This window comes from Paenibacillus sp. sptzw28, from assembly GCF_019550795.1.
GTDB lineage: Bacteria > Bacillota > Bacilli > Paenibacillales > Paenibacillaceae > Paenibacillus_Z.
This window is the reverse complement of record NZ_CP080545.1, coordinates 5,531,201-5,588,871: the sequence shown is the minus strand read 5'-3', so window position 1 is coordinate 5,588,871 and position 57,671 is coordinate 5,531,201. Positions and strand designations below refer to the sequence as shown.

37 protein-coding genes and 2 pseudogenes (1 of these 39 cut by a window edge) are annotated in these 57,671 nt (G+C 46.2%); 26 read left to right on the top strand and 13 right to left on the bottom strand.

Going from position 1 to position 57,671, the window contains the following annotated elements; genetic code table 11:
- The 4 genes in view from KZ483_RS25900 to KZ483_RS25890 are tightly spaced (at most 29 nt apart) and all read left to right on the top strand, a layout consistent with a single transcriptional unit that may run on beyond the window.
- On the top strand, positions 1–173 hold the 3' portion of the coding sequence (locus KZ483_RS25900; RefSeq protein WP_220350400.1) for an ABC transporter ATP-binding protein. Its footprint begins 1,624 nt before the window's first position; 173 of the gene's 1,797 nt are visible here — the last part of the coding sequence; its start codon lies beyond the left edge, outside the window; the stop codon is at positions 171–173.
- A 29-nt stretch (positions 174–202) separates the two neighbouring features.
- Positions 203–577: a hypothetical protein gene (locus KZ483_RS25895; RefSeq protein WP_220350399.1), complete on the top strand. Its 375-nt coding sequence runs from the start codon at positions 203–205 to the stop codon at positions 575–577.
- A 15-nt stretch (positions 578–592) separates the two neighbouring features.
- The gene (locus KZ483_RS29235) at positions 593–1,087 is read left to right on the top strand and encodes a MauE/DoxX family redox-associated membrane protein (protein WP_397376132.1); all 495 of its coding nucleotides are present in this window, start codon (positions 593–595) and stop codon (positions 1,085–1,087) included.
- Positions 1,084–1,497, top strand: a complete 414-nt coding sequence (locus tag KZ483_RS25890) for a hypothetical protein (protein WP_220350398.1) — start codon at positions 1,084–1,086, stop codon at positions 1,495–1,497. The genes KZ483_RS29235 and KZ483_RS25890 overlap by 4 nt, the downstream gene beginning before the upstream one ends.
- 574 nt (positions 1,498–2,071) lie before the next feature.
- Here KZ483_RS25890 and KZ483_RS25885 read toward each other — a convergent pair.
- Positions 2,072–2,998: a hypothetical protein gene (locus KZ483_RS25885; RefSeq protein ID WP_220350397.1), complete on the bottom strand. Its 927-nt coding sequence runs from the start codon at positions 2,996–2,998 to the stop codon at positions 2,072–2,074.
- A 1,004-nt stretch (positions 2,999–4,002) separates the two neighbouring features.
- Positions 4,003–4,404, bottom strand: a complete 402-nt coding sequence (locus KZ483_RS25880; RefSeq protein ID WP_258881429.1) for a tyrosine-type recombinase/integrase — start codon at positions 4,402–4,404, stop codon at positions 4,003–4,005.
- Between KZ483_RS25880 and KZ483_RS25875 the strand changes: the two are divergent.
- Together KZ483_RS25875 and KZ483_RS25870 are read left to right on the top strand one after the other, a co-directional pair.
- Positions 4,403–5,623 (top strand): annotated as a pseudogene (locus tag KZ483_RS25875) (IS256 family transposase). The gene KZ483_RS25880 and the pseudogene KZ483_RS25875 overlap by 2 nt on opposite strands.
- 601 nt (positions 5,624–6,224) lie before the next feature.
- The gene (locus KZ483_RS25870) at positions 6,225–8,753 is read left to right on the top strand and encodes a toll/interleukin-1 receptor domain-containing protein (protein ID WP_220350395.1); all 2,529 of its coding nucleotides are present in this window, start codon (positions 6,225–6,227) and stop codon (positions 8,751–8,753) included.
- Between the two features lie 368 nt (positions 8,754–9,121).
- Here KZ483_RS25870 and KZ483_RS25865 read toward each other — a convergent pair.
- The 5 genes and pseudogenes from KZ483_RS25865 to KZ483_RS25845 all read right to left on the bottom strand — a co-directional run.
- Positions 9,122–10,014: pseudogene (locus KZ483_RS25865) on the bottom strand (IS256 family transposase); the annotation flags it as partial.
- A gap of 221 nt (positions 10,015–10,235) precedes the next feature.
- Positions 10,236–11,900: a phospholipase D-like domain-containing protein gene (locus KZ483_RS25860; RefSeq protein ID WP_220350394.1), complete on the bottom strand. Its 1,665-nt coding sequence runs from the start codon at positions 11,898–11,900 to the stop codon at positions 10,236–10,238.
- A gap of 526 nt (positions 11,901–12,426) precedes the next feature.
- The gene (locus KZ483_RS25855) at positions 12,427–13,452 is read right to left on the bottom strand and encodes a cytochrome d ubiquinol oxidase subunit II (protein WP_220350393.1); all 1,026 of its coding nucleotides are present in this window, start codon (positions 13,450–13,452) and stop codon (positions 12,427–12,429) included.
- A complete protein-coding gene (locus tag KZ483_RS25850; RefSeq protein ID WP_220350392.1) occupies positions 13,445–14,806 on the bottom strand; it encodes a cytochrome ubiquinol oxidase subunit I in 1,362 nt (453 codons plus the stop codon). Before KZ483_RS25850 ends, KZ483_RS25855 begins: the two co-directional genes overlap by 8 nt.
- A 225-nt stretch (positions 14,807–15,031) precedes the next feature.
- Complete coding sequence (locus KZ483_RS25845) at positions 15,032–17,554, bottom strand: Ig-like domain-containing protein (RefSeq protein WP_220350391.1); 2,523 nt, start codon at positions 17,552–17,554, stop codon at positions 15,032–15,034.
- 281 nt (positions 17,555–17,835) lie between these two features.
- Here KZ483_RS25845 and KZ483_RS25840 point away from each other — a divergent pair, with 281 nt between their 5' ends.
- Positions 17,836–18,630 carry an AraC family transcriptional regulator gene (locus KZ483_RS25840; RefSeq protein WP_220350390.1) on the top strand — a complete coding sequence of 265 codons (795 nt, stop codon included), beginning with the start codon at positions 17,836–17,838 and terminating at the stop codon, positions 18,628–18,630.
- Positions 18,631–18,815: 185 nt separating this feature from the next.
- On the opposite strand, the gene KZ483_RS25835 is transcribed toward KZ483_RS25840, so the two are convergent.
- From KZ483_RS25835 to KZ483_RS25815, 5 genes are all read right to left on the bottom strand, one after another.
- Positions 18,816–19,442: a DUF998 domain-containing protein gene (locus KZ483_RS25835; protein ID WP_220350389.1), complete on the bottom strand. Its 627-nt coding sequence runs from the start codon at positions 19,440–19,442 to the stop codon at positions 18,816–18,818.
- Positions 19,443–19,497: 55 nt separating this feature from the next.
- Positions 19,498–20,307, bottom strand: a complete 810-nt coding sequence (locus KZ483_RS25830; protein WP_220350388.1) for an alpha/beta fold hydrolase — start codon at positions 20,305–20,307, stop codon at positions 19,498–19,500.
- A 147-nt stretch (positions 20,308–20,454) separates the two neighbouring features.
- On the bottom strand, positions 20,455–20,796 hold the full coding sequence (locus tag KZ483_RS25825; protein WP_220350387.1) for a DUF1801 domain-containing protein: 342 nt from the start codon (positions 20,794–20,796) through the stop codon (positions 20,455–20,457).
- Between the two features lie 27 nt (positions 20,797–20,823).
- Positions 20,824–22,080, bottom strand: a complete 1,257-nt coding sequence (locus KZ483_RS25820; RefSeq protein WP_258881428.1) for an RNA polymerase sigma factor — start codon at positions 22,078–22,080, stop codon at positions 20,824–20,826.
- The gene (locus KZ483_RS25815; protein ID WP_220350386.1) at positions 22,077–22,511 is read right to left on the bottom strand and encodes a YciI family protein; all 435 of its coding nucleotides are present in this window, start codon (positions 22,509–22,511) and stop codon (positions 22,077–22,079) included. The genes KZ483_RS25820 and KZ483_RS25815 overlap by 4 nt, the downstream gene beginning before the upstream one ends.
- A gap of 250 nt (positions 22,512–22,761) precedes the next feature.
- Between KZ483_RS25815 and KZ483_RS25810 the strand changes: the two genes are divergently transcribed.
- The 16 genes from KZ483_RS25810 (at position 22,762) to KZ483_RS25735 (ending at position 55,395) form a co-directional block, all read left to right on the top strand.
- Complete coding sequence (locus KZ483_RS25810) at positions 22,762–23,367, top strand: TetR/AcrR family transcriptional regulator (protein WP_220350385.1); 606 nt, start codon at positions 22,762–22,764, stop codon at positions 23,365–23,367.
- A gap of 109 nt (positions 23,368–23,476) precedes the next feature.
- Positions 23,477–23,650, top strand: coding sequence for a hypothetical protein (locus KZ483_RS25805; RefSeq protein ID WP_220350384.1), 174 nt, complete (start codon positions 23,477–23,479; stop codon positions 23,648–23,650).
- Positions 23,651–23,873: 223 nt separating this feature from the next.
- Complete coding sequence (locus tag KZ483_RS25800; RefSeq protein WP_220350383.1) at positions 23,874–24,575, top strand: hypothetical protein; 702 nt, start codon at positions 23,874–23,876, stop codon at positions 24,573–24,575.
- Positions 24,576–24,588: 13 nt separating this feature from the next.
- On the top strand, positions 24,589–24,747 hold the full coding sequence (locus tag KZ483_RS25795) for a hypothetical protein (RefSeq protein WP_220350382.1): 159 nt from the start codon (positions 24,589–24,591) through the stop codon (positions 24,745–24,747).
- 225 nt (positions 24,748–24,972) lie between these two features.
- Entirely contained in the window at positions 24,973–32,550 is a 7,578-nt protein-coding gene (locus KZ483_RS25790; RefSeq protein ID WP_220350381.1) for a SpvB/TcaC N-terminal domain-containing protein, read from the top strand.
- 42 nt (positions 32,551–32,592) lie between these two features.
- Positions 32,593–41,688 (top strand): Tc toxin subunit A-related protein, encoded by a 9,096-nt coding sequence (locus KZ483_RS25785; protein ID WP_220350380.1) that lies wholly within the window; start codon positions 32,593–32,595, stop codon positions 41,686–41,688.
- Positions 41,689–41,900: 212 nt separating this feature from the next.
- Positions 41,901–42,905 (top strand): hypothetical protein, encoded by a 1,005-nt coding sequence (locus KZ483_RS25780; protein ID WP_220350379.1) that lies wholly within the window; start codon positions 41,901–41,903, stop codon positions 42,903–42,905.
- Between the two features lie 57 nt (positions 42,906–42,962).
- Positions 42,963–43,226, top strand: a complete 264-nt coding sequence (locus KZ483_RS25775; RefSeq protein WP_220350378.1) for a hypothetical protein — start codon at positions 42,963–42,965, stop codon at positions 43,224–43,226.
- Between the two features lie 40 nt (positions 43,227–43,266).
- Positions 43,267–45,330 carry an OmpL47-type beta-barrel domain-containing protein gene (locus KZ483_RS25770; RefSeq protein WP_220350377.1) on the top strand — a complete coding sequence of 688 codons (2,064 nt, stop codon included), beginning with the start codon at positions 43,267–43,269 and terminating at the stop codon, positions 45,328–45,330.
- Between the two features lie 412 nt (positions 45,331–45,742).
- Entirely contained in the window at positions 45,743–47,227 is a 1,485-nt protein-coding gene (locus KZ483_RS25765; RefSeq protein WP_220350376.1) for an alanine/glycine:cation symporter family protein, read from the top strand.
- 216 nt (positions 47,228–47,443) lie between these two features.
- The gene (locus tag KZ483_RS25760) at positions 47,444–48,421 is read left to right on the top strand and encodes a sugar ABC transporter substrate-binding protein (protein ID WP_220350375.1); all 978 of its coding nucleotides are present in this window, start codon (positions 47,444–47,446) and stop codon (positions 48,419–48,421) included.
- Positions 48,418–49,884 carry a sensor histidine kinase gene (locus KZ483_RS25755; RefSeq protein ID WP_220350374.1) on the top strand — a complete coding sequence of 489 codons (1,467 nt, stop codon included), beginning with the start codon at positions 48,418–48,420 and terminating at the stop codon, positions 49,882–49,884. The genes KZ483_RS25760 and KZ483_RS25755 overlap by 4 nt, the downstream gene beginning before the upstream one ends.
- A complete protein-coding gene (locus KZ483_RS25750; RefSeq protein WP_220350373.1) occupies positions 49,859–51,406 on the top strand; it encodes a response regulator in 1,548 nt (515 codons plus the stop codon). Before KZ483_RS25755 ends, KZ483_RS25750 begins: the two co-directional genes overlap by 26 nt.
- Positions 51,407–51,508: 102 nt before the next feature.
- On the top strand, positions 51,509–52,606 hold the full coding sequence (gene xylF / locus KZ483_RS25745) for a D-xylose ABC transporter substrate-binding protein (protein WP_220350372.1): 1,098 nt from the start codon (positions 51,509–51,511) through the stop codon (positions 52,604–52,606).
- 90 nt (positions 52,607–52,696) lie between these two features.
- Positions 52,697–54,220: a xylose ABC transporter ATP-binding protein gene (locus KZ483_RS25740; protein WP_220350371.1), complete on the top strand. Its 1,524-nt coding sequence runs from the start codon at positions 52,697–52,699 to the stop codon at positions 54,218–54,220.
- A gap of 2 nt (positions 54,221–54,222) precedes the next feature.
- Entirely contained in the window at positions 54,223–55,395 is a 1,173-nt protein-coding gene (locus KZ483_RS25735; protein ID WP_220353681.1) for a sugar ABC transporter permease, read from the top strand.
- Positions 55,396–55,504: 109 nt separating this feature from the next.
- Here KZ483_RS25735 and KZ483_RS25730 read toward each other — a convergent pair whose 3' ends face one another.
- Complete coding sequence (locus tag KZ483_RS25730; RefSeq protein WP_220350370.1) at positions 55,505–56,404, bottom strand: NAD-dependent epimerase/dehydratase family protein; 900 nt, start codon at positions 56,402–56,404, stop codon at positions 55,505–55,507.
- A gap of 310 nt (positions 56,405–56,714) precedes the next feature.
- Here KZ483_RS25730 and KZ483_RS25725 point away from each other — a divergent pair, with 310 nt between their 5' ends.
- The 3 genes from KZ483_RS25725 to KZ483_RS25715 are packed head-to-tail and all read left to right on the top strand — an operon-like array spanning position 56,715 to position 57,643.
- Entirely contained in the window at positions 56,715–56,897 is a 183-nt protein-coding gene (locus KZ483_RS25725; RefSeq protein WP_220350369.1) for a DUF3934 family protein, read from the top strand.
- A 14-nt stretch (positions 56,898–56,911) separates the two neighbouring features.
- A complete protein-coding gene (locus KZ483_RS25720; RefSeq protein ID WP_220350368.1) occupies positions 56,912–57,355 on the top strand; it encodes a HEAT repeat domain-containing protein in 444 nt (147 codons plus the stop codon).
- Between the two features lie 18 nt (positions 57,356–57,373).
- Positions 57,374–57,643 carry a NifU N-terminal domain-containing protein gene (locus KZ483_RS25715; RefSeq protein ID WP_220350367.1) on the top strand — a complete coding sequence of 90 codons (270 nt, stop codon included), beginning with the start codon at positions 57,374–57,376 and terminating at the stop codon, positions 57,641–57,643.
- Positions 57,644–57,671 lie beyond the last annotated feature (28 nt).

Genomic DNA, 57,671 nt, shown 5'->3' with positions numbered 1-57,671 from the left:
ATCGTGTTGGGATAGCACGAAAGGCCGATAAAATATGTGTGATGCAAAAAGGAAAGATAGTCGAATTCGGAACGCATGATGAATTAATGTTTAATAAACATATTTATTATGATATGTGGATGTCACAAAGAGAATGGTACAACGATACAAAAGTTGAAGTACTCGCTCCTTAAAAGGGAAATAAACAATGTGGAGGAAAACGATGCAGGTTCAATTAATAGCGTGCGATGAAATAAAGATAGAAGACAATCGTCATGTACTTGGGAAAGTAATAAATTCCGTTAGTGTTCCTGTTTTTCCGTATATCATTAAATTTTCATTCCTATTAAAAATAACAGAACTTCCATTAAAAAGAGATGTACTAACGGAATTCAAAATAATAAACGCCAAAGGAGAACTACTTAGCTCTCCAAGTGCTTTTGTACATCGCAATTATAGAGGTTTGAACCAAGTACCTGGTGTGGATCAAAATTTTGATTTCAAACTGCTAGTTGAGCGTGAAGAAAATATTTTTTTTGAATGCTATATTGATGGTGTGAAGAGAAGTTGGTATCCAATAAATATTAGTCTATATTAATTGAGGTGCTTGTGAATGGTTTTTTTGCTAGGGACCATAATCTCATTTATTTTCTTTTCTTCTTCTTATTCAAAAATAGTCAGCATGGAAAATTTTCATATGGAGCTGGCTTCATATGGGATACCTTTCAAATGGGTTCCAATTCTATCTCGGATTATTCTAATCTTTGAAGCGGGACTTTTTATTGTATTTTTATTAAATGATACCATGAATAAATGGAAGCAATTATTAGCAGCAATTTTTATTATTACGCTAACTATACTTACAATAGTGAAGAATGGTTTAAAGAACAGAGAATGTAGTTGCTTTGGGACAAATCATCCCCTAAGTCGGTTTCCAATACTTCGTAATGTAGTAATTTTGTTATTGTTGGTTATTGATTACTTTCTCCTTAAGGAGTCATATTCTAGCCATGAGTTTGTGCTATCCTTGCTAATTGTACTGAGCATCACTTTCATCTTAGAAAATATAAAATATAAGAATGAATTAGAAAAGGAAATGGAATCATGACTAATATTTTATTAGCGTTAATTGTGATTCTTGGAATAAGCTTGTTGAAGCATTTTGATTTTTTATCCAAAAAAACTTCTGAATTACATAAGCTATTTCAAAAAGTTAATAGTATTTTGCCAGACGTATCTTTTGATTCAATACTCTTGATTAACTCAAACGTTTCAAGTGATATCGAAGTACTGGTACCTGAATTATCACAAAATTGGGTCATATTATATAATGGACCAGAATGGTTATTTAATATCAAAAAACGAAAGTGGGGTAGAAGGTGCCTCTCATTCCAGAAAGTTATAGGAAGGAGAATTAATTTATATAAACGTCCAGTTATTATCATGAAAAAAAATAAAGGGTATTCGCTTGTTTTTGAGGTAGAGCAATTCATTAAATATACGACAAAACAAAGTTGATAAAACTGAATCGACCATAGCTGTGAAGAACAGTCTTTATAAAAGTCTCTTATTATGTTGGTATTTAAAATTCGACGAACAACAACAGAATAAAAAATGGCTTTGGTGGTGAGATAGTCCCGTCAAGTAACATTAAAAATAAGTTGATCTAAGTGGCGATCGTGTCCCGGTACGGGTGAGGTTGCCTGGATTTTTATGGAAGTGTTTTTTCGCGGCATGGAACGCGTCGGTGACGTGAGAACGAATGATATAGAACTTATGGAAAAAGACATTGTTCACGACATCAGATGAATCTGCCAAGCCAGAGCGTGCTGAAAGTCGGCTTCGTTGGCGAAAATGGTACGCTGGGCAGAAGTTGATCCAGTATTGAATAGATATTCATGGTTTACCTTCTACTTTGCGAACAGTTCGTCAATCTGGCTGCTGAACTTATGTGCGAGTACCGGATCAGTCAAATGCCCGATCGTGTTGATCTGAAGATTCCGGCAGGCTAACTTGGCCGGACTCCGACACTGTTTCCATTCCCCTAACAAGGGAGGTTTTTTAGAAACGGCATTCGTAATAACGTCGTTGGTTATGTTAAGTTAGGCAACGAATCCCAATCCATTGGGTATTTATATTTTAATCTCTTCGATTCTAGTTTATCTAATAAATCCGATGATGGGTAGGGGTGCATTATATGGACAACAGTTGTACTTTGGAGTCGATCAATAAAGTGGTCAACTTCCTCTCTGTCTTCAACACAATAGGAATGACCAATCATAAAATAACTAATATTATTAGAATTAGCTAAGTTGTTAAAAAGTTTGAACCCCGTCTCTGTCCATTTCAATTTACGTTGATAGTTTTTTTGTGATGGAGGAATCATATCAGCTTCTAATCGTGGTAAATACCGTTCCCACTTAGGGACAATTTTCACAAACTGTGTATCGTTTAATCTTGTATGAATTCCCCAAACATTACCTTGGAAGAAATTTGGGACGTCGAAATCAATTGATCCATGCGGTTTAATTATCGGGACGCTGCAAAAAGGTTCGTTTGAACCTGTTCTATAATATTTAATATTTGCATTCTTAAAGGCATTTTCTAAAATTAAATCGTAATTGAATGACACTGCAAATGTTATGTCTTGACGATTATTTTGAATCCACCTTGCCCACTTCCAACTAGACATATCATACTTTTCAGATTTAAGTTGAAATAGGGAATAGGATAATGCTAAAAATCGTCTTAGCTGACAGTCCTTTTCTATTTCTTTGGTATCACCGCTAATACTTTCGAGAAATATCTTAATGGCTTCAAAATCATTAGAATATTGATTGCGTAAAGGAAAAAGTTCATTCTTAATGAAATGAAGTTTATCAAGGTAATTATCATAATTAATTTCATTACTTTGATTGGGGTTTTGAAAGCAATGTAAAGGTCTTGAAGAATTGAGATCAGAATCCTTTATAAAATCTAAGGTAAAGCCGTTTCCAACCAACAAACTGATTTTCCCCATTTTATACTTTCCCTTCCATAATTCTAATAAGGACTATTTTAAAGCGAATGATGGAATTTTTCTATAGCAAGGCAATGGTACTTATAAAATTTTTAGAAATTAAAATGCTTTTTGTTGGTGCAAAAAGCAACCCTCTATTTTTCTAATCGCACTGAATTTATACAAAAACCGGAAGTCCAGTCGAGACCGCGTGGCTCGATTAATGCGAGCGAATGGGATCCGATCTAAAGCTGTGAAGAAATACAAAGCAACCACATTCTGATCAGGGTGTACAATACGCCAGCAAGAGTTACCAGAAGCTTCTCAAGAAGCATGGGTTCGTCTGCAGCATGAGCCGAAAAGGCGACTGTTTTGATATTCCCCGATGGACTCCTTTTTGAGCAAGCTCAAAATGGAATGGCTCAATGATTATTCGTTCAAGACGTGTGAGGCTGTATTTGAATATATCGTGTTATTCTAAAACCGCCGGAGAACGCATTCCTCCAACGATTATGTCTCTCCATTCAAGGTCGGGGATGAGGTGTAAGCATTAGTCTAAAGGGTGACACTTAGGCTTTCTGTGTGTCCATTTTTTCGAGGCAAGGTCAGACCATCCATCCACGGTAACAAAAATATGGAACTTCGTAACGGATTAGACTGTGTAAATTGGTGTTAACTTGGGGATAATTTTTTTCCCAACCACCCTAAAAGACCCAATTAAAACGGAATGCGCTCGAGAAAAACCCAGTGAAATCAAGGATTTAACCGAATATAACAGATTCAATCTGATCTACGGCGGAACCCGCATACGGTGCATGTGGAGTGCGTTGCTCTGTTGATCAGATATTAGACTGGTGCGAAGATCCTTGATATATAAGGTTTCTCGGGGTTTAACAGTGAGATTATTCTTAATGAAAAGCCAGCAGTTTCAACCTTGATGTAATTTTGATGTAAAAGTACTCCGGACGGGAGCCAAAGCAACCGTAACAGTCATTATATTAAAAAGACACTGCTCGCTTATTGAGTCAGTGTCTTTGGTCGTTACTGGGTTTGCTTTGAAACAAATGTTCAAACTTAAGAGCAGCTTCCTGATCGGCTGTACGAAGTCGGTGGCCGTATATATTCATGGTCGTCGCTATGTTGCCATGTCCTAAGCGGCTTGAGATTACTTTCGCATGAACTCCATGGTTAATTAACAAGGTAGCGCATGTGTGCCTTAGGCCGTGAAACCGCATATACGGAAGCTCATGTTTGAATATGAAATTTCGGAACCATTGGTATGGTGACTCTTGATGGAAGGGTCTACCGTCTGGATTCGCAAATACGAAAAAGTGATTATCATCTCCTTGCCAGAGTCTGTAAAATAGATTGTGTAAACTCCTAAACCTATTACAATGGAAGTAGAAGAAAGGTTGGGGAGAACACATGGGATTATGGACAAAGCAGCAACTCCGGCAGTTCATTAAGGAGAATAAATTGGTCTCGGCGCAGGATGCACAGAATGCGTTGAAAGAGCTGTTTGCCGAAACGCTGCAGGAGATGCTGGAAGCCGAGATGGATGAACATCTGGGCTATGAGAAGCACGACATGCAGAACAAGCAGACGACCAACAGTCGTAATGGCAAGAGTAAGAAAACCATCGTAAGCGAGTACGGTGATCAGGAGATCGCCGTTCCCCGTGACCGGCAAGGGGAATTTGAACCCCTGGTGGTGAAGAAGCACCAGTCTAATGTGACCGGCATTGAAGATCAGATTATTGCCCTTTATGCCAAAGGTGTCAGCACGCGTGAGATTCAGGATCATCTGCAAAATCTGTATGGGATTGAGGTCTCTCCCACCTTTATTTCTAACGTGACCAACAAGATCATCCCCTTGATTAAGGAATGGCAGAACCGGCCGCTCCAAGGCGTGTACGCGGTTGTCTTCCTGGATGCCATACACTTCAAGGTGAAACAAGATGGTGCCATTGTCAATAAAGCGGCCTACATGGTAATCGGCATCGACCTAGATGGCAACAAGGATGTACTGGGCATGTGGATTGGTGAGAATGAATCCGCCAAGTTCTGGCTCAGCGTTCTAAACGACCTGAGGAACCGGGGGGTGCAGGATATCCTCATCATCTGTGTCGACAATCTGACCGGTTTTAGCCAAGCCATTCAGGCTTGTTACGCGAAAACGGATATTCAGAAAGTGTATCATCCACCAGATCCGGAACTCCACCCGTTACGTCTCTTACAAGGATCTGAAGAAGGTAACAGCTGACCTGAAGCCGATTTACAAAGCAGCGACGGAAGAAATGGCAATAGTCGAACTTGATTCTTCGAGGAAACCTGGGGGAATAAGTACCCGCTCATCATTCGCTTTTGGCGCAATAACTGGGAGGAGCGGGCTACCTTCTTCAAGTACCCACCCGAAATACGCAAGCTCATTTATACCACCAACATCATCGAGAGTTACCATCGCCAGCTATGCAAAGTGACGAAGGGAAAAAGCATTTTTCCGACGGATGAATCCTTGTTGAAAATGCTTTATCTGGCCACCATGGATGTTACGCGTAAATGGACAGGCCGTGTTCAAAACTGGGGTCAAATGCTGCTGCAGCTCTCCGTTTTCTATCCGGATCGCATCGGACAGCACTTGCGATAGATTTTCCCCCTCGGGGGAAAGCACGAAAAGAGTTTACACAAAAGATTTGACAGACCCTTCCATTGCGGCTGTTAAGCCGGAACAGTTGGAATCTTTAAAACGAATTTATCCTGGAGATAGAAAAGAACGTCCGATTTCTTGTCGGACTTTCTTCTTTAATAAAAATAAAGTATCCCTAAGCTAATGCAGCTACAATATTGAATAAGTTAATTTCAGGACGATAAATGCTGGACCTTTTCTTACCCGACTGAGATGATCTGGTATCGTCAATGTGAATCCAAACGTCTCAAGGAAATCCGTTGATGATAAATAAAGGGGCGTTATAAGATGCTGAAACTGCCAAAGATGATTCAGCAGCAAATGTCCGTACGATTATTGGCAGGATCGAGGTTCGATAAGACGGAATCAAGTGGATGCGGATAAGGTCATCGTGTAAGGCTATAGGACTAAATTCAGTCTTTTTGCTTGTTGAAATTGGGAATATTTTCTGGATCTTGCAGCGGGAATAGGCTATCATAATTAAAGAGGCTATGAGGAGATAGTTTTGATATAGAGGGCTTACATAACGAAAAATATATTCTCATTAGCGAGGGAGTACATAATGAATAAGATATTTCTATCTCATAGTAGTGTGGACAAGAATTATGTTAGACCAATAGCAAAGTATTTTGGTAATGACAGATGTGTTTTTGATGAGGTTGCATTTGAATCGGGGATGCAAACTATAGAGGAAATATTTAGTAGTATAGACAAGTCTGATCTTTTTGTTTACTTTATCTCTGAATCTGCGTTGAACTCCGAGTGGGTAAAAAAAGAAATTAATCAAGCACAAGAAAAGCTTCATGATGATAAACATAAACTTTCTCAAATATATCCGATAATTATTGATGATAGTATACAACATAGTGATTCTAGGATTCCTAGTTTTTTGAGAACAGGTATGTCTGCATATAATCTTCGTCATATAAAGAATTACAAAATTGCATGCAAAAAGATCGAATCACAACTTACATTATTAACAATGAGACAAAATGAAGTTTTTTCTCAAAAATATGATTTTTTTTATGGGAGAGATTTAGAGAAGAAGGCATTTAAAGATTGTTTTGAAGAACGTACTATCGAAGGGAAAATAAAACACATCAAGTGTTTGGTTGTTTCAGGAATTGATGGAATAGGCAGGAAGTCTTATGTGCGTGGTACTTTAAAAGATAGTGGTTTAATGGACAAGCATTATTTTCCTTCTACCATATCTCTTGAAAAGTCAGAAGGAATAGAAGATTTAATAATTAAAGTATCAGATTTAGGGTTTGGAGCATATTCCATATCTGATCTCCAGACACTCAATGCTCTCGAAGATAAAATTAAAATTCTTGTTGACCTATTAATGACTGTACAGCAATATTTGGAACATATAATTGTTGAAGATCATTTTTGTTTAATTGATGAAACTGGTTCTCTTAAATATTGGTTTGAAAAAGCACTAGAGCAAATTAACAATCAAATAACGATATCAGTCATATCGAATATTAGCTTGGATGCTTTCCACTATAGGCGTCATCCATATATTTTCCAGTATAGTCTTGAAGAACTTGGAACATCTGATAGTATTGGCTTTTTAAGAACATATTCTAAATTAAATGATGTTCCATTTGGAGAAAATGATTTGGATGCTGTGGCTTCTGTACTGACAGGCTATCCACCTCAAGTTGTCTATTGTGTAGATTTGGCTAAAGAAAAAAGTATAAAGTCCGTTACAAATAATCAGTACATGATAAGTGAAATGCCTAACATAAGCTCTGGGAAAATGATTGAATTAGTAATTGAACCTAAACAAAGAGAAAAGTACTTTGGATTTTTAGCATTTCTGGCTAAGTTTGGTTCAACTCCAATTGGTCTCGTAAACCAAGTATTAAAAGAAAACAATGACTATAAGTTTATTCTTGCAAAGTTGAAAAAATTTACTATATGTAACCATACAGGAGCAACTGGTGAATATATAAAGCTAAGTGCTGTGATTCGTGATTATGTTCAAAGAATGAATTACGAACTGACAGATGATATAAAGACAATATTAAGTGAAAGAATAGTCCAATTCCATAAGGAGATGCAAGATCCAGAGTACGTCGATTTTCTAGATTTTTCAGAGTTGACGTACCTTATAAAAGAGAATTTAAAACAAGGAAAAACTATTCCGGACAGGTTTTTATACTCGACGTTGTACGTACAAACTGTTCTAGATTTATATAATGAACGGCAATATAATAAAGTTATAGAATTTGTGGAATCTCTAAAATCGCGTTCAGGCTTTACGTATCTACAAGAGGAAATACAGAAGAATATTCAGTTTTACTACTGCAGTGCCCTAGCAAGGAAAAAATCAATGAAATTTGATGCAGAAGTTGATTTCTTTCGTGCAGATAAAGAATATGATAGGTATAATTTTCTTAAAGGCTTCAATGCCAGATTGAACGGACATTATGTTAGAGCAGAAAGATATTTAACCAATGTATTAAGAAGGAACTTTAAGCATCATAATGCAAGACGTGAATTAGTAATTGTGTACACAAGCACCCAAAACTATGATTCAGCGTTGGAGTTAGCCAAGATAAACTATCATCGTTCACCAGAAAATACATACCATGTACAAGCATATTTTGACTGTATGATTAGACAACCAAAATCAAAGTTGGACAATAAGGCTATTGAAGATATGTTAACTACTGCTAGAGCGATACAAAGAAACAAACCAACTGAGATCTATTATCAACTTGAAGCTAAGGTCGCAGCTTTTTTGGAAAATGACAAAGATAAATCAATAAATTTTTTAAGTGAGGGATTACAGCAATTTACTAAGTCGTTTTATCTGAGCAGAGATAAGTTCGATATTTGTAAACATTTTGGTGACGTTAAGGGAATGGAAGAATCTTTTTCTTTATTAAAACATTTTGTACAGAATGGTTACGATGACCAGAAGATAACTGTTTTCTTTAGAGAATGTTATCTTGCTGCATATAGGGGGAATGCGTACTCTGTATTAAAATTGAAAATTGAAAGTAATCAAGATCTACCGGATGCATCAAAATTAATATTGTTGTCAAATATTGAGAAAATTTATACTGTAAGTAGATAACAGTTAGCTACTTACGAAAAATAATAATAAAGTGCTGTGAAAATGACCATCCATGGGAAAGCGCATCGATCGCAACAATATGGTGCTACAAGATGTCAAGACAGCTTTTTTATATTTTCAAGGTGTAATAATGCACAAGTTGTCATTTTTTCATCCTTCTACATCTCTCAAGTAACAAGCTCAACTGGAAATATTATTGATACAACTCCCGTATTGGGTGAAGGACACAGCCCGAGCGAAGGCGCGGGAGTCCGTTTTATTCACTTTTGGTGTATCTGCACACGCGGATAACAGCACGCGTGTGGATTCGTAACAGGACGAAGACGGAAAAGGTAAACTCTTTTCGTGCTTCCCCCGAGGGGGAAATTTTATTGCAGATGCTGTCCGATGCGGTCCGGATAGAAAACGGAGAGCTGCAGCAGCATTTGACCCCAGTTTTGAACACGGCCTATCCATTTACGTATGACATCCATGGTGGCCAAGCAAAGTATTTTCAACAAGGATTCATCCGTCGGAAATATACTTTTTCCCTTCGTCACTTTGCGAAGCTGGCGGTGGTAACGCTCGATGATGTTGGTGGTGTAAATGAGCTTACGGATTTCGGGTGGGTACTTGAAGAAGGTAGCCAGCTCATCCCAGCTATTGCGCCAAGAGCGAATGATGAGCGGGTACTTATTCCCCCAGGTTTCCTCGAAGAATCAAGTTCGACTATTGCCATTTCTTCCGTCGCTGCTTTGTAAATCGGCTTCAGGTCAGCTGTTACCTTTTTCAGATCCTTGTAAGAGACGTAACGGGTGGAGTTCCGGATCTGGTGGATGATACACTTTCTGAATATCCGTTTTCGCGTAACAAGCCTGAATGGCTTGGCTAAAACCGGTCAGATTGTCGACACAGATGATGAGGATATCCTGCACCCCCCGGTTCCTCAGGTCGTTTAGAACGCTGAGCCAGAACTTGGCGGATTCATTCTCACCAATCCACATGCCCAGTACATCCTTGTTGCCATCCAGGTCGATGCCGATTACCATGTAGGCGGCTTTATTGACAATGGCACCATCTTGCTTCACCTTGAAGTGTATGGCATCCAGGAAGACAACCGCTTACACGCCTTGGAGCGGCCGGGTCTGCCATTCCTTAATCAAGGGGATGATCTTGTTGGTCACGTTAGAAATAAAGGTGGGAGAGACCTCAATCCCATACAGATTTTGCAGATGATCCTGAATCTCACGGTGCTGACACCTTTGGCATAAAGGGCAATAACGAGAGGTATGACGGAAAGCCGAAGGGTAGCCGTTGCAGCAGATGGATCGCACATTAGGCGGCGAAAGAACCAGTTCTATTTCTGGCTGTGCATGCAGCGGTATTTTACAATCCACCGCCATTCCCACCATCCACACTCCAAATACTTGAACGATTCGTCGGCGATGGATTAGATTAGGGGTTGCCCCTAACCTACTCCTTTTGTATGCTCGTTTCATTGAACTATTTCCATTTTTTTATTGTATTAATTGTCAAGAAATAGGTACTTAAAAAGTCCAGTTTCTTTTTCACGTTCAATTCTTTTTCGATCCGCTTACTTTTCGTCCACTGTCCGAAAATTTGTACTAATCGACCAGTTGAATATTTAAGTTCATCAAATGCTATTTTTAACTGTTCATTTTCTGAAGAGGTAAGCTCTTTGTTAAGTGTCATCCTTGTGAAATCTTTAATTAGTTTTTGAGTAACATTATCAATAGTCTCTTCCATTGATTTGACTATGTTATTAGCCAAGTTCCTTAAAAGTTTTTTTTGCTCAATCGAGAGGTTAATTTTTTCTAATTCCTTAAACAATGAATTAATTGATGATAAATGATTATTCCAGCATCCCGAGCCAAGATCGTAGAAAAATTGTTCAGCATAATCCCAAAAATTATCTCCAAGTGCTTCCCGTTTTCTTTTTATTTCTTGGTAACCAGGAATAACGTTTTTTTTCTCAGATTCAATATCTTCTTTATTAGTAATGTTAATGTTATTAGTTGGTCCTCCACATATCTTTATAAATTTATTTATTTTGTCTAAGTTGGGTTTGGAAAAATTTTTCCTCCGATCAATTTGACCAATATTAATATATTTTATTAAGAATTCCACTACTTCAGATAAGACTTCGACAAGCTCCAATTTCTCTTCAGCTGTAAATAATCGTACTCTGGCAGTTACATCATCGTTATAAATAATCAATTGATTCTCCTTAGAAATGTCACACACCAGGTACTTAATTAATAGCCCTAAGTGCAACGCACTTCCATCCTTAATAATTTTTCTGATCACATATCTTTTATATGGATATAAAGATTTCGGAGAGACCAAATAATCAAATTCTTTATTAGATAAGTTCTCTATCCATTGAGCAAAGTCATCACTTGATGATAGAGCTAGTGAATTTATAACTGTTTGTATTCTCCTGTCATCAGAAGATTTCAGGTTATCTATCAGTGGATAGACGTTTGTGGGTAATGGTGCAAAATAGTCACCAGTTTCGTCACGCTCTTCGTAGTGAAATTGTAAATGTTCTGTATGGTGTGTGTTTTCACTTTTTTCCTCTTTAACATTGTAAACCAAGTTTCCGATCGCTGGAACTGGTATGATATCTTCCTCATCAATCAACTCATCGTTTCGGTAAATCCCATTTACATGTTTTATTGATTTTATCTGGTTTTCTAGCTTTTCCAAAGATTCGAGCGTTACTGGAGATGCTTTTGCCCATAATGTATTAAAAAAACTATTTGTAGCTTGAAATAATTGATCTTCATTTTCAAAATAAATACCTAATTCAACATTTGTGGAAAATCCAGAGGCAGTTAGGTTAGAGCTGGTGATAATTCCCTTGGTTTCATCAACAAGATATAATTTCGCATGAAGATTTGGGATTGATCTTATCTCAGCACCCAAAACAAGAAGATGCTTTAAAGCTTTGCCTTCTAAAGCGTATGAGCTTAAGTTGGAAGCTGTAACCCTTGTAATGATCTTCGGGGCTATTTCTGATTGCAATATGAATTGTATACCTTTGAATGTTATATACGGAGAAGTTACCTTTAAAGAAAAGATGGCGGAATTAGCGAACTTAGCCAATTCATTACCATATGGTACTTGTTGAATTCTTATAGTCATACAAACCACCCAAAAGTTTTTTTTTAATATTAATAGTTTATCATATACCGTATAGACTAAGAATGAATGATAACTGCTTTTTTGGACAAATCGCATGCGTTGCCGATTGTAGACTACACAATACTTTCGAAGGTGATATATTGGTGTTAAACTGGTGATAAAGAGTAACATAAACCATCCTTAAAGATCCAATCAGAACGAAAGCGAAAACCAAAAACCCAGTAAAATCAAGGCTTAAGCGGGCTATAACAGATTCTATCAGAATCAGGGATGAAACCGCATACAGTGCATGTGGAGTGTTCAGTGTTACTAAAATGGAAGGGTGCAGAATAATACAGCGCCCGTCTCGCTCCTGTGTTTGTGAATTAATAATTAGTCGATACCTGGAGGGAATAGAGAAAAATGTCGAATCCTAAACCCGCACGAGCCGGTTGGCGAGGTCGTATGTATACGACAAATCATGGCGCTTTTCGTTGATGTCCGCCAATGCATAGCCCCTTCGCAATCGATTTTCTTCAGCACTCGGTTACTCCTGACGCAAATACCGCTTATCCTTAAGAAACAGCTTCCAGAACAAATAAAAGGCAGGGCCGAGGATAAGTAATCCTGCCGTATAAGCAACAACAAGAGCCCGGAATGTGCTGGAGTTCGTGAAGCCCTGTTCCACCGTCAGGTACGGATAAATAATATAGGGATGGTGGGCGAATCCATACCCGATGCTGGCGAACACGTACTGAATGATGATCGCAGTGAACGCGACTCTTGGAATTCCGGGGAAGCTTCTGCTCGGGAACCAGACTAAAGCATTATACCCCACCGTAAACGATACAATCGACAGCATAAACCAGATAGCGTTCTGCTCGATGCCTTCCACGATCCAGCGGGCATCGGGCGCCATCGTGTAGATGGTAACGATCGCGAAGAACAGCGTGAACGGCCCCAGCCACAGTGCGGCTCTGCGATACAGCATGTAGGCATTGTCATCGCTGGATTCATGGGAATAATCGGACAGAAACAAGGCGGCCAAGAATAACTCGGATGATAAACCAAAGCCCAGATGAGACCAAAGCGTCGGTGAAGCAAGCAGTTTGCCGAAATACAAAGTCGGCACCCCCAAGACGATGTCAATGAAGCCCCCGAGTGAGATCGGCAGCACGCTGATCAGCAGTCCCGGAATAAGCAGTCCCGTAATACCGGATACCAAGGTGAGCTGCTTTCCGTAGAATTTCGAGGAATACGCGTAGACCATAAAGCTGCTGCGAATGAGCAGCAGGAACAGGGCAAGACTGATCGGAAGAATCAGCGCGGTTCCCAGCATGGCTACGGCGGTTGGAAAAAAACCGACAAGCGCAACGACAACCATGACAAGGAATGTATTGGTTACTTCCCAGGTGGGCGACAGAAACCTGCTGGCTAATGCACCTGCATTGGTAGTGCTGTGCCTGCCGAAAATCATGCCCCAGAAGCCTGCGCCGAAATCAACGGAACCGAGAATGGAATACACGAACAGCAGCAGCCAGACGAACAGGATGGCAATCGTCGATTCAGCCATTTGTTTGCACCTCGTTGTTCTCTCTGCTGGTCGCATGTGCAATCAAGTCCTTAGTCACGGGATGACGCTTAAAGTAGTGCCTGAGAACGATGGCCGTTACAAACAGCAATACGATATAGATACCCAGGAACAGGCCAAAAAGCAGACCCAGGTTGCCTGTTTTGGTTGCGGCGTCCACCGTTAGCTGCATGTGATAAATGGTCCACGGCTGCCGCCCCGAGCAGCTGAAGATCCAGCCCGTTTCAATGCCGATCAAAGACAGTGCGCCCGAGCTGACGAGCAGCCGAAGAAACCATTTGGGCAGCGTTCTCTTCATAACAAACTTCCAAATCAGGGCACCGAAGGAAAGTCCGATCAGAAGCATGCCGATGACCACCATAATATTGAATAATGTATGAATGTAAAGCGGAGGCCAGAGTTCACGCGGATATTCGTTCAGCCCCTTCACGACAGTATCGAAGCTGTTGCCTGCCAGAAAGCTCAGCGCCCCCGGAATTTCGAGACCGCCCTCGACCTCTCCGCTTGCCGGATTCGGCACTCCGAATACGGCAAGCGGCGCGTGGCTTGTCGTCTCGAATAAACCTTCCGCGGCAGCGAGCTTCTCCGGCTGATAATGATGGAGCATTTGGGCTGTGGCATGACCGTTTAGCGCGGTGAACAGCGAGAACGCTCCGCCGACAATAAGTCCGAGCAGAAGGCTGCGGGAGTGAAACTCGCGCTCTTCGGCTGATCTTTTGCCGCTCAGCAGCTTGTATGAGGCTAAGGAAACGATGATGAAGGCACCCGTCATGTAAGCGGACGAGAGGACGTGAGTCGTTGTCGTTGCCAGACTTGGACTGAAGATCGCCGCGATCGGATCGACATTCGTTACTTTGCCGTCTACCAAATCAAAGCCTCTGGGCGTATTCATCCAGGCATGGGCATCCGTAATCAAGACTGCGGACATGCTTGCGCCGAACGCGACGAAGATAACACTAATTACGCGCAGAGCCGGCGGAAGACGATCCGCTGCATAGACGTAGATCGACATAAACAGGGCTTCCAGAAGAAATGCCCAGATCTCAATCTGAAACGGAACGGCTATAACCTGACCGACAATTTCCATAAAGCCGGGGAATAGCAGCGACAGCATAACACCGACGATGGTCCCGGAAGGAATCGCAACTCCGAGAATGATCGCAAAGCCTTTGGTCCACCGTTTTGCCAGTATTGCGTAATGGTTATTTTTTGTTGCCTGAAACATGATTTCGGCTAAGACGATCATGAATGGAATGCCGACACCAAGCGTTGCAAAAATGATATGAAAAGCCATCGATGACCCGAACAGGGACCTCGCCAGAACTACATTATCCATGGAAATGCCTTCCTCCCGCTGAACCAAAGTACAGTTGTTATTGATTTCCAGTTGTTAATATAGCCAGAAGGAAGGGGCTTTATGTACCAGACAGACAAGTCGGTTGGGGCGAAAGGTCAAGGTTGTGGCCAAAGACTGTGTGTTTATTAACAAAAACCCTGATTAACCAATTCTGGTGTAATCAGGGTTAGATATTTGTTATGAAGTATAAGGAGTAGAATGCCTTTAATGCGAACCCAAATCGTCTAGCAGTAGACTAACATTTGAGAACTTCGCATAGTTCAACTGCTCGATATCATTGGCAACATCATTGCTGTCTACGGCAAAACCAACATACACCGAACCCTCCATCGCTACGGTTTTCTCACCGATCGGTGTCCATTCATTACCGTTAATGGAGCCATAAGCATAAAAGGTATCGCCCTTGCGGACAAGCTTGAGCCAGTAGCCCTGTTCGACACCGCCAATCTTGAATGGAATGTCTGCTACAAGCGGTATGCCTGCCTTGGCGGCATTAGAAACGTTGTCCAGCGTTTCGGTCATTTCATTAAAGTCTCCACCCTTGGTTTCCCTACCTGCCAGATAGGTTGACCAGCTGGTAGCTTTGGAGATCTTCACCCAGGAAAGTCCCAGGGCAGCGGTTGCGCTGTCATCTATCAGGTCATCGCGAACCATCAGGCCTGTGAATGCATGGTTGTCAACGGATCCGATTTCCTCCAGCTTGGCAGTGATCTCCATGTCTCCAGTCACTTCCTTATAGACGAAATGGAAATCATCCTTGGAAGCGTCCGATTCTTCTGATTGTTCCGTGCTGCCTTCGCTCATGCCTAGCTTTCCGTTTCCTTTGACGGTGATCACGTTGTCTGTCAGGCTTGCAGAACCTTGGATGTCTGGAGTGCCGATGTCAGCCGATGACCAGCCTCCGGAAGCTAATGTACTGCTGTCTGTGTTGATATGAATATTGGCGGCAGTGGTTTGTGTCTGATTTCCTTCTGAATCGGTAATTCTTGCGGAAATATAGTAAGAAGCATCCTGAAGCCCCTTGATCGTGTATTCATACTTGGTACCATCAAATACTGCGTCACCCAGATACTCGGAACCATTGTATACCGCCACCTTTTCAATACGGTGTCCGAATTCGGAGGAAGCTTTAATTTTCACGGGTATCGCTTCGCCTAATGCAAACTGTGCATTGTTCTCCGGTGTCATCAGTTTTACATCAGGATTTTCAGCTGCATGTCCCATATCTACAAGACCGTTAATATAAAGCTCAAGCCAGGTATAGCCGCTGTCTGTAATGGTTTTATAGGCATCCTCGGTGCCCCAGATCCCTTGTTCCTTCTCCCATGCGTCGGCAATACCGTTGTGATTCGTATCGAAATCAGCGCCGCGCTGTTCTTCAATGACACCAAAGTCCGAGATGTATCCGCCAACTTCATGTTCGGTATTGATATATCTTCCAAGTCCCTTTTTCACTTCTGCTACCACTCTTGCATCAATGGCATCACGACGCGGATAGGTTGCGCCTGCCTGCTGTAAAATGGTTTTCAGCAATTGGTCATTAGCATCCTCTACACCGTTCAGAACATAATCGTCAAACGCCGGATTGGTAATCCCGTTATTGATTCCTGTGCTGTCTGCGGATAGATACGGTTCTGCTGCGATAGTTGTTTTATTAATTCCGCTAATGTCGCCGGAAAACTTGACGTGCTCTGACGATCCATCGAGCAGGCCTGTATTCTCACCGTTAATTCTATTCCCGGAGATGTAGAAACCGCCAAGCCTACCACGTTCCCCTGCATCGATAACCCGATTGGCAACATTGTCTCTTGTTCCCGGTCCCGCTATCAGAATATTGTTCATATAATTGGTAAAAGTATAGCCGCCGCCATAAACCCCATTAAAGCCCCAGTTATAGATTACATTGTTGGAGAATTGAACCACGGCTACACGGTCTGCATTAGCAGCACCGGCATAACCGCCGCCGAGTCTTGGATTACGTGAGGTATGGTTCAGATAAATATTGTGATGGTAGGTGGTCTTGTCTCCGCCTGCAATACCGCCGTAGCCATGTCTGCCCTTCGAATGCCCCGAGAGCGTCAAGCTTTCTGAAATAATAGACCACTGAATGGTACCGTTCTCGCCCCTGTATGTGGAAAGGGTCTCATCCGTGTTCCAGCTGAAGGAACAATGATCAAGGATGAATTGTTTGTTGTCTCTTCCCCACAAGGCATCCATGGAATCACTGCCGTTAAATACATTCGTTGCACCTGGACGGAAGGAGATATACCGGATAATGATGTTCTCGGAATTACTGATATTGGTTTCCCATCCTGCGATAGTAATGCCGTTACCCGGCGCGGTTTGCCCGGCGATGGTCAGGTTCTTGATGTTCTTGAATCTTAAGGAACTCTCTAGTTCAATCGTTCCTGATACGTTAAAAACAATCGTACGACCCTCTGCCGGGGTAGATAGAATTCCGTGACGAAGGGACCCTTGGACAGGCACTTCATTATCTCTATAATCCTCAAGGGTGGTTACGATATATACGTCACCGCCGCGGCCGCCACTGGTATAGGCGCCACCACCTTCCGCACCGGGAAAAGCGGCGATGGGCGCGCTGGTGGAACCGCTTTCAATTGATTGCGCTAAACCCGTGCCACCAGGCAGTACCCCTAGTGAAATTGCAATCGCAATACTTAAGATGACGGCCATGACTCTTCTGAATCTCTTATCCTTACTTTTCATCTGGTTTCTGTATAACATGGATGCGGCTTCCGTGATTCATCTGCAGCCCTGTTATACATCCTCCCTTCCCTATTGAAAAATGTAGTAAGCCTCATGCTGCTTACTTTCCATCATTTTATACCTTGCAGATAATTCGCACCTGCCAAAAAAAATTTTTTTTGCGCCAATTCTTGTACTTGTGCCAATGTACTGTAGTATAGAATTAAGGTTTTATTCTAGAAGAGATGAGAAGCACTTCACTGCTTGTAGGGAAGTCAGATTACCTCTATGGGGGCTCAGAAGTGAAAATCCAATATCAGCATCGTCATCAATCGTTTCACACTTTCATATCCACCAATAATACCTATCCCCTTCATCTGCATAAACACGTTGAAATCACAATAGTCCTATCCGGCAAGATCCATATTACCATCGATCAGCAGGAATATATTCTGTCTGAAGGAGACATGGTAGTTATTTTTCCCAACCAACCCCACAGCTACAAAACAACAGAGAGCAGTCGGATCCAGCTCGTTTTTTTCGATGCTGCATTCCCAGGGGATTTCACAGGGGATTTAACGAGGCATATTCCAAACAACCCGATGATTCCCAAGGAACACTTGATTGATAACGTCTCGAACATGCTGAAAGCATTGCATGAACAATATAAGGGAAATTGCGATAACCGTTTGCTGAGGGCGTACACCTCTGTGGTATTAGGACATGTGCTTCCATTATTATCTCTGAAGAAAATAGAATACACCCAGGATCTGGACAGTATTCAAAGGATCCTTGCCTATGTGGACCTTCACTTCCTGGAGCCTGTAACCCTGGATATGCTTGCAAGAGAAGTGGGGGTCAGCAAATTTCTTATCTCACGAATCTTCTCTGAGCAGCTCCATACATCATTTCGGGATTATGTGAACGGCCGGCGCCTAGCCCTTGCCCAGGTGCTGCTGCTATCTACCTCGAACCCGGTAACAGAGATTGCGTTCGACTCAGGATTTAACAGTCTGCGTTCGTTTTATCGCGCCTTTAAGAAGGAATATGGGATTACACCCAATGAATTCCGGAGCAACGCCCAGGAGGTGGTATAAGTTCTGGTACATAGCAAAGGGGAGATGTTCAGTGAAGGCACATCGGCTTCTTAAGGAGTGATTGCTGACACCTGTCCAAAGCTACGAACATTAATGAGTCTCGCAAGGAAAGGGCAGCGCCAACTTTATGGCTGCTGCCCTTTACACTGGCAACAACTAGCCAGTTTCGGCATCCACCAATGAAGCTATGCTCTAGAGACTTCGGCGCGCAATCGTACGGAAAGAGCCGAAACCCATCCGAACGCCACCAATCCGGCGCACCCCATTATAACGCCGATCCAACTATTTATGACCATGCCCGCTGCGATAAGCAAAGGAGAAAGGATGCCCGTCGCTATGCAATAGGTCTTCCAGCTGCGATCGCCTACCGCGGCAAACCGACGGGCAAAAACAAAACAAGCCGCAACCAGGCAGATGAATGCCGTAAAGAAAGCCAAAGAATGGATGGCCGCAGAGCTGCTCATCGATGTCGGCATGCCCTCGGGGGCGCCGGGAGGAAAGCTGAGGCCAGGATCCGGACGGAAAAGCCCGGCCACTGTCATGCCGATCCCGTAAATCCCGATGAGCAATGGTCCCCACGCGCCTCCCTTGCCGCCGTGCAGCAAACTGCGAATTGCTATGGCCGCCAACACCGCGAGACAGCCGGTAACGATAAAATTGGCACTCTGAATCCAACCCAAATCGCCGAGCGTTAAGGTGCTGATGGCATGATGCCTGATATTGAATCCCGTACGCGTGAATGCTTGGACGATGGCTATTGCGAAAAACAACGGTGTTGATACCGCCCCACCAATCAGCAGCAGTTTATTCAAATTTAGATTGCTCTTTTGGACAATAGCATTTTGCATAGAGATCTTCCTCTCATCATTATTTCCCCATAAAAAATGTCGCTAGCTCCGATGAAATAATCTTCGCATCAAGCTTCTTCGTGTGGCCGAGTCCCTTCTTGCTTTTCAGTTCCGCAAGGGGGAGCACCTTGGCCAGCGCCTGAGAGGCGCGACGCATCGAAACCGGGCTCTCCTTGCCCTCGAGCACCAGTGTCGGCATTTGGACCGTGCTCCACTTATCTGCGGGCAGCGGCTTTGCGGCTGTATATCCTTCAAGCAAAGCCGCGTCATAAGGAATCGTGTGCGCCACTGCCATCAGGTTAGACCATACACCCGGCATCAAACGCATGATCCCGACAACGAAAGAAGGTGCGCCCATCCCTTTGGTCATGAAATATTTGATGGCTTCGGCACGGCGGTCGTCCGCAATCAACTCCGTCACTTGCTTGATCAAATCTTTTGGCGGCTGGCGGTCCGCCGCATCCACGATGAACGGAGGCTCATGCAGCGCCAACTTTGTGATGTTGGACCCACTCGCCGCTGCCTGCAAGGCAAGAACGGCGCCGGACGACAGCCCCCATACATAAGCTGAGCCGCCTGCCTCATTGATCAAGGCCTGAAGATCCTCGGTCTCTCGCTCGATGGCATAGGGCTGCGTGTCTCCGCTTTCCCCGCGGCCGCGGCGGTCATAATTGTAGACCGTGAAGCGCTCTGATAACAGGGAGGCGAGCTTCACCAGTCCCGGGAATTTCCGGTAGCTGAACACTCCTCCAACTAAGATAAGCGCTGGGCCTTGACCGGCTTTGTCATAGGCAATCTTGGTGCCGTCTTTCGATGTTACCGTGTACATGTGAATGCTCCTTTGTAGTTATTTATCCGAGTCTCTATTAAAGCGACGAACCACCGACGGGAGAATCGACACATCGGAACAAAATTATAGAAAATAATTGGAGGGGGCCAGAAATAAGAAACCGCCCAATGATGGGCGGCGTTCGTGTTATAGCGTACTGGAGGCTTGTTTGACCAATTCGGCCAGCATTCCGCCATCAATCTGCTGGCCGCTGCGGATCTTGATCGTCTTCCGTTCCGGAGGGCCGTCGAACAAGCCTTCGGGCAGCTCCAGCTCCGTCGCGTTGAAGATCGTGAAGCTTACAGCGTCCTTCGAATTCGAGATAACCGCAGCATATTTTTTGTTTTTTAGAAAATGAGGCTTGTTGTATTGCATGCGCTCCTGAACATCGGGAATAGCGTTGCGAACGACTTGGCGCAAATCATGGCACATCTGGGCTTGCCACGGCTCTTTGAGTTTCTCAATAAACTCGGTAACCTCTTGGTTCATTTGAACTTCTCCTCTCATATCCTTGTCTTATTCCGCGGCGCATTCGGAAGCGCGCCTCAAGAGTAACGCGCGTTCCTTTTCATTGTGCGTCAGTGTTGCTGCACGTTTGAATTCTAAGCATGCTTCTTGCTTGCGGCCCAGCTTCATAAGAAAGTCCCCTCGTACGCTGGGTAAAAGATGATAATTTTTCAAGGACGGTTCTTGCATTAACGCATCGACGACTTCCAGGCCCACTTCCGGGCCGAACGCCATCGAGAGCGCGACAGCACGATTCAACTCGACGACGGGCGATGGCGCCACTTGGGAGAGAGCGTCGTAAAGCGCCGAAATACGGACCCAGTCCGTCTCCGAAGCCGTGCGGGCACGGGCGTGACACGCCGCAATCGAGGCTTGAATCAGATAGGGACCGAACGCCCTTCCGAGACGCTCGGCCCGTCCGATCCCGATCAGCCCCCGACGGATGAGCAGATGATCCCATAGTGCCCGGTTCTGGTCCATGAGTAGAATTGGTTCTCCGCTCGGGCTGACCCGCGCCCGGAATCTGGAGGATTGAATTTCCAACAGGGACACGAGTCCATGGACTTCCGGCTCGTCAGGCGCGATCTCAGCCAATATCCGTCCAAGCCGAAGCGCCTCATCGCAGAGCATAGGTCGAATCCAGCTTCCGCCGGAAGACGCGGCGTACCCCTCGTTGAACATGAGGTAGATGACCTCGAGCACAGACGACAACCGCGCTGCCAGCTCGGCCTTCGGCGGCAATTCGAAGGGGACACGCGCGGCCACGAGTGTGCGCTTCGCTCGAACGATCCGCTGTGCGATGGTCGGTTCCGGAACGAGGAACGCGCTTGCGATTTCTTCGGTCGTCAATCCTCCGAGCAGCCGAAGCGTAAGCGCCACCCGCGCGTCAGCGGAAAGGACAGGGTGGCACGTCGTGAAGATGAGGCGAAGGAGATCGTCGCCCACGGGATCGTCGAGCGCCTCATCCCAATCCGGCTCGTGCTGCCGGTCAATCTCCCAGCCCAGCTCCTCGTATTTACGGTCGCGTAGCTTATTCCTGCGCAAATGATCGATAGCCCGGCGTTTCGCGGTTGTCATCAGCCATGCACCCGGGTTGCCCGGTATACCCGTCTCCGGCCACCGTTCAAGTGCGATGATAAGGGCATCTTGCGCCAGATCCTCGGCAAGCCCCACATCGCGTACCATACGTGCGAGACCGGCGATGATTCTAGCCGACTCAATTCTCCAGATTCCATCGATGGTGCGGTGGATGGCGGACTCCTTCACGACCTCGGTTTCCTCGTGACCCGTGCCCGCATTTCAATTTCCTTGGCTAGCGCTTCCGGGTCCCCGGTAAGCTCCGGCGCCTCGAACACTTGGCGCAGCTCGATTTGCCCTTCCCCGAAGCCGTGCGGATCCGGCATCCGCATCGCCCACTCGATCGCCTCTTCCCTCGATTTCACCTCGATCAACGTGAATCCCGCGATCAGCTCCTTCGCTTCCGTGAAAGGACCGTCTACCACCTTCGGCTTTCCACCTGGTTCGGGATAAGAGATGCGAATCGCGCTCGAACTCGGGTGGAGTCCTTCCGCTGCGACCAACACGCCGGCCCTCGCAAGCTCCTCGTTGTACCTTGCCATGGCGTCAAAAAGCTCTTCACTTGGCATGACGCCTGCCTCGGAATCTTTGGTTGCTTTGACGATCATCATGAATCTCATCGTGAATCTCTCCTTATTTATGATTTGCCTCTATATTCACAACGAACGGGAGAAACCGGAATCGACAGATCGAAAAATTTTTTCTAACTTCCTTGTTATCTTCTTTTAGAATATCAAATTTGGCCTCGACGATAATATACGATTTAGTCAACTATTCGTCAAGTAATATCAACCAAATGGTCTAATTACGATTGACTTCAAACCCTAAAATCACTACGATATAGCTAATGTAAGTACTGGAGGTAATTTAATGGGTGAAATAAGAAATGCCGAACGTACTCGGAAAGCGATACTCCAAGCAGCAAAGGAAGAATTTTATGATAAAGGTTACAGGGGGGCTAGAGTTGAAGCGATTGCGAAAAGAGCTGGATGCAATAAGCAATTGATCTATCATTACTTTAAAAGCAAAGATCAGCTCATCAATGAAGTTATCGATGATTTCCTTACATCATTGCCGCAAGGGAATTTTGCCCTCCCGGCAAATCCTGTACAGATTGCGGAATTCAGATACAAAGTCAATGTGGAACATTTAATGGATTTTTTAAAATATACAGCTTGGGAAGCTATAGAGACGATCCCTGAAAATAGTAACGGAGCAGAACGCAGGAAGAAAGTCCTGCATTCTTATGTCGAGGATATGAGCTCTAAACAGGAGATGGGAATGGTGCCTCCGGAGCTGGACCCGGCTCTAATCACCTTAATGATTTCCAGCCTGACGATTTACCCTCTTCTTTACAGCAACGTTACTCGTATGATCACTGGGTATTCTGCAGAGGACCCGGAATTTCAAAAGCAATGGGCACAGTTTTTACACCTTATTAGTGAACGCATTTTTGAATATGTAAAACCGAAATAGCCGGATTAAATTCAAGCGGGAATTGTGAGAGTTAATAGGCTGAAAAATAGGCTTTGACGTTTAAGGAGTTCGCTAGCAACCGACAATAGATGTGTGGAGGTGGTTGGCGATGTGGTTTGGTAAAAACAAAGACCGCAGTGATCGCGTGGAAAGCGGTCGCCGGGATAAGCATGGACCTAATGCTAATGAGACAAAGAGCAAAGATAGTCGTATCCGTCTCGACAAGCCGGCTCGCAGTGCGCTTTGGGGTACGACGACGCTTGTTGGTAAACAAAAGAAATAAGAATCGCTATTTTCGTTTTGGCATTCCCTCTTGAACCCATTGTACGACCAGTGGTATGTTTTACCATGGGAATATATGTGGGGGGGATGAAGCCATTAAGAGAATAGAGTCCGTACGCCTTTCCGGAGCAGCTAAGAACCCCTGGTTTTATGTGGTCCTCCTCTGGGCGTTAGGGCAGCTGAAAACGATCTTCTTCAAAGCCATTCCGGACTTAAACCCTATATTGAGTAAACCATTTCTCATAGCCGCTCAATATATGCCGAAGCATGACTGGCCAAGATGGTTATTATTCAGCTTTTGGTTCTGGACCTATGTGGGGATGATTGTTCTTGTCGTTCTGCTGGTGAGGTGGGTTCGGTACAAATGGTTCGTAAGCGTAGAGTACGTCACTCCCGCCAGAGTGCTTTTTCATAACGAAATGGCCGCCGCTATACAGGTTCTTGAACAAGAGGAATCGAATTCGGCGGAAATGGATTCTACCGTCAAGCAATTGATGGAGCGAATTGTCGATCGCATGCGAGAGATCTTTAGTCTAAACAGCGCAGATTTCCGGGCTATCGCCATTCGACCGGATCCGGAAGACGAGAAGGACGTTATCTTTACGAAAATGCAGTTCGGAAAAACGGATGACCTGAGCGAGCAGCAAAAAGGTATCGATAAGGATGCCGCCAAGTTCATGCTGGAAGAGAAGCTTACCACCCATACCAAGTGGCTGCGGTTCAAAGAGCATCGCCCGAAAGGAAATGCCGAAACCGTTATTCTCATCCGAAATATCGGCATGCTTCGGCTTGGCCTTTTTATCGCCATAACGAGGGCAGATATAAAGATTGAAGAGAATTGGCCTGAATTCGAGCAAAGTACGTATCTCGCGACCATGCTTGGTCATGTGGACAAGCTCGTGGAAGTTGTTGTAAACTATGAATAAGGAGGGGATGTATATGTTTGGCACGAAATCTTCGAAAAAGGAAGCCGAAGTTCATATAAGCGGACAAGCCCTCGTTCAGCGAAGTGGAATTACCAAACGTAAGAAATCAGTCGCCTCCACCATTGCAGTTTACGGTACGTCCACGATCGTCGGTAAGGCAAAAGCCAACTAATAGAAATGCTCCCTGGAAACCGGGGGCACTTTTTTTATGTCGGACGTATGCTCGTGGCTTTCTATCGAAATGCAGCAGTAACTATTAGTTATATGACAATTTAATACAATTTCCACCCGTTTACAGTTGTGGTGATTCAAAGTAAACTTAAATTATCTTGGCATCTTCTTCCGACAATCGTCGAAAATTCAATCTATCGGTATGAGAATATGAAGAGGTGAGAAAATGGAAAAAGGAATAGAAAACTCAAAATCTTCTTCTCAATTCCTCGCAGCAGATGGAGGGAAAACGAAGTCCAATGCAATTGAGATCCCTTCCATCTCGCTGCCAAAGGGTGGCGGTGCCATTCAAGGAATTGATGAGAAGTTCTCTGTAAATGCCGTAAATGGAACCGCTTCCTTTTCCATACCCCTTCCTTTCTCTCCAGCCAGGGGCGGCGCTTCACCTGCACTCAATATCACGTATAATTCAGGAGCTGGAAATGGTATTTTCGGCTTAGGGTGGACTTTGAGCCTGCCGTCCATAAAACGCAAAACCGATAAAGGACTCCCACAATACCTGGATGAAGCGGGTTCGGATACTTTCCTTTTCTCTGAAGCTGAAGACCTTGTCCCGGAATTCGCAAAAGAGGCGGATGGCAGCTTTAGTCTGGATGTGGGTGGGAACTACATAATCAAAGAAAAAGACTCCCAGGACGGCATGTTCACGATCAGGTTTTACAGACCTCGTATTGAAGGCTTATTTGCCAGAATCGAGCGGTGGTCGAGGAATACATCTCAGGAAATCAAATGGCGGATCATTACGAGAGAGAACGTCACGACACTTTTTGGATGGAGCGCCGCATCAAGAATTTCCGACCCACGGGATGCTAATAAAATATTCGAATGGCTGCCTGAATTTGTCTTCGATGATAAAGGCAATTGCGCTCATTATGTTTATAAGAAAGAAGACGACAAAGGACTGGATACTTCGCTGCTCCACAATAGAAACCGCACGGAAATGGGGGATATTACATACACCAATCTGTATTTGGAGAAGGTGCTGTACGGCAACAAAATGCCGTATACAAATTTAAATGACGCCTATCCGAATGAAACGGATTACCTGTTCCGGACGGTATTAGATTACGGAGAGTATGACACTCACGCCCCATATACAAAAATAAAGGATTGGGATTTCAGAACAGACGCATTTTCAGAATACAAGGCAGGCTTTGAGATCAGAACCACAAGACTCTGCAAACGAGTGCTGCTGTTTCATTATTTTGCTGAACTCCCCGGCGGTTCGGCTTTAGTAAAATCACTCAACTGTGGATACGACACCGTAAGCGAAGCAGGTTTCACCTTTTTAAACTCGATCACCGCTTATGGATACATTAAGAAACCGGACGGGACCTATACGGATAAACTTATGCCGCCTGCCGAGTTTGACTATCAGAAACACGATTGGAACATAGATGTCAAATCCATTTCTCCCGATGCTCTGATTCACGCACCTGCTGGTTTGGATGAATCTCTCTATCAATTCACCGATTTATTCAACGAAGGTCTTTCAGGCATTCTGACTGAACAGGGCGAAGGGTGGTTCTATAAACACAATTTAGGCGGCGGTAAGTTCGAACAGGCAAAACTGGTTTCACCCAAACCTTCATTTGCAGGTCTTGGTTCACGGTTGAAATTAATGGATCTGGATGCGGACGGAAGTAAACAGCTGGTACATATGAACGCCGAACCAAAAGGGTATTTTGAATTAAGTGACAAGGAAGAATGGCTGGCATTCCGGACTTTTGAAAACCTGCCCAATATCAATATGGGAGATCCAAATGCGCGGATGGTTGACCTGAGCGGGGATGGCAGACCGGAGGTTCTAATTACAGAGGACCATGTATTCACCTGGTACGAGTCAGCGGGCAGACAAGGCTTTGAACGTTCACTCAAAACGAGTAAGTCCTTTGATGAAGAAACAGGTCCCAGTATCGTATTCGCCGAGTCCAAACAAACCATTTTCCTCGCTGATATGTCAGGGGATGGTCTTACGGATATCGTCAGGATAAGAAACGGGGAAATCTGTTATTGGCCGAATCTCGGCTACGGAAGGTTTGGCGCCAAGGTGGGCATGGATGATGCCCCGGTCTTCGATCATCCCGATGCATTCAATCCGTCATACCTGCGGTTAGCCGATATCGACGGTTCGGGTACCACCGATATTATTTATCTGGGTAAAAACAAATTCACCTGCTGGATGAACTTAAATGGAAACGCATTCAATACCGCTCCTTTTGAAATAATCCCCTTCCCTGAAATTCATCATCAGTCCAATCTCACGGTTACCGATTTACTGGGCAATGGTGTGGCCTGTATCGTCTGGTCAAGCCCTTTATCCAAGGATGTCCAGGCTCCCTTAAAATACATCGACCTGATGAACAGCAAGAAGCCTCACATCATGGTTGCTTACCGAAATAATCTCGGCAAAGAAGTTACGCTCGAATATACCCCTTCCACGAGGTTTTACATTGAAGACAAGCTTGCAGGCAGGCCTTGGATGACCAAGCTGCATTTTCCGGTACATTGTATTTCCAAAACCGAAACAAGAGACCGAATTTCAGGTTATCGCTTCGTAAGCTCATACCGGTACCATCATGGCTATTACGACCATGCGGAGAGAGAATTCAGGGGATTTGGCATGGTGGAGCAGATTGATGCCGAAGCTTTTGAACATTGGGTACAAGGGGATGCAAGCAATATCGTTGACAAAACGCTGCATCAAGAACCGGTAGTGACCAAGAACTGGTTTCACACCGGAGCCTTTTTAGACAGGGAAAATATTCTGGGCCAGTTTGCATGGGATTATTGGTATGAAGAAATGGCCCGGCAGGGCTTTGCTGTTGTAAACCATGAAACCGCATTGCCTGATGCACGGGTTATTGCCGCGCCGGGACTGGATCCAACCATTGTTGACCGCCTCGGCACTCACGAGTGGAGGGAAGCCTTACGCGCCTGCAAGGGTATGGGCCTGCGTACGGAAACGTTTGCCCACGATGCTCCATTATCAGAAGTGACACCTGATCAAATCAAAAAACAACTCACCCCCTATTCCACAGCAACTCATAATTGCGTGATCGAGCTGCTTCAGCCGAAAGGGCAAAACAAGCACGCCATATTTATTGTTAAAGAGAGTGAGGCCATCACTTACAGCTACGAGCGGAACACGGAGGACCCGCGTATTGCCCATACCCTCAATATCAAATTGGACGAATACGGGAATGTATTGGAATCGGCCTCGGTGGTGTATCCGCGAATACGAGCGGACCTTTCCCTGCCCGCAGAAACACAGGAAGCACAGAACAAAACACTGATTACTTATATGCAAAACAACTTTACCCATGATATTGATACTGCCGAATCATACAGACTGAGACTTCCCGCGGAAGCGTTAACTTACGAATTGAAGGGTGTCTCCAGGAACAACCCTTTATATTCAGTGAGTGATTTCGAGAACATCCTTACGGCTGCCACCGAAGCGGATTATCATCAGGTTGATCACAAACCCGCGCCCGGTACTTCACAGAAAAGATTAATCGAACATATTCGCACCATCTATCGCAGCGACAATTTAAAAGATGCTCTGCCATTATATCAATTGGAATCGTTGGCGCTGCCTTACGAAAGCTATCGGTTAGCTTATACGCCGGCCCTTCTGGTCAATATCTTTGGCGTAAAGGTTAATGAAGAACTGATGCTGGAAGGTAAATTCACTCATAGGGAGGGTGGAGACGGCTGGTGGATCCGCTCGGGAACGACCGAATTTATCGATGTGGGGGAAGCCGCAGCCGATGCCCGAAGCCGCTTTTATCTCCCTATTTCCTATACCGATCCCTATGGGGCCAAGACAAAGGTGAAATGTGACAGCAGCTATCACCTTTTCATTGAAGAAACCGAAGATGCGCTAGGGAATAAAACAAAGGTCGAGCTTTTTAATTTCAGGACACTTTCACCGCAGCGAATGAAAGATCCGAATAACAATATTTCCGAAGCGATCACGGATGAACTGGGTCTGGTGAAAGCCGTGGCGGTATTCGGCAAAGGCAATGAAGCCGATGATTTGATCGGCTTGAATGAGTTTTCTTCGCTGTCTGAGAATATGCTGATCCATGAGTTTTTCCATGCGCCGGCTTCCAATCTGTTGATTACGCATGGGAAAAATTTATTGCAGCATGCCACGGCGAGGTTTGTCTACGACTTGGAAGCTTATAGAAACTCAGGTAAACCGGTGGCAGCAGCCTCTATTGTAAGGGAAGAGCATTTCAGGAAAAACAATGATTCGCCTGTTCAGATCAGCATTGAATACTCGAGCGGCCTTGGGCAAGTGGTGATGAAGAAGGCGCAGGCTGAACCGGGGCCGGCAAAGCAAGTGATGGTGGGTCCGGGCGATTCTTACATCGTCGCCGACGTCGATACCGCCACACTAAACCCCAGGCAGCTGCGATGGATCGGCAGCGGCAGAACCGTGCTCAACAACAAAGGCAGTGCTGTCAAACAATATGAGCCGTACTTTTCGGTAACGCACAATTACGAAGATCTGAAGGAATTGGTTGAAACCGGGGTAACGCCCATCATGTATTACGATGCATCGGGACGTCTCATTAAAACCGAAATGCCCGACGGTACTTTGTCACGCACAGAATTCGATTCATGGAAACAAGCGGTATACGACCCGAACGATACGGTTTTGGAGTCTTCCTGGTATCACAAACGGACCAACCGGCTGATTGATACCGAACTCATTGCCGCAGGCAAAGACCCGGAGAGGGAAAAATCGGCTGCCGATAAAGCCGCCAAGCATGCTGGTACCCCGAGTGTCCTGCACTTTGATACATTAGGCAGACCTGTATTGTCCGTAGAGCATAATAAACATTTGACAGCTGATGAGGATGAATTTTATCTCACCAGGGTCGACCTAGATATTGAAGGCCATCTGCGCAAGGTTACTGACGCCCGCGGCAATGTGGTGATGCAGTACAAATACGATATGCTGGGCAGCAAGGTCTATCAGCGAAGCATGGATGCCGGTCAGCGGTGGCTGCTGGTGAATATCATGAGCAAACCGCTGCGTACCTGGGATGAGCGGGATCACGAATTCCAATATTTTTACGATATCCTGCATCGGCCTACCCACAGCAAGGTCATAGGCGGTGATGGCGATAACCCTCTTAACCATATTTTTGAGAGGATATTTTATGGAGAAGCAGAGGGCAGCCCCGAATTGAAAAACCTTAGGGGACAGGTAATCAAGCATTATGATACCGGCGGAATTCTGGTAACGCCTGAATATGATTTCAAAGGACAGCCCAAATCCACCACCCGCAAGCTGTTTACGAATTATAAAGGCGTTGCCAACTGGATAGATGCGAGCTTAGTCGCAGACCTTGAATCCGACAGCTTTACCTTTATGACGGAAACAGACGCTCTCGGAAGAATCACGAAACAAACTGCACCCGACGGCAGCATCATCATGCCCTCTTATAACGAAGCCGGATTGCTGAGCGGCGAAAGCGTTTCCCATGCCTATCCCGCCGTTACTACTGCCTATATAAAAGACATTGACTACAATGAAAAAGGCCAGCGCAATAAAATCACCTATGGCAATGATGTGGTCACCCGATTTTATTATGACAAGGAAACCTTCCGGCTAAGATGCCTGGAAACCAAACGGCAAAACAACGATCCGCTTCAGGAGTGGCATTACACCTATGATCCGGTCGGTAATATCACCCATGTAGAGGACAAAAACATTCCGGTTTTATTTTTTGACAACCAGAAAATCACCGGAGTTTCTGCGTACACCTACGATGCCCTTTACCGTCTGGCTGATGCAACCGGCAGGGAGAACAATACGCCATTATCCTTGGACAGCAAGGACAATTGGAATGACACCGCCTTCATGCAGCAATTAAATCCCGGCGATCCGATGGCAATACGAAATTACACGCAAAGATACCTCTATGACGCTGTTGGCAATATCCTGCAAATACGGCATCAGGCGGCAGGCAGCAGCTGGACAAGGGATTATAACTACGAGGGCGCGAATAATCGCCTGATCAGCACGCAAATAGGTTCAAATACTTACAGCTGCACGCACCATCCGCGCCATGGCTTTATGACCGCTATGCCTCATTTGGAAGACATCGGATGGAACTTTAAGGAAGAGCTTGTACGAACGATCAGGCAGAGGCGCACCGATGGCGGTACTCCGGAAACGACTTATTACCAGTATGACGGGCAAGGGCAGCGGATAAGAAAAATAACCGAGAACCAGGCCGATGCCGGTGTTCTACCGGGTAAAAAGGACGAGCGGATTTATATCGCCGGCTATGAACTTTACAAGCAGCACAGCGGCGCGGATGCGGGGCTGGAACGCACCAGCCTGAGCCTGATGGACAATGCGCACCGTTTTGTAATGATTGACACGGAAACCAAACCCAATGTGGTATTGGGCGTACCTATGGGTCGAACCGCCCCTGAACAAACGGTACGCTACCAGCTGCACAATCATCTTGGCTCGGCGGCGTTGGAGCTGGATGATACAGCGAGGGTCATCAGCTACGAAGAGTACCACCCTTACGGTACCACTGCTTATCAGGCTAATAACGCAACTGTCAAATCCGCCGCCAAACGTTATCGCTATACAGGGATGGAGCGGGATGAAGAGAGCGGTTTGGAGTACCATGGGGCGAGATATTACGTGCCGTGGTTGGGGAGATGGCTGAGCGCCGATCCGATTGGGATTGGGGATGGGGTGAATGTGTTTAGATATTCTCGAAATAGTCCGACATACTATAACGACAAACAAGGAAGACAATGTGATCCTTCGGTTGCAAGCTGTGCTCAACCCGAACTAATGTCAAGATGGCCATATAATGAACAAGTACCTAATAAGAGTGAAATCGGACATAATATTCAGCGAGATCATCCTATCCAAATTTCCGTTCGAGCAGAACAGCGGGGTAGAACTGGTGAAGAACAAAGGGCAATATCCTCTTCAAGGGGAGAACTTACTATTCTGGTTGAAACCGGAAGAGGATACTTTCATACTGAATTAGGAAAGCTTCAAGCTGAAATAAGGAATAGAGTTCGTGCAGGACTAATAACAACTGAGTCACAGTTAATTGAAGAAACTAGGGCAGCCTACGAATTGGCTGGCCGAATAACTAATACTACTATAAATCCTGTTGAATTGGATGCGGCGATTATATCAAATCTTGGTGTACAATCAGAAACTTTTGAGGAAACGAGGAGAGAACTTACATCCCAGCATGGTCCAACGACTGTAACAGATGAAACCATTGAAGAAGCACTTACTCCAGCTGCAAGTATTTCCGTGGTGGAGCCATTACCCGCTACTTTACCCGGACCTTCACTCGATAATCCACCATCTTTGCCAACTCATACGGGTAATACAAGTCCTCCTGTTGAATTACCAATTCATACAGGTCATGAAAGCCCGCCTGTCGAATTACCTGCTGTCCTACCTGGAAGACCGATAGAGGAGCCCTCTGTGAGAGATTTAATTGTTACAAGAGAGGCCGAAATAGTAAACGAGACTTCAACTACAACAACATCCTCCTCCTCAAGCTCAGATACAACATCCTCCTCCTCAAGCTCAGATACAACATCCTCCTCCTCAAGCTCAGATAGAGAATTCTGGGGTGGTGTTGCCGTCGTAGCGGGGGTAGTAATAGTTGCTATAGCGATAGATCTGTTATTTCCACCAGCTGCATTGCGTCATGCTTTCGGAAGTCCTTAATACTAGAAGTATGAGATCAAATGAATAGAGGAGCGTCGCGTTATGGAGAATCGAACCAGGAACCCCAAGAAGTCTGATGTAAAAATCGACTTGTTCAAATTCAATCTAAAATCAGATAAACAAACAAAAGCGTTCGAGAACGTCTACAAGAAAAACAACGGCAATTGGTCCGCCGTCAAATCCGAACTCGCTGAGGCAGAAGGTTTTGCGCCGGAAGTCATCAACAACCTTGAATTTACCCATCATCTGGCCGAGTGGAGCAGGGACAACAAAGACTTGATTTCAGCTTTCCAAAAAGACGACCAAATCAATTCGATGCGCGATATTGCGGCAAAATTAAATAAAACGGCATTTATCGAAAAAGTGAAGGGTCTTGCTCCGGAAGAATCAGAGGAAGACAAAAAGGGTTTTGCCCTTAATCTGCATCGCGAGCTGTTTTCATTGGAACCTACCGCCATGCTGGTTAACATGATCAGAGACCCGCAGGTACCGATGCTGAATGACGCAATAGGCGCCAATGTCGCGGCGGTTTTAGCAAAACAACCCGATTTCAATATCAAAACCACTTCTGTCTACGAGGTTATCAAGAATGAAGAGGCGTTGAAGGACATTCCTCTCGAAAATCATGAAACGGTCATAACCCAGCTTAAAACCTTGCAGCGCATCACAGCGGTCAGCCCGGACACGGATGCCATGCCGGTGCTGTATAAAGCGAACCTGCATTCCGCCATGCAAATTTCGGCCATACCCAAAACGCAATTTATGGCGGTTATGAGCCAGAGCGGTTTGGATGAAAGCACCCTTATGCAGATTCATACCAATGCGCAGCAGGCGCGTGTCCGTAATGAACAGGCAATAATGGCGTTAAGAGAAGCACACAGAGGTACAGGCGTAGCCATGATCGACAAAAGCATGAACATGACCGCTGCCGCAAATATGGAAATGAGGAGCTTAAAGGTCGAGGGAGATGCAGCTCCCTCGACCCTCGAAGAAAAGCTGGAAAAGCATAACCTTTCCTGGGATTTGTTATTTGGCGATGCCGATTTCTGCGAATGCGGCGAGTGCAATTCCGTGTACAGCGCGGCGGCATACTATGTGGAGCTGCTACAATATCTGCGCAGCAACAATCTGGATCCTGATCCGGACAACCCGATACCGATAAAGTCTAATCCCAAGGATATTTCAGGCACACCTCTCGAGAAGCTCTTTGACCGCAGGCCTGATTTGGGGTGCCTGGAGCTCACCTGCAAAAATACCAATACCATTCTGCCGTATATTGATTTGGTCAATGAGGTTATGGAGAACTATGTCGCATTCAAGCGCCTTAAACCTTTTAATGTGGAGGATGAAACAAGCAGCGAGCTGCTTGCGGAGCCGCAGCATACCGAATACCAAGCGTATTGCATTCTGAAGAATGAGGTTTATCCCTTCACATTGCCTTATCATCAACCCATCGATGCCGCTAGAATTTACTTGAATCATTTGGATACCAGCCGCTATGAACTGATTAGTACGTTTAGAAGAGATCATACTGATGCTGATGCGGAACTTACCCAATTGAAAGACGAAGCCTTGAATAGAGCCGAAGATGCCGAATTTCTGGGATTGACCATGGAAGAATATGTGATCCTGACTAAGGAGTGTTTCGAAAGCAAAGCCTTGATGGACAAGCTGAAAAGCAAAATCCATACCGATGATGAATACCGACAGTTGATTGGCGTAAAACCGGTTTGCCAATACTATGGCTTTGAGGATGATAACACCATGCTGGGGGACGAGGGGCTTACCCTCATCAAGAAAGAGTTCCTGCGTCGTACGGGCATCGACTACTTCAATCTGGTCAATCTGTTAAAAATCAGATATATCAACCCCTGTATGCCTAAAGGGAAATCGAAAGCCATAATGGAAAGCCTGCACTTCAGCTATCGGTTTTTACAGAACTACGCCAAGATTCATGGCATTGATAAAATGGCGGAAGACCTGGTTAAGGGTGAAAAACTGGCCGCGCTTATGCCGCTGCTGAAAGAACAAGTTGAGTTAATAACGGATAAAAAAGCCTTGAGCTGTCCGAAGTCAAACCGGGAAGAAATAGAGATATCCGATAAAGATCTCATTCACTGGGTGAAATGCCAGTTTGTAAAAGTCGGCAGGATGATCGTGATTGAGAGCGGCAGAGGTTGTGTGAATGGCCGGATTTCAACAACCAGACGAGTGATAGCTATAGTCGAAGATTGTAAAATTTTCTTAAGTAATTCAGATCAGAAAATTGAAATCGGAACGATTGATAAAAAAACCGGAGAAGTAACGTTTAATAATGCGCAAGCCCCCGTAGATAAGAGTGCTTTAAAAGAACTATCGTTCATTGGCGATAAAGGTGAAAAAGGCGTTTTTCTGGTTCACGATAACAAGGTTTATCTTGTCTTCTTGGAACAGAAAGACAGCTGCGACCTCGATACGGCGCTGCTTCAGCATTTGGACGGCACGCCTGTGACCGCCCTGGAATATGACAGGATTCATCGATTCATCCGTTTATGGCGTAAGCTGGGCTGGACGATGGATGAAACCGATCAGAGTATTGCGGGCCTTAGCGTCGCATTCCCTCATGACAGTAAACCCGCAGACAGTATTTGCGGTCATTGCGGCGACGATGATTGCAATGGTGAGGATTGCGACGATTGTGAAGAAGATACGGCCGCGCACGATTACGACATTAACCCGAATCTTATTCATCAGCTTACAGCTGTAAAGCAGCTATGGGATCTAACAGGTCTTGAGCTGATTAAGCTGCTTTCTTTCTGGGGCGATATTAGCACCGCAGGGGAAAAGTCGCTTTATCAGCGGCTGTTCCTGACCCACAATGTACTCGCGATCGATAAAATATTCAAGGCTGACGATAAGGGGAATTACCTGACGGGTGACGCCAAATTACTTGAGCATGCTCCGGTGGTGATGGCTTCTCTCAATCTTTCTGCCGACGATATTCAGGCGATCATGCAGGCTGCCGGAATGGAAGACAAGCTTACCCTGCCGGGCTTGTCCGTCCTATATCGTTATCGTCTGCTATCGAAAGTGCTCGGCTTAAAAATCCCTGCCTTCGTAAGTATTGTGCCGTTGTACGGAAATATCTTTCAGGATGCCCATTCATCCCTCGAATTTATGAAGCGTTGGGAGAAGATGGAATCGGCCGGACTTACCCATCAGCAGATGAATTACATCATCCGGGATGCAGATGACGATAAGAAACCATTTGCCCCAACCCACAAGAGCATTTTGCAGCTGAGCAAAACCTTATATGACGGCTTAAATGCAATTGATGAAGCGCATAAAGACTTACAAGCCGATCCTTCAATTACAGACCCCGCTTTGCAAAAAATAAACATCCAGGAACAAGCAACCGGTGCGTTGATACGAACAAAAACCAGTCTGCTGTTTGAAACCGGCATTGTTGATAAAATTATCGGCATATTGGAAGGCACAAACGTATTTACGACCAACGCACCGAAAAATGTTGACTTTACTTTGCCGGATACTCAAACACTTAAAAACAAGCTCAAATACGATAAAACCGTGGGAACCATTCAGATTACAGGCATTCTGACCGAATCTGAAGCTGCGGATTATAAAGCCGTCAGCATCAGCTCCGAATGGGCTAACGCGCTGACACGTATTCAAAAGCAGCAGGACAAGCTGTTTAAAGAGCTTTTGTCGGGTGTATTTGCAAGCGAACAAACAAAAACAGAGGCTGAGAAAGCACAAATAGAAGCAATGATCAAATCGGGAGACATCATGATTCCATTGGATAAGATCCCGGAAGGAGAAGCAGACACCAACACCGCCCCCCTGAAAAGGGCGTCCTTCCTGGAAATGTTTTTACCTTATTTGCGTCAGCAGTTAACCCGTCGCTTCGTGATCGATACGCTTGCCGATTTTGCCGGGCTTGACGCGAAAATCACCGATGTTCTGGTTTCAGAGGTGCTGAAGCAGGGCTCGCCTGTAACGCCGATTTACAGCATTTTCGCAAAAATCAAGGAAAACGCGAAACCGGATGAGACGAATTGGAGCGGTTATGTTATACCGGCCGCCGACGCCGGCTATACGTTTATTATTAAAAATAGCGACACGTTGCCCATTGTCAGCATCGATGGAGGCGTGGTGGATTTTACCGCCCAGGAAGACCCGACTAATGAGTGGTGGAGCGGGGCAATAACGCTGCAGGCCGGAAAATTGTACAAGCTGGCTGCGGCGGGCGTAGAGCTTAAAAATATATTCTGGAAAACACCTGCTTCAGCTATCACTTCTATTCCTTCTTCCGCATTGATCCCTGATTTTGCTTCCAGTCAATGCGAGCCTGCCTTAATCGCTTTGAAAAAAGCAGCCATGCTTGTTTCCGTCTTTGATTTAAGCGCGGATGAAATCCGATTTCTTGATCTTCACAAGAGCGACTTTGACCATTTGGATTTTAATGCACTTACGCTTATGCAGTGGCTGCGCATAGAGGCATACATAAGGCTGCGTAATTCCCTGCCGCAGGCCAAGCTAAACATGCTGGAATTTTGGAATTGGGCATATGATGCCGCATCGGATGAGACCAAACTCACCCAAAAGATCGCCGATCTCACAGCCTGGAAAAAAGAACGCATCGAGAAATTAATAGCTGCAAATCATTTCAATATTGGTAAATTAGAAGATTATCGTAATGAACAGAATCTGCTTAAGCTGCAGAATGCCTTAACGGTAGCGGGCAAAATCAGCGTTGATATTGATTTGCTTTTCGAATGGGCAGTGCCTGTTTCCAAGTTTAACACCTGCCGCAAAATAGCCGACAGCATCAAAAATGCCATTCGGGCCAAATACAATCAAACCGATTGGGAGCAGGTCGTTAAGCCTCTCCATGATCGGCTTCGGAATAATCAGAAAGAAGCGTTGATCGGTTACTTGCTGCAGCAGAAAGAATTGATAGCCTGGAACGTGACTGACGCGGACGGATTATTCGAATATTTCCTGATCGATGTTCAAATGGAAGCCTGCATGGAAACCTCGCGCATCAAGCAGGCTATCTCGTCCGTGCAATTATTTGTGCAGCGCTGCTTCCTGGGCCTGGAGGAAGAACATAATGGCGTAAAGTCCGGTAACCTGGACCGGCCGCGTTGGGATTGGATGCAGCGTTACAGGGTTTGGGAAGCGAACCGCAAAGTATTCCTGTATCCTGAGAACTGGATCGAAAGCAATCTGCGGGATGATAAAAGCCCGTTCTTCAAGGAGCTTGAAAGCGAGCTGCTGCAGAAAGACATCAATAAACAAAATGTCACCGATGCTCTTAAGTCATATCTTTATAAAGTGAATGAAGTGGCAAATATGGAAGTGGTCGGGTTGTGTATCGATGGAACACGGACTGAGGCACGGTGGAGTAATAATGCAAAGCTTCATGTTTTCTCCCGTACTCGGAATGCTCCCTATCTCTTCTATTACCGCTACTTGGCACTAGATGAGATGAACTGGTATCCGTGGGAGAAGATGCAGGTTGATATCCCAAGCTATGATGTGGAAGACCTTGCAGCACATGAGGTAACGGATAATGGATGTTTCCTCACGCCTGTAGTATGGAATGAGAGGCTGCTCGTATTCTTTCCGGAGATCATGAAGAAGACGAAACCTAATCCCGCTTCCACCAGCAGCAGCTTTAGCTCGCTCGGAAATGATTCTGATGGAATCACTAAATCAAAGCCTATTGATTACTATGAGATCAAAATGGCTTGGAGCGAGTACAGAAATGGAAAATGGACGCAGAAACAGATCAGTAAAGACGCGGTCTATTCAAACCAGATCGATGCAAAACACAAGATTCAGTTTTTCAAGTTCATCCCGATTGTTTCTACAGATAAAGTAATCATCGACGTTGATGATTATTTAGACAGTGACGGCGGTTACAAAGGCGCTTTTGAGTTTAACGGAACGGGTTTAAAAGTTGGAACGGTAATAAACACCGCAGCAATTCCGATTGACTATTTTAATCAAGATAACGGAAATTTATATTCATGGCAGATCGATTCTTCCAGTAAGACAAGACTGAACACGGATGTTTATTTTTATGAGCAAAGCTCCAGAGAAACAATGACTGGCATATATACGATTCAAACTGAATTTAATTATCCTGAAACCCGGCATCTGCTAGGGAGAATGAATCTCGGTCAGTTGGAGCTCTTTTTCAAGGAAAACCTCTCTATGCCGGCAGACAGCTTCGGTCCGTTTGACCACGACGATAATTCCGCCACACCAAATATTTATCACGAGCTTAAACGGCCGTATTCGCTTTATAATTGGGAGCTATTTTTTCACACGCCCATACTATTAGCGGATGCGCTGAGCAAGGCCCAGCAATATGAGGAAGCCATGAAGTGGTTCCACTTTGTGTTCAACCCGATTGCCGGTGAGAATGAAGATAATCGATTCTGGCAGTTTAATCCGTTCAAACATATCAACAGTCAGCGGATACTGGACAGCATCTTCAATAACCTCAAGCCTAATGCGGCGGATAAAACGATCAACGAATGGCGGAATAAACCTTTTATGCCGCATTTGGTAGCACGGAGCAGACCGGTTGCCTACATGAAATGGGTTGTAATGAAATACATGGATAATCTTCTCTCATGGGGCGACTATCTTTTCCGTCAAGATACGATTGAAACCATCAACCAGGCAACCCAGCTGTATGTTTTAGCAGGCCACATACTAGGCCCGCGGCCAATGATGATACCGAAGCGGGGTACTATCAAACCGCAGACTTATATTGGTTTGCTGGATAAATGGGATGCTTTCGGCAATGCAATGGTTGAGTTGGAATTGGCGGCGCCTTTCAGCAATCAAACGGCTTTGCCTGTTGGTGTGGTCAATAATGAGATTGCTTTTGCCAATATCTTCGGCATGGCCTCGTCCTTATATTTCTGCATTCCAAACAACCCTAAGCTTATGGGCTATTGGGACACACTGGCCGATCGGTTATATAAGATACGCCATTGTCAAAACATTGATGGAGTTTTCCGGAAGCTTCCCTTGTTTGAACCGCCTATTGATCCGGCTTTGCTGGTTAAGGCTGCCGCGCAGGGGCTCAGCATAGCCTCCGTATTAAACGATCTTAATGCGCCAATGCCTAATTACCGCTTTTACTATTTGCTGCAGAAGGCTCTGGAATTATGCAATGAATTAAAGTCATTAGGCGGCGCCATGCTTTCCGCCATTGAGAAGAAAGACAACGAAACCATCGCGCTTATTCGTGCAAAACACGAGGGAGTCATGCACAATCTGGTGATGGAAATCAAGAAAAGACAGCTGGAAGAAGCTCAAAAAAATATTGAAAGTCTAATGCAAAACCGTAAGACACCGGAAGCCAGGATGAAATATTATCTGAAGCTAAGCGGCCTGGACGAGAGCCTCGTACCTGCCGACACGGCAGATTTCAGTGGAATACCCAATGAGATAGTGACTGTGGACGGGGATAGCGGATTAAAATTGATACCATTTGAAAAAGAGGACATGGATAAGGCGAGCGAAGCGCAAAATAAGCAATCCGAGGCTGCCCTTCCTGAAAAAATAGCAAGCATACTGCATATCGTTCCTAATTTTAGCGGCAATATTGAACCATTCGGTGTTGGCATGTCCATTACCTTCGGCGGCTCTAATTTGGCAGCGGCTGCTCAGGCCTGGGCTAAATTCCTGCAGCTTGATGCAGCTGAATTGACTTATGCTTCCGCAAGCGCGGGTAAGAAAGGCGGCTTTACACGCGCCATACAAGATCGTATTTTCCAGGCCAACGCTGCCGGCTATGAATTAAAGCAGATCGACAAGCAAATTACTGCCCAAGCCATACGAATCGATATTGCCAACCAGGAAATAACCAATCAACAAAAAGCAATCGACAATGCCAATGAAGTGGAAGAATTTATCAAGAACAAATATTCCAGCGAAGAGTTATATACCTGGATGAGGGGAAGCCTCAAAACCTTGTACCATCAGGTTTATAATCTGGCTTACGACCTCGCTAAAAAAGCCGAGAAAACATATGCCTTTGAAAGAGGTATCAGCAGCGTTAATTTTATTCAGTCCGGTTATTTTAATGCGGGCAGAGACGGACTGCTCTCAGGCGAGCAGCTCTATGTAGGGCTTAAGCAGCTCGAAGCGGCTTATCAGAACGAACGGGGACATCATTACGAGATAACCAAGCAGCTCTCACTCTATCAAATCAATCCTTTGGCTGTCATACAGCTCCGAGAAACCGGCAAATGTGAATTTGCACTGCCGGAAGTCATATTTGATATGGATTACCCGGGACATTATAAACGCCGCATCAAAACGGTATCGGTTTCCATTCCTTGTATTGCAGGTCCTTATACAGGTATTAATGCCACACTCAGCCTAATGGAGAATAAATTCCGAAACACAGCTATAGGCGGTAAGGCTTATGAGGAGAACACCGAGGAAACGGATGACAGGTTCAGTTCTTATTCGATACCGATTAATGCGATAGCGGCCAGTTCCGCTCAGAATGACAGCGGGATGTTTGAGCTTAACTTCAAGGACGAGCGATATTTGCCGTTTGAAGGGGCAGGGGTGATCAGCAGGTGGCGCCTGGAATTGCCGGCATTCAGACAATTTAGCTACCACAGTATCTCCGATGTCATTATTCACTTGAAATACACAGCCTGTGAAGGCGGTGAACGGCTTAAATCCGCTGCAACCAAGTCACTATCGAAACGGCTTGAAAGCATTGAACAGCAGCTTAATGAAACTGGCTTGCAGGTAGCTTTGAATATGAAACATGACCTGCCGGGTGAGTGGCAATTGCTCAAAAAGAATGGAACGGTTGATTTCAAAATCGATAAATCAAGGCTGCCCTATATGGCGCAGACCATTGATGCTGCTGTTGAAAGTGTAATGTTTGTGGCAAAGGTTAAGGATAACCCGGTAAGTTTTTCAGTTAAGGTTGACGGTGATGCCATCGATCTTGACAGAATAGTAGAATGGAAGCTTTGCCGGGGGAGCAGCTTAGACATTGAGTTGGATAAATTATTTGCATTGTCAGTCGATCCCGCAACTCTCATTAATCTTGAGGAATTGATGATCGTTGTGAATTATAGTTTTTAATATGGTTCATGCATAATGCTTATTTTACCACAGAAAACACATCACAAAATGGTGTGTTTTCTTATTGTGGATGCCGTTGGATTTGCTGTCCACGTTTGGGCAAACACGGTTTTTTAAACAAAAATAACTGCTTATTCACTATTCAAGTCAACCTGCACGCTTTATAGTTAAGTTGGTTTTTACCAATATATCTTAATAAGCGGGGGCTATTTGTGAATGAAATGATGCTTCATACCAGTAGTCCACCTATCTATGCTTTTCCAATCTACGCCAATCTGCTCTCCATCATCTCCAACCATAGAAGCTCGGATGCTTGGTATTACTCGAATTTTATACAATTGAATGCTTCCCCGGTCAACCATACTTTATCATTCTACGATTGCTGGAACTACATAGACAAATGTCCGCTCATTAGCAAGGATTTAATAGATAGATCGGTAATAACAACAACATGGAATAATGATATCATTCGATTTCTGATTCATGTCATTACAGAGGGTTCGTATGCTTATTTCTTTATTGATGAGGCGAAAATTAAAAATTCCTACTTATCAAAATCACAAAAATCGTTTACACACGATGTAATGGTATATGGTTATAACCTGAAGGAGCGTATCTTCCACATAGCAGGAAGTTTCGGATCGGGGAAATACACCGAAAGCACATGTAGTTTCGAAGAAATGAAGCAGGCTTATGATAACACGGATTTAAGTAAGGATTGGTTCTATGGCATTCAACTGCTTCGCTGTGACTCCGAAGGGGAGTTTGAATTTGATCCGAATATTTTCAAAGAACAATTATCCGACTATCTTCTCTCCGTAAATTGTGCGAAAAAAAGTATGGATCATCAATATTTAAATGAACGGTTCGGTATGGATGTTTATGACGTTGTAGTTGATTACCTTTCATTACTTGCGGAGGGGAAGTCAACCAAGAGATTGGTTAAACCCTTGCATTTTTTGTGGGAGCACAAGAAATGCATGTACGACAGGATTGTTTACATGGATAAACGGAATTACTTCCTGTCTGCCCCCAATATTGGTCTATTAAAGGAAGTTTTTTCCGATATATCTACCAGGACCCTTCTAATCCGCAACAGATTCTTAAAGTATTTCGTGGACAACAATGAAAAAAGCATTGGGAAGATTATACGGGACCTTCAGAAAGTTAGAACAGATGAGGAATATGGAATAAAATTATTACTTGAGTCGACTTGAACCGAAAGTAATGAGCAAATTACCTCGCGCTGTGGCGCTTAGTTCTATCCCAAACTGATGAAAACCTTGATCGAGTGCTTCTCACTCTCTCACAAGAAAAGGGCAGGGCCAAATTTCTGGCTGCTGCCCTTTACTATTTCATATCAACAACATCGTTATAAAAATAGTATCGAAAAGACAACTATTATAGAAAAATTCTTATATAACCGAAAATCAGCCCACTCTATAATCGAATTACAGGAAGACAAATGGTTTGGAATGAAGGGGGGATATCATGGAGAATTTCAGCAAGTAATAGCTCGCAGCCTCAATGCGGTTTGATCACGAGCTCGGACTCAATATCATTTTGGAGGTGTAGTGTTTGAAAAAATCCTTCATAACCGTTTTGTTTATGGCGGCCCTGTTCGTAGTAGGAGGCACCGGCGTATACGCTTATGAAAAGATTCAGGTCGATTCCGTTGACGGTACAATTTGGGATTATAAGGATAATCGCATTTTATTCCTGGATGCAAATCATGGACTGAAAGTAAAAGACCAGAGTACAGGCCAGATCACAACCATTGCCCAGGGCAAGACGCCTACCGTTGGTTTCCTAACGCCCAAAGGCGCCATTTTCCTCGCGAAAAGCGACGGAGCGGCTTCCACCGCACTGTACGATTGGCGCGACGGTAATTTAATCGAACTCGGAACAGTCGATCCCACTTTAATCGTAAAAGGGAATTATGCCGTTTATAATATCGGCTCGACAATCTATTTGCGTGACTTGACCACAGGCGAAAGCAAGCTGGTTACGGATAAGGCTGACGACCACGGTTATGATGTGAGCGATGATTGGCGGGCTAATGGTGCTTCAACCGTAGTGTGGAGCAACAAGGAAGACCACCAGATCTACAGTTATCTGGAAGGCAGAACGAAGAAAATAACAAACAACTCGCAGAAACAACATTTTTCACCGATAACAGACGGGGTTAACATTATGTATACCCGTATACCTGTCTCCGGTTACGGTGATGCCGAGACAGTAGTCTATTATAATGATGGTTGGGGTTGGATTACCGAAAACATAATAGCGACTTCCTCTACACTAAGTATTCCTTATCAGGACTACACAGTAAACAGTGGTTATGTTGCAAGCTATTTAAATAGTAATAAAGATAGTTTGACAGCCTATCAAAACTCCGGTACTCCCAATAATGATTATATTCTCAATTACAATGAACCGATTAAATCTTTTAAATTAGGTATGCACGGTGACGTTCTATTTGCAACAATGTCGGATGAGGTTTACTATTGGCGTGATGTTTATTGGGGTTCGGACTTGACTCTGACTTCTATTAGCGCTAATGCAAAAGTTTTTTGGCTGGAGCGCTTCATTTTTGTAGCAGAAGGAGGCGTACTGAGCAAAGTATTGGTATCTTCGTATGACAATCCTCCTGTCAATACAGTTACACCTGCTCCGGGTTCGGGCTGGACGAACATTACGGAATACACCGTAACAGCAGTAGATGATGGCTCGAATGTGAAAACAGTCTGGCATCTCAACGGTAATATTGGTGAAGGAACGACAGTAAAAATCCCTTCAGAGGGACGTCATGTCCTGACGGTTAGCAGCGATGACTCGGGTGGAAATAACGATTACGATTATATCGAAATAAAGGTGGACACTACACCGCCGGTTACCACATCCACGTTCACTCCGGACGGCGATCGTTTCTCCGTCACATTGTCCGCAAAGGATAACTTATCGGGAGTAAAGGGAATATTTTATCGGATTAACCAAGGCAATTGGACGCAGTATTATTTTCCGCTGAAACTGACCGCATCCGAAAAAGATAGTTTGGAATTCTACAGCGTCGATAATGCCGGTAATAAAGAGGCAGAAGTTCCACCCCCGCCAAGCGACACCACCGCACCAACGACTGAACTGCTCGCCAATGCAGCGGCTCCGGCAGCGTGGTATAACGCCGATGTCAGCGTAAAGTTAAATGCATCTGACGGTGCTTCGGGTTCGGGCATCGCCAAGACGTTCTACCGCACAAACGAGGGAGAGTGGAAAGAGTATTCGGCTCCTTTTACGCTGTCGGCGGCCGCCGCATACAAGATCGAATACTACAGCAGCGATCTTGCCGGCAACAAAGAGACAGCGAAATCAGTGACCCTTGGCATCGACAAGACGGCCCCGGTCACCACTTACAAGGTCACGCCGGTATACGGCACGGATAAACCTGCCCCGTACATCAAAGGGTATACCGTTACGCTAACTGCTGCGGACTCACTATCGGGTGTTAAAGCTACGTTTTACCGGACCAAAGGCGGTGCCTGGACGAAGTACACAGCCCCCTTCAATCTGCAGTCCGGCGAAGGCAATACCAATCTGGAATTCTACAGCGAGGATCACGCAGGCAATAAGGAAGTTCATTCATAATGCAATTTGGGGCGGCTGGGACCGCTCCTTTTTTTGTATCGGGAACAGGGATAATGTCGGGGGCGGCCTAGGCTGCCCCTTTTTTACTGACGTTGAATGAACATTGTATTGTTTTCGATGATTCAAGAGGGGAATTGTGCGGGTTAATAGGCTGAAAAATAGTCTTTCATTTTAAGGAGTGCGCCAATATCCGAGAATAGGATGTGTGGAGGTGATTGGCGATGTGGTTTGGCAAAATCAAAAACCTACTATGTCAGTATGAAGGACACTTATATAACGTATATCTGACATTTACATTGACACATTTGGATTGTTTCGCATTATAATATAATAACTCATCTCATAATTCGATTAATCAAGCGTAATATGATAGGAGTATGAGAGGTTACTTTCATTTGATTGGAGGGCGTTTATGGAGGCATTTGTTAATTGGGTAAACGGGATAATCTGGAGTCAAGCTTTAATCTATCTCTGTTTGGGAACAGGATTATTCTACACGATCGCAGGCCGTTTCCTGCAGGTGAGGCACCTTAAGCATATGGTGGTGCTGATGTTCCAAGGCAAGAGCTCCGACGCCGGGATATCCTCTTTCCAAGCGTTATCGGTAGCGCTCGCGGGCCGGGTAGGTACGGGCAATATCGCGGGTGTAGCGACTGCGATTGCAATGGGAGGACCGGGGGCGGTCTTCTGGATGTGGTTGATCGCCTTCTTGGGCGCCGGCTCCGCATTCGTTGAAGCGACCCTCGGCCAAATTTATAAAACCAAACTAGACGGTCAATACCGCGGAGGGCCTGCCTATTACATCGAAAAAGGATTAAAGCTCAAGTGGTACGCCGTTTTATTTGCGTCTGTTACGGTCGTAGCGATGGGCCTTCTGCTGCCGGGCGTGCAGGCGAACAGCATTGCCGCGGGAATGACGAACGCGTTCGGCATCGATCCCGCGATTACCGGCATTGGTCTTGTTGTCGTTCTCGCAGCGGTTATATTCGGCGGCGTGAAACGGATTGCCGGCGTTGCTCAGGTCGCGGTGCCGTTTATGGCTGTGGGCTACATATTAGTGGCGATCATTCTTATCCTTGCGAATATTTCGGAACTGCCAAACGTGATCAGTCTTATCTTCAGTAGCGCATTCGGCGCGGATGCCGCCTTCGGGGGGATCCTTGGAGCTGCCATCAGCTGGGGGGTAAAACGCGGCATTTATTCGAATGAAGCAGGTCAAGGCACGGCGCCTCATGCCGCTGCGGCCGCGGAAGTATCTCATCCTGCCAAGCAGGGCCTCGTTCAGGCCTTCTCCGTTTATATCGATACCTTGTTCGTTTGTTCCGCAACCGCATTTATGATTCTTATTACCGGCATGTACAATGTAACCCCGGATGGGATGGCTCCTATCGTCAACAACCTGGGCGATGTTACACCGGGTCCAGTATACACGCAGCAGGCGGTCGAAACGCTGTTCCCCGGATTCGGAGCTGCGTTCGTGGCCATTGCGCTGCTGTTCTTCGCTTTTACGACGATCATGGCCTATTACTATCAGGCCGAGACCAATCTGGCCTATCTTAATCGCAAGGTAAGACGTATCTGGTCGGAATACCTCTTGAAAATTGCAGTTCTGGGGATTGTCTTTTACGGCTCAGTCAAGACGGCCAGTCTCGCCTGGGGCTTGGGAGATATCGGCGTAGGCAGCATGGCGTGGCTGAACATTATCGCGATTCTTCTTCTGACCTCGCCGGCGTTGAAAATATTGAAGGACTATGAGAGACAGCGAAAGGAAGGAATCGACCCCGTATTCGACCCCGCGAAGGTGGGCATCCCGGATACCGATTTCTGGTCTGAAGAATACCAGCCCGAGCTGCCTGTCGATCCGTACCGAGACCGGGATAAAACGTTAACCTCATGAGCATCTTACTTTCAGGGAAAATGAAGACGCCATCCGGCACGGTATGGCGTCTTTTTCTTATCTCCAGACTCAATCATTTGCCTTATCAGTTGATCCCGCACCGCTTATTGTGCCGTTCTTAAAACCTCGACCGGTTCCATAAAAAAACAAGGGATAATGGAACTCATATCTGATACGCTAGGCTTATAGAAAGAAGGGCGACAGGGGGATTGACGGTTGAGGAAACTATTGATATTACTATTACCGATTGTATGCCTGATACTCTTCTATTTTACAATTACATCTTTGGTTAAAGTATTTCGGGCCGATGCGGCCATTCCTCCCGAACCGGAAGCGGAATCCTCCGAATACCGGCTTGTGCTGATCACCCAGGAATTAAATACGCCTTTCTGGAACAAAGTGGAGGCGGGTGCAATGGCAGCTGCCCGGCGCAGCGGAGCGGTACTGGAGGTATGGGGAAGCTACGGCATGAATCAGGAAGAATTTCTGAAGAAGATGGAAATCGCCATCGCCTCGAAGGTGAACGGAATTATCGCGCAGGGTCTGGACACCGATGACTTCAACCGGCTCATTTCCGTGAAGGCGGCCGAAAACGGGATTCCGGTTATTACTGTCGCCAACGATGCGCCCGGAAGCCTGCGCCGCACTTATGTCGGCTCCGACCATTATAAGGCGGGACAGATGATCGGAAGGCAGCTTCTTGCCGATATGGGAGACGCCGGAACTGTCGTACTGCTGAAATCCGACCGGCAGGAAGATTATCAGAGTCAACGGGAGAAAGGCATTCTAAATGTTCTGGACGTTAAAGCCCATCCGAATCTGCGGATTGTGACTGCGGCCACCGACAGCACGAGGGATAAAGTGATACGGATGATGAACGATGTTTTAAATCTGCATCCGAATGCAGACGCTTTCATCTCTCTAACGGCGGGAAATACCAGCGCAATGGTGCAGGCGATCGATAATCGATCCCAGGCGGAAAAGGATTTTATTTATTCCTTCGATGACAGCCCGGAAACGAGAGAGCTGCTGCGGAGGCACAAAATCGACGCTCTCATCCAGCAATCCCCGGAGAAGGTTGGGGAGCTGAGCGTGAATCTGATGGTCCAGTGGCTTAAAGGCCAAACGGTCCCCCTGAATTACAGAGGATATTTCACAAATATGCGGATACTGAAAGCGGAGAATATCGGATGAACGGTATTCAGAAGAAGATTTTGACATTGTCGGGCATCGTCCTCTTCATAATGGCGGCTATATGGGCAATCATGACTTACTACAATCAACGGACACAGGATCAGTACAACCTCATTCTGCAGCGCTACTTGCACATGAACGAAATTACCTCTTCAAGCCAGCAATTGGTTTCGAGGCTAAATGACTACTTGCTCGAACCGTCAACGGAGAAGCTGAGCAATCTCAGCGGCAGCGAAGAGCGGCTTTTGGCGGCGCAGCGCCAAATTTCCGGGCTTCGCAACAAGAGCAACGACTTTACGCTTACCAATTACATTCATTTAGTCGATAGTCTGATCGACTCGACGAACCGTTCCGTGATGTTCGCCAAGGAAAAGAACAGCGAGCAATCGCTTGACTATTTCACGGAAGCGGACCGCTTCTCGCAATATATTTCCGAGACGACGCTTACGCTGATGGGGAAGGAAATGAACACTTACGACCGTTTCTACAGGGGTATTATGGAGCAATCGGCGGAACTGAAGAAGCTTGGCGTGTGGATGTTTGCTCTGATCTCCCTTATGCTGTTTTTATTTGCTTACTGGTTCTCACTCAGCATTACCCGGCCGATTCAGAAGCTGACTGCAGCGGCCAGGGAGTTGTCACGAGGAAGATTCGATCTGCATATCGAGGTGACTTCCAAGGACGAGATTTCGTTTCTCGCCCGCACATTCGATCGAATGCGCATCAATATCAACGGCCTGATTTCCGAGATTCAGCAGAAAGCCCAGCTCGAGGGCGAACTCCAGAGAAACAAGCTGCTTCTTCAGGAAAGCCGGCTTCTCAGCTTGCAGCGCCAAATCAACCCTCACTTTCTGTTTAATACACTCGATACGCTTTCCAAGAAAGCTTATTTGGAGGGCGCCGCGGAAACAAGCGATTTGCTGGTGAACGTGGCGGGCATTCTCCGCTATAACTTGAAACGGTTGGATCGGTCCGTCACGCTGTATGACGAAGTGAAAGTATTAACGCAGTATATTGAAATCCAGAATGCGCGGTTTGCCGACCGCTTGCAGTTCTTGCAGGAGATCGACGAATCGTGCCTGTATGTGCAGCTTCCCGGTTTAACCCTTCAGCCGATTGTTGAAAACGCTGTCATTCATGCGGTAGAGCCGCTTGAGGACGGAGGCGCGATTACGCTTCGGATTCGTGAGGCGGGCGCTCAAGTGATCGTGGAAATCGAGGACAACGGGGCGGGTATGGCAGAGGAGAAGGTCAGGGAAATTCTGGACGAACGCGTCGCCGAAACGGAAGGCCGCTCCACGGGAATCGGGTTCAGCAATGTCGTCCGCCGGCTGCGCTTGTTCTATGCCGAGGAAGACGTACTCGACATCGAGAGCCGGCCGGGACAAGGGACCAAGGTAATACTGAAACTGCCGAAAGTAAGGAGGATTGAGGGCTATGATGAAGCTGCTGATCGTGGATGACGAACCGATAGAAAGAGCAGGACTGCAGGCGATTCTGCGGAATGGCTACCCGGATTTGATCATCGGTCAGGCCAGGAACGGAAGAATAGCGATGGAGATGGTTGCCGAAGAACAGCCCGACCTTATCCTGATGGATATCAAAATGCCCGGAATGAACGGTCTTGAAGCGGTCGAGCGGATCGGCGGCGAGTATCCCGATATCAGGTTCATTATGGTCACTGCATACGATACGTTCGATTATGCCCGGCAAGCGATTAAGCTCGGGGTTAGAGATTATTTGCTCAAACCAAGCAAAGCCGCGGAAATCATCGCCACAGTCGACAAGGTGCTGAAGGAAATTGAAGAGGAACGGAGAGAACGCGAAGCCGGGAAACGGACGAGGGATACACTGACGAAAATGATGCCGGTCGTCGAAGCCGACGTCGTAACGCAGCTGTTGTTCGACCATGTGCATGAAGTTCATCTGGATGAGCTGCTGGGTCTGCTCGGAGGTGAAACGACGAAGGAAGTTTTCGTTATGCTTGTCATTCTGAATGCAAGCCCTTCCCCGGGAGAATTCTACGCCTGCGTGAAAAATAAAGTGAGAGAGCTCGCCATAGGATGGGCCGGCGCCATGTCCGGGCGTCAAATCCCGATCGTCGTGTTCCGCCAAACAGGGTTGTCTTACCGGGCGCAAGCGGCTCAGACGGTTCAACAGCTGCTGATGCTGCAGCGGAAGGTGCCCGGCACCGACTGCTTTATCGGGATCGGTTCCGCCTATGAGTCTCTTGAGCAAATTCGGCTGTCTTACCGGGAGGCGCTCATATCCTCCGCAGACACGGCGCTTCCGGCCAGACACCGATTTTATTCCGATTCAATCGCGCTTCCGGGCCTAAGCGGACAAAATTCCGCCAAGCACACGGAGAAGCTGCTTCTTGAGCATATCCGGCTGGGGCAATGGGAGCAAGCCGAGGAAATCGTGTTGCAGTTCATCCGTCAAGGCGAACAGAACGGTACGGGCCTTGCCCTGGTGCAGCAGAGAGTACAGGAGTCGCTCTGGCTCGTCTCCCGTACGCTGTATGAACTGGGGATCGAAACGGAGAGCTCGCTGTTCTCCTTCCGGGCGCAGGATTACCGGCAGCTGCGCATGGAAACGAAATGTCTGCTGGAGCGGATGAATCAGGAGATGACGGAACACCAAAGCCGGCTGGAAGCGGATACCTTGCAAAGAATCAAACAATACATCGCCGAGCATTTCCAAAAGGACATTACACTGGAGATGATATCCAAAGAGGTCAAACTGAGTCCTTTTTACATCAGCAAGCTGTTCAAGGAGCAGTTCGGCGTCAACTATATCGATTTCTTGACGGAGTGCCGGATCGAAAAGGCGAAATCGCTCATGAACCGGCCTGACGTCCCGCTCAAGGAAATCGCATTCGAGGCCGGTTACAACGACCCGAACTATTTCAGCAAGGTGTTCAAAAAAATGTGCGGCGTTTCCCCGACTGAATACCGCAATAGAATATTCGGCAAAAAAGTATAGACGATTGCAAAAGAATCCAGAACCTGGCCCCTCCTCTGGGACCAGACGCATGCTAAGCTTCAAATGTAAGCGTTTCATCTCATTCCTGGGGGGCGAAGAAAAATGATAAAAGGTAAGATTAGCGGGGTTGCGGCATTGTTCCTGTCGCTCATTCTCGTGCTAGCGGCTTGCGGAAGCGGCGGGAGCGGGAGCAATGGAAGCGCCGCGACGGAGGGCGGAGGGAAGAACGCATCGGCGGCAAGCGCCGAATCGAAGGGCAGCGGCAAAATCAAAATCGGCTTCTCGATGGATACGCTTCAGGAAGAACGCTGGCAGAAGGACAGAGACTTGTTCAAGGCGGCGGCGGAGGCGCTGGGCGCCGACGTGGACGTTCAATCTGCCAACGGTGACGATGCCAAACAAATCGCCCAAGCGGAATCGCTCATTTCACAAGGCGTAGACGTACTCGTGGTCGTTCCTCACAACGCCGAAGCGACGGCGGCAATCGTGGAGAAAGCGCATGAAGCCGGAATCAAAGTTCTCGCGTACGACCGGTTGATCAAGAACTCCGACGTCGATCTATATGTCTCCTTCGATAACGAGCGTGTCGGCGAGATGCAGGCGGAAGCAATTGTCAAATTAGCCCCGAAAGGCAAATACGTCTATATCGGCGGCTCCGAAACGGACAATAATGCCCATATGTTCAAGAAGGGCGCATTCAACGTGCTTCAGCCGTTGATCGACAAAGGCGACATCAAGCTCGTATATGACCAATTCACGAAAGACTGGAACCCTGCCAACGCGCTCTCCAATATGGAGAATGCATTGACAGCCAACAACAACCAGATCGATGCGGTCGTCGCAGCCAACGACGGCACGGCAGGCGGGGTCATACAAGCACTGAACGCCCAGGGTCTTGCCGGTAAAATCCCGGTCTCCGGTCAGGATGCCGAATTGGCGGCAGTCCAACGGATCGTCGAAGGCACGCAAACGATGACGGTTTACAAACCGATTAAAGCGCTGGCCGAGAAAGCGGCGGAACTGGCGGTCAAGCTGGCGAAAGGCGAAGACGTCGGCGCCGACAAAACCGTGAACAACGGCAAAATCGACGTTCCTTCAATCCTGCTCGATCCGATTTCCGTCGACAAGTCGAATGTCGATGCCACGGTTATTGCGGACGGTTTCCACTCCAAGGAAGAAGTGTACAAAAACGCGAAATAACGAACGCGAAATAACGAATTTGAGAAAAGGGGGAAGAAGTGAAACGTATTTCACGCTCTTTCCCCTTTCGTCGTATACGAGGTGAGAATAATGGTGACGGCCGCTTTAGAAATGAGGAACATCACCAAAGAGTTTCCCGGCGTTAAAGCGCTTGATAAAGTCAACTTCACCGTTAGGAAAGGCGAGGTCCATGCGCTGTGCGGCGAGAACGGGGCCGGCAAATCGACGCTCATGAAGGTGCTGAGCGGATTGTATCCTGCCGGTACGTACGAGGGTCAAATCCTGATTAACGGGGAAGAGAAGCATTTTCATAAGATCAAGGATGCGGAAGAAGCAGGCATTGCGATCATTTATCAGGAGCTGGCGCTGGCCAAGGATCTCTCGGTCGGGGAAAACCTGTTTCTCGGCAAAGAGCCCGCGCGATTCGGCATCATCAACTGGGAGCGGGTGTTCAGGGAGAGCGAGAAATGGCTGCGGGAAGTCGGCCTTGACGTCAGCCCGGAGCAAACGACGGGAGGTTTGGGAATCGGCAAGCAGCAGCAGGTGGAGATCGCCAAGGCGCTTTCCAAGAATGCGAACATTCTGATTCTGGACGAACCGACGGCCGCGCTGACCGAGCAGGAGGTCGACATTCTTCTGAACATTTTGCGGGAGTTCAAGAAGCGCGGGGTCGCCTGCGTCTATATTTCGCACAAGCTGAATGAAGTGTTCGCCATCGCGGACTCCATCACCGTGCTGCGGGACGGTCAGACGATCGGGACATATCCGGCTGCGGAAATCAATGAAGACAAAGTTATATCCCTTATGGTTGGCCGGGAGCTCAAGGAGCTGTTTCCCCGCATTGAAGCAAAGCCGGGAGACGTCGTGCTGAAAGTAGAAAACTATTCGGTCATGAGCCCTGATCATCCGGGGAAGAAGGTCGTGGATAACATTTCGTTCGAAGTGCGCAAGGGTGAAATATTCGGCATAGCGGGCCTGATGGGAGCCGGTCGAACGGAGCTTGTTATGAGCTTGTTCGGCTCCTACCCGGGAACGGACGACGGAGTCGTCGAAATTGACGGGAAGCCGGTCAAGATAAAGACGACGCAGCAGGCGATCAAAGAAGGCTTGGCGCTCGTCTCGGAGGACCGCAAGAAGTACGGATTAGTGCTTGGCATGGATATCAAAAGCAATGTGACGATGGCCAGTCTGGGGAAGATTTCGTCTGTCGGCGTCCTTAACCATAACCAGGAAATTGCAAGCGGCAATGAATATATCCGCTCATTGAGAATCAAGGCAAATTCGGTGGAGACGGTCGTCGGAACGCTAAGCGGCGGCAATCAGCAGAAGGTAGTGCTGGGGAAGTGGCTTATGACAGAACCGAAAATCCTCATCCTGGATGAGCCGACAAGGGGGATCGACGTCGGGGCCAAGTACGAGATTTACAACATCATGAACGACCTGATCCGCCGTGGCGTGGCGATTATTATGGTCTCCTCCGAGCTTCCGGAGCTGCTCGGGATGAGTCACCGGATTATGGTCATTTCGGAAGGAAAGAAGGCAGGGGAGTTTACTGCGGAGGAAGCCACGCAGGAACTCATAATGACGACGGCAACGGGGGGGCGGGTACGTTGAACTTGAATGTGGAAGCGGCCTTGGGAGAGAAGGAAAGGAAACGGGTAATCAGTTGGTTCAGATTCGATGCGAAAGCCTACACAATGATCGGTGCTTTGTTATCGATCTGGCTGTTGTTCTCGCTGATGCATGAACGTTTTCTGACGCCGACGAATTTATCGAATCTGTTTCTGCAAATGTCGGTTACCTCAATTCTGGCAATCGGAATGGTGCTGGTCATCGTAGCCGGTCAGATCGACTTGTCCGTCGGCTCTCTGGTCGGGTTGACGGGCGGAATCGCCGCGATGCTGAACGTATGGTACGATTGGAACACCGTTCCCGTCATCGCGGCGACAGTCGGCATAGGCGCGGCAATCGGCTTCGTTCAGGGGTGGATCGTGGCGTATCGAGCGGTTCCGGCCTTTATTGTGACACTGGGCGGGATGCTGATCTTCCGGGGCATGCTGTTCGGAACGACCGGCAGCGTTACGATCGCGCCGCTGTCGAATTCCTTCAAGTCGATAGGGCAAGCGTATGCGGCTGATATTATCGGGTGGATATTCGGCATCGCCGCTTTGATCATCGCCGCGCTTCTGGTGCTGCGGAAGCGGTCCGCCAGACTTCGGTACGGCTTTGACGCGGAGCCCCTTGCGGTCAGTGTGCTGCGCATGGCGCTGATCGCCGTCATTATTCTCGGCTTCGTTTATGTGATGAACAGCTACAAGGGGATCCCGGTCCCGTTCGTCATGGTCATTATACTGGGGCTCGTATTTACATTCGTCGCCCGCAATACAACCTTCGGACGGCAGGTGTACGCCATCGGCGGCAACCCGGAAGCGGCCCGTCTGTCGGGCATCAATATCAAGCGGCGGATATTGCTCGTCTTCGTTCTTTGCAATACGCTCGCGGCCATTGCCGGACTAGTCCTGACGGCTCGTCTGAATGCCGCCACAATGAGCGCCGGGAACATGTACGAGCTCGATGCGATCGCCGCTTGCGTTATCGGCGGAACAAGCTTGATGGGCGGGACCGGCACAATCGCCGGAGCCATCATCGGTGCGCTCGTCATGGCCAGCCTGGATAACGGCATGAGCCTGATGAATATGGAATCGTTCTGGCAATATATCGTCAAAGGAGCCATCCTGGTGCTGGCCGTGTATGTCGATATTTCCAGCAGAAAGAAGAAAAAAGCTTAAGGTCTTTTTAATATTTGAGTTGGACTGGACAATGAAGGAAATCGAGCAATTGCGATGCTATGAATAATCAGCCCCTGAAACGGGGCTGATTTGTTTTTGGCGGGACTCTTTATATATTTGTTAAAGCAAGCTGGTCCTCGGGCAGTGCTTTGGGTGTGCCGTCGTTATTCAGAACAGAACGCCAAGTATAACGTGGTTCATAACCAAGGATCCTCCGGGCCTTATCGATTGCCATTAGAGTCTCGTGTCCTCGGATTTCCTTCTTTTTAGGTACATTTGGGAAGAATCTATTTACTAAATCCTCACTCAGATCGGGCATGATAGTATCTGGGGCAGTTATATGGAATATTTCATTTCCCAGATCACTCTTCTCTATTGCAAGCAGACAGGCCCTTGCGGCATCTCTGACATCGCAGTAAGCCCATGCATTCATCTTTTGAAAATCCTTTTGTTCATCAGTCCAATGCATATTAGGGATTTTCTGATATTCATCATGCTCATATATATTTGCAAAGCGAAGAGAAACGACCTGGGTCTTAACCAGCTTGTAATACATTTCCGCCAGGTGTTCAGTGAGCCGTTTGGCCATCGCATAGGATGACTTGACTACTGTTGGATGCTCTTCATCTACAGGAAGGTAACTAAGCAGTTCCGGAACAAAAGGATACCCCAGAACCGTTTCGCTTGATGCCCATACAAGCTTGGGAATTTTAAAATCTTTGCAAGCTTCAAGGATATTAAAGTTAACGAGCATATTATTCTCAAATATAGCCTGAGGTGTGTTCCTTACATCGGTCGGAATATTCCCAAGGTGGACAACTGCATCGCTTCCCATGAGCAGCTGACAGACTTGACCATAATCGCGTAATTCAGCCTGGACAAAATTTTTCGAGGCGGATTCCTCCCTCAATTTTCGATCCGAAGCGATAACCTCATGACCGGCATCTAAAATTGTTCGTACGGCCCATCGGCCGATTTTACCTGCCGCCCCTGTTACCACTACCTTCACTAAATTCCCACTCCTTATTCCTTATTTTCTGAATTAGAGTTCCCCTTTTTATGGATTTTATTAGAATAGAAAACCCGCTTCTAATAATGGGACAGGCAGTCTATAGAACTAACATGCTTAAAGTGTTAAAATAGTAATAATTGGTTCTCGACATATCTCGACACAGGGTAGGACATTTGTGAAGCATATTTCAAACGCGCCGAACTATATACTGCTGTAATTTTGTGGTGTGGGTTAAATAACCAAGTAAATCGGACAAAATAAATGAAGGATAGGAAATTCAGGCATCCACACGTAATGGAGTGATTATTTGAGTAAAGCTAAGGGCAAGGGCGGTACAGGCAGAGGGACCGATAAGAAGGGTTGGAACCGGTGGCAGGCCAGCGCGAACAGAGCGAAGAACGCACCGAAGCCTTATCGAAGCAAGGGCGTTAAGAAAGCGGACGGCGTGAAGGACACGGGCACCAATAAAGGCGACAAGAGCGAAGCATAGGAGATGTGATCGTTGTGGAAAATCAAGAAGTGAAAAGTGAATTGCCTCCAAATTACGAGGAATTAAAAATATCCGCCAATCGAACGTCTAATTGGAGAGAACGATTAGAAGCAGTTGAAGAGCTGGGCGAGTGGAAAAGCCATAAAACAATTGATGTGCTGACACATCGCATGCTTAACGACACAGTGTATAAAGTCCAAGAGGCTGCCTTCAATAAGCTTAAAGAATTTGGCGAAGATGTACAATTACCGCCAAGGAAGAAAGGCGAACTAATTAAAGGGGCTTCTAAAATTCTGGTAAGAATCAAGAAGAGCTTGCCGGTAGGGCATTCCTTTGAGGAGTTCAAAGAGAAGTTGAAAAAGATGCGGCTCGATGTGTATGATACGTACGAAGGTGACAAGGGCGCTGAGTTTGACAAGTGGCTGGAAAGCACCTGGGCATCATTATCCAAAAGGTAAATTACGAGGAGCGATCACATGCCAATAGAAATCAATGTTCAGCCTACACCGAACCCGAATGCGATCAAGATCAGCACGAATGAGACCATCTTCCCGGGTCCCGCGAGTACATCCCTGAAAAGCGGCGATAAAACCGATCACCCCCTGGCCAGTGCCCTGCTCAGTATAGAGGGTATTGATAACATATTTGGGATTAGGGATTTCGTTACAATCAGCAAGAAGGCGGATGCGGAATGGGATGCGATTCTGCCAAGAGTGGAAGAAGCATTCAAGACTGTATACGAGTAAGCTGCATGACAGTGAAGAACCCGAACGA

What these genes read in the sequence shown, in the direction of transcription:
- KZ483_RS25895 (WP_220350399.1), top strand. Translation starts at nt 203, where the DNA reads ATGCAGGTTCAATTAATAGCGTGCGATGAAATAAAGATAGAAGACAAT.
- KZ483_RS29235 (WP_397376132.1), top strand. Translation starts at nt 593, where the DNA reads ATGGTTTTTTTGCTAGGGACCATAATCTCATTTATTTTCTTTTCTTCT.
- KZ483_RS25890 (WP_220350398.1), top strand. Translation starts at nt 1,084, where the DNA reads ATGACTAATATTTTATTAGCGTTAATTGTGATTCTTGGAATAAGCTTG.
- KZ483_RS25885 (WP_220350397.1), bottom strand. Translation starts at nt 2,998, where the DNA reads ATGGGGAAAATCAGTTTGTTGGTTGGAAACGGCTTTACCTTAGATTTT.
- KZ483_RS25880 (WP_258881429.1), bottom strand. Translation starts at nt 4,404, where the DNA reads ATGTGTTCTCCCCAACCTTTCTTCTACTTCCATTGTAATAGGTTTAGG.
- KZ483_RS25870 (WP_220350395.1), top strand. Translation starts at nt 6,225, where the DNA reads ATGAATAAGATATTTCTATCTCATAGTAGTGTGGACAAGAATTATGTT.
- KZ483_RS25860 (WP_220350394.1), bottom strand. Translation starts at nt 11,900, where the DNA reads ATGACTATAAGAATTCAACAAGTACCATATGGTAATGAATTGGCTAAG.
- KZ483_RS25855 (WP_220350393.1), bottom strand. Translation starts at nt 13,452, where the DNA reads ATGGCTGAATCGACGATTGCCATCCTGTTCGTCTGGCTGCTGCTGTTC.
- KZ483_RS25850 (WP_220350392.1), bottom strand. Translation starts at nt 14,806, where the DNA reads ATGGATAATGTAGTTCTGGCGAGGTCCCTGTTCGGGTCATCGATGGCT.
- KZ483_RS25845 (WP_220350391.1), bottom strand. Translation starts at nt 17,554, where the DNA reads ATGAAAAGTAAGGATAAGAGATTCAGAAGAGTCATGGCCGTCATCTTA.
- KZ483_RS25830 (WP_220350388.1), bottom strand. Translation starts at nt 20,307, where the DNA reads ATGTACACGGTAACATCGAAAGACGGCACCAAGATTGCCTATGACAAA.
- KZ483_RS25825 (WP_220350387.1), bottom strand. Translation starts at nt 20,796, where the DNA reads ATGAACCAAGAGGTTACCGAGTTTATTGAGAAACTCAAAGAGCCGTGG.
- KZ483_RS25815 (WP_220350386.1), bottom strand. Translation starts at nt 22,511, where the DNA reads ATGAGATTCATGATGATCGTCAAAGCAACCAAAGATTCCGAGGCAGGC.
- KZ483_RS25810 (WP_220350385.1), top strand. Translation starts at nt 22,762, where the DNA reads ATGGGTGAAATAAGAAATGCCGAACGTACTCGGAAAGCGATACTCCAA.
- KZ483_RS25805 (WP_220350384.1), top strand. Translation starts at nt 23,477, where the DNA reads ATGTGGTTTGGTAAAAACAAAGACCGCAGTGATCGCGTGGAAAGCGGT.
- KZ483_RS25795 (WP_220350382.1), top strand. Translation starts at nt 24,589, where the DNA reads ATGTTTGGCACGAAATCTTCGAAAAAGGAAGCCGAAGTTCATATAAGC.
- KZ483_RS25790 (WP_220350381.1), top strand. Translation starts at nt 24,973, where the DNA reads ATGGAAAAAGGAATAGAAAACTCAAAATCTTCTTCTCAATTCCTCGCA.
- KZ483_RS25785 (WP_220350380.1), top strand. Translation starts at nt 32,593, where the DNA reads ATGGAGAATCGAACCAGGAACCCCAAGAAGTCTGATGTAAAAATCGAC.
- KZ483_RS25775 (WP_220350378.1), top strand. Translation starts at nt 42,963, where the DNA reads ATGAAAACCTTGATCGAGTGCTTCTCACTCTCTCACAAGAAAAGGGCA.
- KZ483_RS25765 (WP_220350376.1), top strand. Translation starts at nt 45,743, where the DNA reads ATGGAGGCATTTGTTAATTGGGTAAACGGGATAATCTGGAGTCAAGCT.
- KZ483_RS25755 (WP_220350374.1), top strand. Translation starts at nt 48,418, where the DNA reads ATGAACGGTATTCAGAAGAAGATTTTGACATTGTCGGGCATCGTCCTC.
- KZ483_RS25750 (WP_220350373.1), top strand. Translation starts at nt 49,859, where the DNA reads ATGATGAAGCTGCTGATCGTGGATGACGAACCGATAGAAAGAGCAGGA.
- xylF (WP_220350372.1), top strand. Translation starts at nt 51,509, where the DNA reads ATGATAAAAGGTAAGATTAGCGGGGTTGCGGCATTGTTCCTGTCGCTC.
- KZ483_RS25740 (WP_220350371.1), top strand. Translation starts at nt 52,697, where the DNA reads ATGGTGACGGCCGCTTTAGAAATGAGGAACATCACCAAAGAGTTTCCC.
- KZ483_RS25715 (WP_220350367.1), top strand. Translation starts at nt 57,374, where the DNA reads ATGCCAATAGAAATCAATGTTCAGCCTACACCGAACCCGAATGCGATC.